The 56,608-nt window shown below is 55.0% G+C and carries 54 protein-coding genes (2 of these 54 cut by a window edge); 31 read left to right on the top strand and 23 right to left on the bottom strand.

Annotated features, from left to right (window positions below):
• Positions 1 to 588, top strand: the 3' portion of a protein-coding gene (locus ACK13D_RS01670; protein ID WP_124890727.1) for an AI-2E family transporter. It extends 444 nt beyond the left edge of the window; the window shows 588 of its 1,032 coding nt (coding positions 445-1,032); its start codon lies beyond the left edge, outside the window; its stop codon occupies positions 586 to 588.
• On the opposite strand, the gene ACK13D_RS01675 is transcribed toward ACK13D_RS01670, so the two are convergent.
• On the bottom strand, positions 577 to 3,306 hold the full coding sequence (locus tag ACK13D_RS01675; protein ID WP_010670601.1) for a cation-transporting P-type ATPase: 2,730 nt from the start codon (positions 3,304 to 3,306) through the stop codon (positions 577 to 579). The genes ACK13D_RS01670 and ACK13D_RS01675 overlap by 12 nt on opposite strands.
• Positions 3,307 to 3,820: 514 nt before the next feature.
• Here ACK13D_RS01675 and ACK13D_RS01680 point away from each other — a divergent pair.
• Genes ACK13D_RS01680 through ACK13D_RS01690 form a run of 3 tightly spaced genes read left to right on the top strand, consistent with a single transcriptional unit; the run spans position 3,821 to position 8,929 of the window.
• A complete protein-coding gene (locus tag ACK13D_RS01680; RefSeq protein WP_191917354.1) occupies positions 3,821 to 4,909 on the top strand; it encodes an efflux RND transporter periplasmic adaptor subunit in 1,089 nt (362 codons plus the stop codon).
• Complete coding sequence (locus ACK13D_RS01685) at positions 4,909 to 7,971, top strand: efflux RND transporter permease subunit (protein WP_418795509.1); 3,063 nt, start codon at positions 4,909 to 4,911, stop codon at positions 7,969 to 7,971. The genes ACK13D_RS01680 and ACK13D_RS01685 overlap by 1 nt, the downstream gene beginning before the upstream one ends.
• The gene (locus tag ACK13D_RS01690) at positions 7,964 to 8,929 is read left to right on the top strand and encodes an acyltransferase family protein (RefSeq protein WP_010246800.1); all 966 of its coding nucleotides are present in this window, start codon (positions 7,964 to 7,966) and stop codon (positions 8,927 to 8,929) included. The genes ACK13D_RS01685 and ACK13D_RS01690 overlap by 8 nt, the downstream gene beginning before the upstream one ends.
• On the opposite strand, the gene ACK13D_RS01695 is transcribed toward ACK13D_RS01690, so the two are convergent.
• From ACK13D_RS01695 to ACK13D_RS01710, 4 genes are all read right to left on the bottom strand, one after another.
• Positions 8,915 to 9,607, bottom strand: a complete 693-nt coding sequence (locus ACK13D_RS01695; RefSeq protein ID WP_192073021.1) for a DJ-1/PfpI family protein — start codon at positions 9,605 to 9,607, stop codon at positions 8,915 to 8,917. The two genes, ACK13D_RS01690 and ACK13D_RS01695, sit on opposite strands and share 15 nt — an antisense overlap.
• 56 nt (positions 9,608 to 9,663) lie before the next feature.
• Positions 9,664 to 10,566 (bottom strand): alpha/beta hydrolase, encoded by a 903-nt coding sequence (locus ACK13D_RS01700; protein WP_033768728.1) that lies wholly within the window; start codon positions 10,564 to 10,566, stop codon positions 9,664 to 9,666.
• Positions 10,567 to 10,673: 107 nt separating this feature from the next.
• Positions 10,674 to 10,997 (bottom strand): AzlD domain-containing protein, encoded by a 324-nt coding sequence (locus tag ACK13D_RS01705; RefSeq protein ID WP_010246806.1) that lies wholly within the window; start codon positions 10,995 to 10,997, stop codon positions 10,674 to 10,676.
• Positions 10,994 to 11,662, bottom strand: coding sequence for an AzlC family ABC transporter permease (locus ACK13D_RS01710; protein ID WP_010246808.1), 669 nt, complete (start codon positions 11,660 to 11,662; stop codon positions 10,994 to 10,996). The genes ACK13D_RS01705 and ACK13D_RS01710 overlap by 4 nt, the downstream gene beginning before the upstream one ends.
• Positions 11,663 to 11,773: 111 nt before the next feature.
• On the opposite strand from ACK13D_RS01710, the gene ACK13D_RS01715 reads away from it, so the two are divergent.
• Positions 11,774 to 12,322 (top strand): helix-turn-helix domain-containing protein, encoded by a 549-nt coding sequence (locus ACK13D_RS01715; RefSeq protein WP_033768731.1) that lies wholly within the window; start codon positions 11,774 to 11,776, stop codon positions 12,320 to 12,322.
• Here ACK13D_RS01715 and ACK13D_RS01720 read toward each other — a convergent pair whose 3' ends face one another.
• Positions 12,323 to 12,661, bottom strand: a complete 339-nt coding sequence (locus ACK13D_RS01720) for an ASCH domain-containing protein (protein WP_033768732.1) — start codon at positions 12,659 to 12,661, stop codon at positions 12,323 to 12,325. It abuts the gene before it with no gap.
• A 119-nt stretch (positions 12,662 to 12,780) separates the two neighbouring features.
• Here ACK13D_RS01720 and zigA point away from each other — a divergent pair, with 119 nt between their 5' ends.
• Both zigA and ACK13D_RS01730 read left to right on the top strand, forming a co-directional pair.
• Entirely contained in the window at positions 12,781 to 14,010 is a 1,230-nt protein-coding gene (gene zigA / locus ACK13D_RS01725) for a zinc metallochaperone GTPase ZigA (protein ID WP_010246814.1), read from the top strand.
• Positions 14,011 to 14,102: 92 nt separating this feature from the next.
• Positions 14,103 to 15,281: an NAD(P)/FAD-dependent oxidoreductase gene (locus ACK13D_RS01730; protein WP_418795513.1), complete on the top strand. Its 1,179-nt coding sequence runs from the start codon at positions 14,103 to 14,105 to the stop codon at positions 15,279 to 15,281.
• A 3-nt stretch (positions 15,282 to 15,284) separates the two neighbouring features.
• On the opposite strand, the gene ACK13D_RS01735 is transcribed toward ACK13D_RS01730, so the two are convergent.
• Complete coding sequence (locus tag ACK13D_RS01735) at positions 15,285 to 16,655, bottom strand: aldehyde dehydrogenase family protein (protein WP_163641555.1); 1,371 nt, start codon at positions 16,653 to 16,655, stop codon at positions 15,285 to 15,287.
• Positions 16,656 to 17,114: 459 nt separating this feature from the next.
• Between ACK13D_RS01735 and ACK13D_RS01740 the strand changes: the two genes are divergently transcribed.
• The 3 genes from ACK13D_RS01740 to ACK13D_RS01750 all read left to right on the top strand — a co-directional run bounded on the left by ACK13D_RS01740 (position 17,115) and on the right by ACK13D_RS01750 (position 22,067).
• On the top strand, positions 17,115 to 18,044 hold the full coding sequence (locus ACK13D_RS01740; protein WP_010246820.1) for a RepB family plasmid replication initiator protein: 930 nt from the start codon (positions 17,115 to 17,117) through the stop codon (positions 18,042 to 18,044).
• Between the two features lie 1,844 nt (positions 18,045 to 19,888).
• Entirely contained in the window at positions 19,889 to 21,088 is a 1,200-nt protein-coding gene (locus ACK13D_RS01745; RefSeq protein ID WP_010670591.1) for an AAA family ATPase, read from the top strand.
• A gap of 7 nt (positions 21,089 to 21,095) precedes the next feature.
• Positions 21,096 to 22,067, top strand: a complete 972-nt coding sequence (locus ACK13D_RS01750) for a ParB family protein (RefSeq protein WP_010246824.1) — start codon at positions 21,096 to 21,098, stop codon at positions 22,065 to 22,067.
• Positions 22,068 to 23,212: 1,145 nt separating this feature from the next.
• Here ACK13D_RS01750 and ACK13D_RS01755 read toward each other — a convergent pair.
• The 4 genes from ACK13D_RS01755 to ACK13D_RS01770 are packed head-to-tail and all read right to left on the bottom strand — an operon-like array spanning position 23,213 to position 27,182.
• Positions 23,213 to 24,223 (bottom strand): transketolase family protein, encoded by a 1,011-nt coding sequence (locus tag ACK13D_RS01755; RefSeq protein WP_418795516.1) that lies wholly within the window; start codon positions 24,221 to 24,223, stop codon positions 23,213 to 23,215.
• Between the two features lies 1 nt (position 24,224).
• Positions 24,225 to 25,067, bottom strand: a complete 843-nt coding sequence (locus ACK13D_RS01760) for a transketolase (RefSeq protein ID WP_062759016.1) — start codon at positions 25,065 to 25,067, stop codon at positions 24,225 to 24,227.
• 12 nt (positions 25,068 to 25,079) lie between these two features.
• On the bottom strand, positions 25,080 to 26,378 hold the full coding sequence (locus ACK13D_RS01765; protein WP_033779972.1) for an MFS transporter: 1,299 nt from the start codon (positions 26,376 to 26,378) through the stop codon (positions 25,080 to 25,082).
• A gap of 54 nt (positions 26,379 to 26,432) precedes the next feature.
• Entirely contained in the window at positions 26,433 to 27,182 is a 750-nt protein-coding gene (locus tag ACK13D_RS01770) for an SDR family NAD(P)-dependent oxidoreductase (protein WP_418795519.1), read from the bottom strand.
• Positions 27,183 to 27,379: 197 nt separating this feature from the next.
• On the opposite strand from ACK13D_RS01770, the gene ACK13D_RS01775 reads away from it, so the two are divergent.
• From ACK13D_RS01775 to ACK13D_RS01790, 4 genes are all read left to right on the top strand, one after another.
• Positions 27,380 to 28,282 (top strand): LysR substrate-binding domain-containing protein, encoded by a 903-nt coding sequence (locus ACK13D_RS01775; RefSeq protein ID WP_010246833.1) that lies wholly within the window; start codon positions 27,380 to 27,382, stop codon positions 28,280 to 28,282.
• A 199-nt stretch (positions 28,283 to 28,481) separates the two neighbouring features.
• Entirely contained in the window at positions 28,482 to 29,933 is a 1,452-nt protein-coding gene (locus ACK13D_RS01780) for a sugar porter family MFS transporter (protein WP_010670588.1), read from the top strand.
• 366 nt (positions 29,934 to 30,299) lie between these two features.
• Positions 30,300 to 30,860, top strand: a complete 561-nt coding sequence (pagP, locus tag ACK13D_RS01785; protein WP_167423112.1) for a lipid IV(A) palmitoyltransferase PagP — start codon at positions 30,300 to 30,302, stop codon at positions 30,858 to 30,860.
• An 18-nt stretch (positions 30,861 to 30,878) separates the two neighbouring features.
• Positions 30,879 to 32,378 carry an alpha/beta fold hydrolase gene (locus ACK13D_RS01790; protein ID WP_033787208.1) on the top strand — a complete coding sequence of 500 codons (1,500 nt, stop codon included), beginning with the start codon at positions 30,879 to 30,881 and terminating at the stop codon, positions 32,376 to 32,378.
• A 39-nt stretch (positions 32,379 to 32,417) separates the two neighbouring features.
• Here the strand turns inward: ACK13D_RS01790 and ACK13D_RS01795 are convergent, their stop codons facing one another.
• Entirely contained in the window at positions 32,418 to 33,272 is an 855-nt protein-coding gene (locus ACK13D_RS01795; RefSeq protein ID WP_418795522.1) for an aldo/keto reductase family oxidoreductase, read from the bottom strand.
• Positions 33,273 to 33,367: 95 nt separating this feature from the next.
• Here ACK13D_RS01795 and ACK13D_RS01800 point away from each other — a divergent pair, with 95 nt between their 5' ends.
• Positions 33,368 to 34,315 (top strand): LysR family transcriptional regulator, encoded by a 948-nt coding sequence (locus ACK13D_RS01800; RefSeq protein WP_418795524.1) that lies wholly within the window; start codon positions 33,368 to 33,370, stop codon positions 34,313 to 34,315.
• Here ACK13D_RS01800 and ACK13D_RS01805 read toward each other — a convergent pair.
• A complete protein-coding gene (locus ACK13D_RS01805; protein WP_445322324.1) occupies positions 34,280 to 38,809 on the bottom strand; it encodes an ATP-dependent helicase in 4,530 nt (1,509 codons plus the stop codon). The genes ACK13D_RS01800 and ACK13D_RS01805 overlap by 36 nt on opposite strands.
• A 112-nt stretch (positions 38,810 to 38,921) precedes the next feature.
• On the bottom strand, positions 38,922 to 40,112 hold the full coding sequence (locus ACK13D_RS01810) for an MFS transporter (RefSeq protein ID WP_418795527.1): 1,191 nt from the start codon (positions 40,110 to 40,112) through the stop codon (positions 38,922 to 38,924).
• A gap of 308 nt (positions 40,113 to 40,420) precedes the next feature.
• Between ACK13D_RS01810 and ACK13D_RS01815 the strand changes: the two genes are divergently transcribed.
• Positions 40,421 to 41,428: a hypothetical protein gene (locus ACK13D_RS01815; protein WP_062759005.1), complete on the top strand. Its 1,008-nt coding sequence runs from the start codon at positions 40,421 to 40,423 to the stop codon at positions 41,426 to 41,428.
• A 169-nt stretch (positions 41,429 to 41,597) separates the two neighbouring features.
• The gene (locus tag ACK13D_RS01820; protein WP_010246853.1) at positions 41,598 to 41,990 is read left to right on the top strand and encodes a VOC family protein; all 393 of its coding nucleotides are present in this window, start codon (positions 41,598 to 41,600) and stop codon (positions 41,988 to 41,990) included.
• Positions 41,991 to 42,113: 123 nt separating this feature from the next.
• On the opposite strand, the gene ACK13D_RS01825 is transcribed toward ACK13D_RS01820, so the two are convergent.
• Positions 42,114 to 42,731, bottom strand: coding sequence for a pyridoxamine 5'-phosphate oxidase family protein (locus ACK13D_RS01825; protein WP_010246855.1), 618 nt, complete (start codon positions 42,729 to 42,731; stop codon positions 42,114 to 42,116).
• Between the two features lie 410 nt (positions 42,732 to 43,141).
• Between ACK13D_RS01825 and ACK13D_RS01830 the strand changes: the two genes are divergently transcribed.
• The 3 genes from ACK13D_RS01830 (at position 43,142) to ACK13D_RS01840 (ending at position 44,658) form a co-directional block, all read left to right on the top strand.
• Positions 43,142 to 43,696, top strand: a complete 555-nt coding sequence (locus ACK13D_RS01830) for a GNAT family N-acetyltransferase (RefSeq protein ID WP_089414709.1) — start codon at positions 43,142 to 43,144, stop codon at positions 43,694 to 43,696.
• 137 nt (positions 43,697 to 43,833) lie between these two features.
• Positions 43,834 to 43,965, top strand: coding sequence for a hypothetical protein (locus ACK13D_RS01835; RefSeq protein WP_010670579.1), 132 nt, complete (start codon positions 43,834 to 43,836; stop codon positions 43,963 to 43,965).
• A gap of 126 nt (positions 43,966 to 44,091) precedes the next feature.
• Positions 44,092 to 44,658, top strand: a complete 567-nt coding sequence (locus ACK13D_RS01840) for a TetR/AcrR family transcriptional regulator (protein ID WP_022624560.1) — start codon at positions 44,092 to 44,094, stop codon at positions 44,656 to 44,658.
• Here ACK13D_RS01840 and ACK13D_RS01845 read toward each other — a convergent pair.
• Complete coding sequence (locus tag ACK13D_RS01845) at positions 44,645 to 45,526, bottom strand: LysR substrate-binding domain-containing protein (RefSeq protein ID WP_418795530.1); 882 nt, start codon at positions 45,524 to 45,526, stop codon at positions 44,645 to 44,647. The genes ACK13D_RS01840 and ACK13D_RS01845 overlap by 14 nt on opposite strands.
• Positions 45,527 to 45,622: 96 nt before the next feature.
• Here ACK13D_RS01845 and ACK13D_RS01850 point away from each other — a divergent pair, with 96 nt between their 5' ends.
• The 3 genes from ACK13D_RS01850 to ACK13D_RS01860 are packed head-to-tail and all read left to right on the top strand — an operon-like array spanning position 45,623 to position 46,841.
• Complete coding sequence (locus tag ACK13D_RS01850) at positions 45,623 to 45,928, top strand: carboxymuconolactone decarboxylase family protein (protein ID WP_010246860.1); 306 nt, start codon at positions 45,623 to 45,625, stop codon at positions 45,926 to 45,928.
• Positions 45,928 to 46,317, top strand: coding sequence for a tautomerase family protein (locus tag ACK13D_RS01855; protein ID WP_010246861.1), 390 nt, complete (start codon positions 45,928 to 45,930; stop codon positions 46,315 to 46,317). Before ACK13D_RS01850 ends, ACK13D_RS01855 begins: the two co-directional genes overlap by 1 nt.
• The gene (locus tag ACK13D_RS01860; protein ID WP_187493028.1) at positions 46,314 to 46,841 is read left to right on the top strand and encodes a DUF4865 family protein; all 528 of its coding nucleotides are present in this window, start codon (positions 46,314 to 46,316) and stop codon (positions 46,839 to 46,841) included. The genes ACK13D_RS01855 and ACK13D_RS01860 overlap by 4 nt, the downstream gene beginning before the upstream one ends.
• Positions 46,842 to 46,866: 25 nt before the next feature.
• On the opposite strand, the gene ACK13D_RS01865 is transcribed toward ACK13D_RS01860, so the two are convergent.
• The gene (locus ACK13D_RS01865; RefSeq protein WP_029519589.1) at positions 46,867 to 47,244 is read right to left on the bottom strand and encodes a RidA family protein; all 378 of its coding nucleotides are present in this window, start codon (positions 47,242 to 47,244) and stop codon (positions 46,867 to 46,869) included.
• Between the two features lie 450 nt (positions 47,245 to 47,694).
• Between ACK13D_RS01865 and ACK13D_RS01870 the strand changes: the two genes are divergently transcribed.
• Entirely contained in the window at positions 47,695 to 47,970 is a 276-nt protein-coding gene (locus ACK13D_RS01870) for a hypothetical protein (protein ID WP_010246864.1), read from the top strand.
• A 14-nt stretch (positions 47,971 to 47,984) separates the two neighbouring features.
• Positions 47,985 to 48,323 (top strand): type II toxin-antitoxin system RelE/ParE family toxin, encoded by a 339-nt coding sequence (locus ACK13D_RS01875; protein WP_010246865.1) that lies wholly within the window; start codon positions 47,985 to 47,987, stop codon positions 48,321 to 48,323.
• 294 nt (positions 48,324 to 48,617) lie between these two features.
• Here ACK13D_RS01875 and ACK13D_RS01880 read toward each other — a convergent pair whose 3' ends face one another.
• Together ACK13D_RS01880 and ACK13D_RS01885 are read right to left on the bottom strand one after the other, a co-directional pair.
• Positions 48,618 to 48,938 (bottom strand): hypothetical protein, encoded by a 321-nt coding sequence (locus tag ACK13D_RS01880; RefSeq protein ID WP_418795534.1) that lies wholly within the window; start codon positions 48,936 to 48,938, stop codon positions 48,618 to 48,620.
• Between the two features lie 115 nt (positions 48,939 to 49,053).
• Positions 49,054 to 49,749, bottom strand: coding sequence for a B3/B4 domain-containing protein (locus tag ACK13D_RS01885; protein WP_022624553.1), 696 nt, complete (start codon positions 49,747 to 49,749; stop codon positions 49,054 to 49,056).
• A 43-nt stretch (positions 49,750 to 49,792) separates the two neighbouring features.
• On the opposite strand from ACK13D_RS01885, the gene ACK13D_RS01890 reads away from it, so the two are divergent.
• Positions 49,793 to 50,395, top strand: a complete 603-nt coding sequence (locus ACK13D_RS01890; protein WP_010670569.1) for a helix-turn-helix transcriptional regulator — start codon at positions 49,793 to 49,795, stop codon at positions 50,393 to 50,395.
• 5 nt (positions 50,396 to 50,400) lie between these two features.
• Here the strand turns inward: ACK13D_RS01890 and ACK13D_RS01895 are convergent, their stop codons facing one another.
• Positions 50,401 to 50,907 carry a MarR family winged helix-turn-helix transcriptional regulator gene (locus ACK13D_RS01895; RefSeq protein WP_010670568.1) on the bottom strand — a complete coding sequence of 169 codons (507 nt, stop codon included), beginning with the start codon at positions 50,905 to 50,907 and terminating at the stop codon, positions 50,401 to 50,403.
• Positions 50,908 to 51,044: 137 nt separating this feature from the next.
• On the opposite strand from ACK13D_RS01895, the gene ACK13D_RS01900 reads away from it, so the two are divergent.
• The 4 genes from ACK13D_RS01900 to ACK13D_RS01915 all read left to right on the top strand — a co-directional run bounded on the left by ACK13D_RS01900 (position 51,045) and on the right by ACK13D_RS01915 (position 54,277).
• A complete protein-coding gene (locus ACK13D_RS01900; protein ID WP_192073163.1) occupies positions 51,045 to 52,202 on the top strand; it encodes an MFS transporter in 1,158 nt (385 codons plus the stop codon).
• A gap of 67 nt (positions 52,203 to 52,269) precedes the next feature.
• A complete protein-coding gene (locus ACK13D_RS01905) occupies positions 52,270 to 52,962 on the top strand; it encodes an aspartate/glutamate racemase family protein (protein WP_167423122.1) in 693 nt (230 codons plus the stop codon).
• A 33-nt stretch (positions 52,963 to 52,995) separates the two neighbouring features.
• Positions 52,996 to 53,325, top strand: a complete 330-nt coding sequence (locus tag ACK13D_RS01910; RefSeq protein WP_033787180.1) for a DHCW motif cupin fold protein — start codon at positions 52,996 to 52,998, stop codon at positions 53,323 to 53,325.
• A gap of 211 nt (positions 53,326 to 53,536) precedes the next feature.
• A complete protein-coding gene (locus ACK13D_RS01915; RefSeq protein WP_029519590.1) occupies positions 53,537 to 54,277 on the top strand; it encodes a YoaK family protein in 741 nt (246 codons plus the stop codon).
• A 46-nt stretch (positions 54,278 to 54,323) separates the two neighbouring features.
• Here the strand turns inward: ACK13D_RS01915 and ACK13D_RS01920 are convergent, their stop codons facing one another.
• Entirely contained in the window at positions 54,324 to 55,049 is a 726-nt protein-coding gene (locus ACK13D_RS01920) for an SDR family oxidoreductase (RefSeq protein WP_192073036.1), read from the bottom strand.
• Positions 55,050 to 55,148: 99 nt separating this feature from the next.
• On the opposite strand from ACK13D_RS01920, the gene ACK13D_RS01925 reads away from it, so the two are divergent.
• Complete coding sequence (locus ACK13D_RS01925) at positions 55,149 to 56,033, top strand: LysR family transcriptional regulator (protein WP_192073037.1); 885 nt, start codon at positions 55,149 to 55,151, stop codon at positions 56,031 to 56,033.
• A gap of 20 nt (positions 56,034 to 56,053) precedes the next feature.
• On the opposite strand, the gene ACK13D_RS01930 is transcribed toward ACK13D_RS01925, so the two are convergent.
• Positions 56,054 to 56,449: a (R)-mandelonitrile lyase gene (locus tag ACK13D_RS01930; RefSeq protein WP_010246880.1), complete on the bottom strand. Its 396-nt coding sequence runs from the start codon at positions 56,447 to 56,449 to the stop codon at positions 56,054 to 56,056.
• Between the two features lie 116 nt (positions 56,450 to 56,565).
• Positions 56,566 to 56,608 carry the 3' portion of a substrate-binding domain-containing protein gene (locus ACK13D_RS01935; RefSeq protein WP_192073038.1) on the bottom strand. 974 nt of this gene lie beyond the right edge of the window, so only the last 43 of its 1,017 coding nucleotides appear in the window; its start codon lies beyond the right edge, outside the window; it ends in the stop codon at positions 56,566 to 56,568.

Consider the following 56,608-nt stretch of genomic DNA (forward strand, 5'->3'; position numbering starts at 1 on the left):
GTCATCTCATGGTGGATCATGGTGTTCCTGATGCTGCTGTTTATGCTGTATGAGATGCCGCTGCTGAAAGCTGCACTGCAACAGCGGGTAAAGGGAAAACATCAGGCCTTTTATCTGGCGCTGCAGGAGGGAATTCAGAGCGTGATTGTGTATGCCAGAGTGAAAACGCTGACCAGTATTCTGGGCGGGTTAATCGTGGGCGTCGGTGCGCATCTGATCGGGCTGAAGTTTGCCTTTTTCTGGGGCGTGCTGATGTTCATCTTTAATTACGTGCCGGTGCTTGGCTCCTTTCTGGCCGCGATTCCGCCGGTGATCCAGAGTTACATCATGTTTGATTTACAGATCGCGCTGGCGGTAGCAGGTTTCTTTGTGGTGCTGAACCTCTGCCTGAGTTCGGTGATCGAACCATTGCTGATTGGGAAGCGACTCAATCTGGCGCTGACCACGCAGTTGCTGGCGTTTCTGTTCTGGCAGGCGTTACTGGGGATTACGGGCGGGATACTGGCTATTCCACTGACCTATCTGATTAAAAAGGTCCTGCTGGCGAGCTATCCGCAGCAGGACCCGGAGACAGAATTAACTCAGTGATGGCGTCTTCACCCGCCATGCGCGGGTGAGGCGTTTTTCAATCTCAACTATGATGAAGATCGCGATACTGACAATCAGCGAAATCAGCCAGTAGTTGATCGGCAGTGGACGGGTACCAAACAGCGTGTTCATTAATGGCACATAAATAATGATCGCCTGAAGGACAATCAGTACCAGCGTCACCAGCCAGATACCGCGATTTTTCAGCAGACCGCGATCCAGTGAGAAGCCATCAGAGTTACGGCAGTTAAGCATGTAGGCCCACTGCGCAGTCACCAGCATCTGCAGCAGCACGGTACGGATAAACTCGGCACTGTAGCCACGCGGTTGCAGCCAGGCTTCCAGCACAAAGGCACTGATTGAAATCAGCAGACCGACAAACACCACGCGCCAGATAGCGTAAGCGTCCATCACGTGCGCTTTAACATTGCGCGGTGGCCGGCGCATCGCATTGGCTTCAGCAGGCTCGAACGCCAGACCAAACGACAGCGTGGCGGATGTTGCCATGTTCATCCACAGAATCTGTACCGGGGTTAACGGCAGCAGATTGCCCATCAGAATCGCGATAATAATCAGCAGGCCCTGTGCCAGGTTGGTGGGCATAATAAACAGGATGGTTTTCTTGAGGTTGTCGTAAACCCGACGTCCCTCTTTGACTGCCGCAGCGATGGTGGCAAAGTTATCGTCGGCCAGAATCATATCGGCCGCCTCTTTTGTCACCTCGGTGCCTTTAATACCCATCGCAATACCGACGTTGGCCTGTTTCAGCGCCGGAGCATCATTGACGCCGTCGCCGGTCATGCCGACGATCTCGCCGCTCGCTTCCAGCGCTTTCACCAGACGCAGTTTGTGTTCCGGGCTGGTGCGGGCAAAAATGTCATAGGTTTTTGCCGCGTCCGCCAGTTCGGCGTCACTCATGTGTTCAAGCTGGTAGCCAGTGATAGCAGCCTGGCTGTTGCCGATTCCCAGCATCTGACCGATCGCCATAGCGGTTTCCTGATGGTCGCCGGTGATCATTTTGACGCGAATGCCCGCTTTCTGGCACTCGTCAATGGCGGCAATCGCCTCGGGACGTGGGGGATCCATCATACAGGCCAGACCCAGCAGCACCATGTCACTTCTCAGATCGGCATGATCCAGCGCGGTAACGGGTGCAGAGGTTCTCTTCCAGGCGGCGGCAACGGTGCGCAGCCCTTCGCTGGCGTAGGTGGTGATGGCGGCATCCCAGTACGCACGGTCTATCGGCTCTGCACCCTCCGGTGTTTGCTGCTGCTGACATAGCGTCAGCAGCACGTCTGGCGCACCGGTCAGCAGCACATAAGATTCGCCGTTTGCAACACAGCTGACCGACATATATTTATAGAGGGAATCGAACGGCAGCTTGCTCACCACCTCAACCGGCTGAGGTGTCGTCTGACCCTTCGCCGCCAGCACCTTCAGCGCGCCTTCAGTCGGGCCGCCAACAATCGTCCAGTGTCCCTGACTTTCCTGACGCAGCTGGCTTTCATTACAGGTGTCTACCGCATGCAGGAACTGCTGAAACAGCGGATCCTGTGCCGCAGAGAGTCCACTTGCGTCGCCCTGCTCAGCCACAATCTCCCCTTTGGGTTCATAGCTGTTTCCGCTGACGCGCCAGCGGCTCTTCGCCAGCACCACCGCTTTCACCGTCATCTCATTCATGGTGAGCGTGCCGGTTTTATCGGAGCAGATCACCGACATCGCGCCCAGGGTTTCAACAGTCGGCAGCTTACGGATAATCGCCTGGGTCCGCGCCATCGACTGCACGCCCAGCGACAGGATGATAGAGATAATGGCAGGCAGACCTTCCGGAACCGCAGCAACCGCCAGGCTGATGACGGACAGCGAGAGCTCGCCCAGTGGAATGTCACGCAGCAGATAGCCGAAGATAAACAGGGCGACCATCATCAGCAGGATGATGAAAAAGATCGCTTTACCGAGTTTGTCGATCTGCACCAGCAGCGGGGTTTTAACCTCTTTAATGCCGCTGATCATTTCGTTGATATGGCCCAGCTCAGTATCACCGCCGCTGGCGATCACCACGCCTGCGGCGGTGCCGGAACTGACGGTAGTGCCTGAAAAAGCCAGGTTCAGACGGTCGCCCAGCGATTTTTCACCGCTCAGCGTATCGGTGTTCTTCGACACCACCGTCGACTCCCCGGTGAGAATCGCCTCTTCAACCCGCAGATTATTGACCTCAAACAGTCGCAGATCAGCCGGGATTTTATCGCCGGGGCGTAACATCACCACGTCACCGACCACAATATCGCGCGTCGCGACCGTGACCTGTTTGCCATCCCGCACCAGCATCGCTTCACTGGCGAGCATGTTCTGAATACTTTTCAGTGACTTCTCGGCATTATTCTCCTGAATAAAGCCGATCAGGGCGTTAATGACGGCCACGCCGATAATGACAAAGGTATCGACCCAGTGACCCATTATCGCGGTGATCACCGCCGCGGCCAGCAGAATATAGATCAGCACATCTTTAAAATGCGCGATGAATTTGAGCAGAGCCGATTTCTCAGCTTTTTGCGGAAGGGCATTGGGACCGTGTTTCTGCAGGCGTTCCTGCGCAGTGGCGGTGGATAATCCTGCTGATGAGCTCTGCAGTTCGGAGAATATCTCTGCCACACTACGCTGATACCAGGGGCGCTCAGATAAAGCTAACGCTTTATCCTGCTTATCATTATTTAGCATATATAAACCTCGTGCCATTTAGCGATGAAATAAAGGCGCAATTAAAAGACATGCATTTTGCAGGCAGCCCCTCCTGCAGGTAATGACCGATATCATATTTACGTAAGAAACGTCTGACGAATAACATAAAATGGCTAAATTAAATCTAACCTATATTATGAGAATGACAACGTTGTTTTTGTTTAGCTAAGGTTTAAGTATGCTGATGCAGTGTGCATCGGTTTATACTCTGGCTCGCAAAAGGAAACTCTGATGAAAAAACAGAGCATTATCATGCTTTGCGGTTTCGTTATTCTCGCGGTCGCCGCAACGACTCTGGTGGGCTTACTGACCTGGCTGGTGGTCTCTCAGATGGCGGCGTAAGCCGATTCAGGCGAAGCGGCCCTGCCGCTTCGTTAAACTTATATGACGAAGATTAAAAATAAGTTTATCCCGGTCGCGATAAGCATCAGGGTTTATTACGCCTTAATGCTTATCAAACCGCAGTTTAAAAGCTGATGTTAAGGCGAAGAAAATGATTAAACGCAAGGTTATCCTCATTTTGCTCTGTTGTTTTTTTATGACAGCGTGCGATGAAAAAAAAGAAACGGATGCTCCCCCGCCCCGCGTAATTAAAGTTTTCACCATTGAGTCGGACATCGCTCAAAATATCCGGGTATTTCCTGCGCGTATTCAGGCGGGTGATAATACCGATCTTGCGTTTAAACGGGCAGGCCAGCTGGTACAGCTTGATATTCGTGACGGAACGCCCGTGAAAGCGGGACAGCTTCTCGCTACTCTGAATGATGCAGATGCGAAACTACGGGTACGCGACCGCCAGACTGCACTGCAACTGGCGGAGCGACAATTTCAGCGCTTCAATACGCTGGCCCAGCGCAGCGCCGTTTCAAAGTCTGAAATGGATGTGCAGCGTGCTAATCGCGATGCCGCCGCGACTGCGCTGAAAATCGCACAGGAGGAGTTACAGTTTCTTAGCCTTCGCGCGCCGTTTGATGGCGTGATTGCAAGGGTACAGGCGCGTAATCATCAGGTCGTGGCCGCCGGACAGCCCATTGCGCTGCTGACCCGTGCCGATCTGCTCGACGTCATCTTTACGCTGCCCGAAACCCTCTTCACCAGCCTCGATATCCAGAATATTGACTATCAGCCTGAGGTGCAGTTTAACGCCCTGCCAGGCCGCTTTTTCACCGCACAATACAAAGAGCATACCAGCCAGACGGATGCCGCCACGCTGACCTATCAGGTGGTGCTGACCATGCCGCGTCCGGCTGATCTCCCTGGCGTTGCCGGCCTCAGCGGATCGGTTCGCGTCAGGCTGCATAACCTGCCAAATGCCCCTGCCCGGCCGCGTCTGGTCGTGCCTGCGGCGGCGGTGTTCAATCCCGATCGCAGCCCCACCAATCAGCCGCACGTCTGGCTGGTTGAGCAGGATGGTGAGGCGCTGCGCATCAAAGATCGACCTGTCGAAGTGGGCCGTCTCACCGCCCAGGGCATTGAAATCATCAGCGGGCTAAAGCCGGGCGACCGTATCGTTGCCGCCGGAGTGGGTGAGTTGCGTGACGGTGAAGCGGTGCGCATCTGGCAGCGCGAGCGGGGGTTATAATGCGTATTCAGGAGCATTTTCTTGATAAACCCATTCGCATCTGGATGGTCATTCTGCTGCTGGGCGTGGGCGGCATCTATGCGCTGCTCAACATTGGCCGCCTCGAAGATCCGCTGTTTACCATTAAGTCGGCGGTAATTGTCACCCACTATCCCGGCGCGTCCGCACAGCAGGTTGAAGAGGAGGTAACGCTGCCGCTGGAGAATGCGCTGCAGCGCCTGCCGTCGCTGGACAATGTCACGTCCATTTCTGGCAATGGCCTGTCGCAGATTACCGTTAATATTCATACCCGCTATCTGGCCGATCAGCTGCCGCAAATCTGGGATGAGTTACGTCGTCGGGTCGGCGATGCGGCCCGGCAGTTCCCGCCTGGCGTTCAGGCCCCGCTGGTTAACGATGATTTCGGCGATGTTTACGGCTACTTCTTCGTCATTCATGGTAAAGACTTTACCAACAGCGAACTGCGCAACTATGCCGATCAGCTGCGGCGCGATCTGGTGCTGGTGCCGGGTGTGGCTAAAGTTGCGGTAGCGGGCGTTGAGCAGGAGGAGATCCGCATCGCTCTCTCCGCCAGCAAAATGACCGCCTATGGTATGACGCCGCAGCGCGTCGCCGATCTGCTGAGCCGGAATAACAGTGTTGCCAGTGCCGGAACGCTGCGGGTCGACAGCGAATCGATCCGTTTTCATCCCACCGGCGAACTGCAGACGCTGGACGATCTGGCTAATCTGCCGATTCTGCCCGCTGGTAACCCACAAAACGTGCATCTGCGCGATATCGCCACCCTGACGCGTGGCGTTACCGACAATCCCGCCAATATCTACTTTGCAGACGGTGAAGCGGCTCTGGCTATCGGCATTTCGTTCGCGCCCGGTGTCAATGTGATTGATGTTGGCGACGCGCTTTCCGCCCGAATGGCGCACTACCAGCAGGATACGCCCGCCGGTATCAGTCTGAAGGTGTTCTATAACCAGGCGCATGAGGTGAAACAGTCGGTTGATGGCTTTATCCTCAATTTCCTGATGGCGCTGGCGATTGTGGTGGGAACGCTGCTGCTGTTTATGGGCCTGCGCAGCGGCATGGTGATTGCCGCCTCGCTGACGCTTAACGTGCTTGGCACACTTTTGATCATGTACCTGTTTAAACTTGAGCTGCAGCGGGTGTCGCTGGGCGCGCTGATTATTTCGCTTAGCATGCTGGTGGACAATGCCATTGTGGTGGTCGAAGGGGTCAAAATCGATCATCAGCGCGGGCACCCTTTACAGCAGGCCATTGCCCGCATGGTGCGGCGCACTGCCCTGCCGCTGCTGGGTGCCACGGTGATTGCAATTCTCGCCTTTGCACCGATTGGCCTGTCGCAGGATTCGACCGGCGAATATTGCAAATCACTGTTCCAGGTGCTGCTGATTTCACTGATGCTGAGCTGGGTCACGGCGCTGACCTTAACGCCGGTATTTATCAACTGGAGTGAGAAGCGCCGCAGCACGGCTCAGCCTGAGCAAACTGAACCCTCCACGCCTTATCAGGGCATCGTATTCCGGCTCTATCGTCAGGCGCTGGGCGGCCTGCTGCGTTTCCGCCTGACCACGCTGACGGTAATGGTGGCACTGCTGGCTCTGTCGCTGTATGGCTTTACCATGGTGAAGCAGAACTTTTTCCCCTCCTCCAGCACGCCGGTCTTTTTCACCGATCTCTGGCTGCCCTATGGCACCGATATTCATTACACCGCGAATACGGCGGCGGATATTGCCCGGTTCATTAACCAGGATCCTGAGGTCGCAGCCACGGTCACGACGGTGGGCCAGGGCGCTCTGCGCTTTACCCTGACCTACGACGCGGCACGGCAGTATAGCAACTTCGCCCAGATTATGGTGCGGGTTAAGGATGGCCGACAGCTTGATGCGCTGGCGCTGAAAACCGAGGCCTATATTGAGCAGAACTTCCCACAGGTGAATCAGCGCATCAAACGTATCCAGTTTGGCAGCGCCAGTGACAGCGCCATTGCCCTGCGGGTGATCGGCCCCGATCCCGAAGTGCTGCGCCACATCGGCAGCCAGCTGGATGCCATTTTCCTGGCGGATGGCTCAACGTTTCCGGTTCGCAATGACTGGCAGGAGCGCAGCAAAGTGATCCGCCCGGTCTATTCGGCGCTGCGTGGTCAGGAACTGGGTATCGATAAACGTGACATCGATCAGGCGCTGAGAATGAATTTCAGCGGTGACGCGGTGGGCATTTTCCGTGACGGTTCGCGGCTGATGCCGGTGATGCTCTATCCGGCTGATGAAGAGCGGCAGAGTGTCGATCACATCGAGAATATTCAGCTGTGGAGTGCCGCCCTGCAGCACTTTGTACCCCTGAGCAATGTGATTTCCGACTTCCGGCTGGAGTGGGAGAATCCGCTGATTATGCGCCGCGATCGTACGCGCGTGCTGACGGTGCAGACCGATCCCGATCCTGCTTCAGGGTTAACCTCCGCACAGGTGGTGGCGCGGGTTCAGCCACAGATCGACCAGCTTAAACTCCCGGCGGGCTACCGGCTTGAATGGGGAGGTGAGCTGGAGAGTTCACGTGAAGCGCAAAGCGGGCTACTGAGTTCGCTGCCGGTGGGATTCCTGGCGATGTTCATCATTACCATGCTGATGTTTAACTCGCTGCGCGACGCCGTCGCTATCTGGATCACCGTGCCGCTGGCGCTGATTGGCGTCACCTGTGGCTTTTTGTTCACCGGTATTCCGTTTGGCTTTATGGCGCTGATTGGGCTGCTGAGCCTGTCGGGCATGCTGATCCGTAACGGGATCGTGCTGATTGAGGAGATCAGGCTGTTCCGGCAGGAGAAATCGCTGCAGCTAGCAATTATTGATGCGGCGACCTCACGTCTGCGTCCTATTCTGCTGACCGCCTTCACCACGGTGCTGGGCCTGCTGCCGCTGCTGCGCGACGTCTTTTTCCAGAGCATGGCGGTGGTCATTATTTTTGGTCTCGGGTTCGCGACAGTATTGACCCTGCTGGTGCTGCCGGTCATCTATCGTTGCTTCCATGGTCGGGAGGCGCACGGTGAATAAGAGCGGACTGGCAATGCTGAAGACGCTGGCCTGTATCACCGCCGTCTCGTTTTTCACGCTTTACCAGAGCTACGACAGCTACCATTACGACATTAATCTGACGCTGAACGTGCTGAGTTTTGTTTCGACGATCGCCACGCCGCTCTATTTTCTGCTCAGCGGTTATATTGATGCCGGTGAGCTGCATACACCCGCGTGGCAGCTCGGCAAAATTCGCCGCATTCTGCTGATTTTTATCTTCTGGTTCAGCTTTTTCTGGTTTGCCGGGATGCATCATAAGGGCTATCTGATTCAGCCGTGGTTTGTAATTGCGTTGATTGTGATTTATGTGTCGCATCCGCTGATTGACCGACTCATTCAGCGGCCTGGGCTGATGGCATCGGGGATTTTACTGCTGCTGGTGTTAGCTTTTGCCTATGACCTGCTCGCCAGTCTCTACCCGGGCCAGCGAGCCTTTTCGCTGCTGCCGCAATACCGAATCTGGACCTGGGTGCTCTACTACCTCACGGGTCGGCTGATGGCCGCGCCGCGCGTGATGCAGTTGCTGACATCACCCAGAGTGATAAAGATCAGCCTGCTGCTGCTGCCCGCGGTTTATCTCTTTACCTGGCTGTATGAGCGTCATTACTTTCTTGCGCGCTTTCTGGCGACCAATAACGATGTGGTGCTGACGGGCTCGCAGGTTTATCTGCTGGTGGTGCTGATTGTGATCAGCATTAACGCCATTCGCCTGCCGGAAAAAGTCCAGTGGCTGACGCCGTTTCTGACGACCCTGGGGAAGACCATGACCGGCGTCTATATCCTGCACTATCTGATTTTTGGCCTGCTGGCGGCGGCAATCCGCATCCAGACGCTGGGCGATAAACTGCTGGTCATCGCCCTGACGTTAATCTTCTCAATGGCGCTGTCACTGCTGCTGTTGCGCATCCCCGGCGTCAGTAAGCTAATCAGCCTGTAGTCGCAGGGCGGCTCGTTCGGTTGCCGCACGACGAGTGGCAAGAAACTCAGCCATTTTCGCCCGCGCCTGCTCCACTTCCTGTGGCGATGCGGTATGCGGCGAACCGCTGGTAAACGGCGGTTCAGGATCATATTCCATCTGCAGCTGAACCGATTTCGCCACCGCGTCACCCGCAATTTCTGCCACCAGCGTCAGGGCAAAATCGATGCCAGAGGTCACGCCTGCGCCGCTGATACGATTGCGGTCGCGCACCACCCGTTGACTAACCGGCTCCGCGCCCAGTCGGGCCAGCTGATCGATGGAGCTCCAGTGCGAGGTCGCACGATATCCCTTTAGCAATCCGGCGGCCCCCAGCACCAGCGAACCGGTACAGACCGACGTAACCCACTTCGCCTGATCGGCCTGCTGGCGAAGGAAATTCAGCGTGATGTCATCCGACATCAGGGCGATCTGTCCTGGCCCGCCAGGCACACAGATCACATCCAGTGGCGGACAATCTGCAAACGTAGTGGTCGGCAATATCGACAGGCCGCGATCGGAACGCACCGGCTGAAGATCTTTCCAGATGAGATGGCATTCGACACCAGGCGTGCGCGCAAACACCTCCCACGGGCCGGTCAAGTCGAGCTGAGTGACATCAGGGAACAGCAAAAGACCAATCTGTAGCGGACGATTCATGCGTGAACTCCGGGCAGGTGATGAAACGCCATCATGCCGCGATGCCCGGTCAGATATCAATCCCGACTACCGGAAACTATTTCCAGCGTATCCACCAGCGATGAGGGTAATATCTGGCCGTGACTCTGACCGGCATAACGCGTCAGAATCAGTCTGGCACCGCTCGGGCGCAGGATGTCGGTAAGCGCGCGCTCTTCCTGCTGAAGATCGTCAGAGTGGCCGGTTCGGCGTTCGGTGATGCCATCGCCCTCCATCAGATAGAGCGACAAATGTTTTAGCGGTCCGGCGTCGGCGCGTCGGGCCAGGGTAAGAATGCGCTGATGATTCCAGCTCAGCGAGGGAGCGGCCGCAAAATAATGGCTGAACCAGGCGGCATGAAAGAAGGTGTCCAGCACGAACAGTCCGCCGTAGGAGTGACCCCAGAGCGCACGCCGCTGCGGATTACTGGGCGCAATGCGTTCTGCCCACGGGACAATTGTGTTCAGCAGCAGCTGACGAAACTGATGGCTGCCTCCGCCTTTGCGGCCATGAGGCTGAGTGACCAGAGTATCAGGCGCATCATTGGGTGGGGTGTAGTCGTAATTACGCGCCACCACATCAAAGGGCAAATGGGTGTCGTAACCCACCGCGACCAGCACTGGCGGCGTGCCGCTGCTCAGCTTTTTAAGCAGAGGTTCTGTCAAATGTGCCATCGCCGCATTGCCATCCAGTAGCCAGAGCACCGGATAGCCGCCTGGCGGCGCATCGCTTTTGGGGATAGCAAGCCACACCCGATAGTGCCGTTCCCCATCCTGTGAGACAAACTTTTTACTCTGGAAGCGATACCAGGCGGAGCCTGTGTCGGCGATGTTCTTGCCCAGCGGACGCATATCGGGTCGGGCAATAGCCGGAACGGCGGTTAAACCGGCTGTCATCATGGTCAGCAGCATCAGGAGGAAACAGGTACGGATAGTGTTCATTCAGCAATCCCTGCAAGGTTATCGGGCTAATCACGCCTGAGAGAGTGCCATCCTGACAAATTTTCACCGCGATAACATCCCCGCTTTTGCCGGGGTTAATGACATCCTCAGGGCACGCCGAGAAAACGCAACAGCGCCGTCATTGCCGCCGCCCCCAGAATAATCATAATCAGCGGCGCCCGACGCCACGCCAGCAACAGGGCAAAGCCTACACCCGCCACCCGTGCCACACCGGCAAAATGCTGACCTTCAAACAGCGTGGTGGTGGCCGCTACCGCCAGCAGCAATATCGTGGCGGCGTCGGAGAGCATCTGCTGGGTACGCTCGCTGATCGGCAGTCGGTTTCCCAGCCTGACGCCTGCAAACCGCATCAGATAGGTTCCGGCCGCCAGCAGGGCAATCCCGGCGATAATCATTCCCTGATGTGTCATTTGCGCGATCTCCATGTCAGCAGGCCCAGCAGTGAAAACAGCACCGGCATGCCAGCCGGAACCAGTGGCGTCGCCAGCAAGGAGAGCAGCGCGCCGACGGTCGCGGGGATCCGGGTGCGTCGCTGGCGCAGCGCCGGGAAGATCAGGGCGATCAGGATCGCCGGAAACACCGCATCCAGTCCGATCACCGAGACATCAGGAATAAACTGCCCGATTGCTGCCCCGATCATGACGCTGACCGGCCATATCAAGCCGATACCGATACCGCACAGCCAGTAAGCGCTGCGGCGCTGCGCCAGTTGCGGCTGAGAGATCCCAAACACCACACTTTCGTCGTTCATGATGTGACAGCCCAGCCAGCCTGACGGACCCTGCCCCACCAGATCCTTGACCGCGATGCCAAACGGCAAATGACGTGCGTTTACCAGCAGGCCCGCTGCGGCGGCGGTAAATGGACTGCCGCCACCGGCCACAATGCCGATAAACAGGAACTCCGACGCCCCCGCCAGCACCAGCGTTGAGAGCGCCAGCGGCACCCAGAGCGGAAACCCGTCGGCCGACGCCAGCGAGCCATAGGATAAACCAACAATTCCATCAGCCAGGCAGACCAGAAAAATCGCTTTGATCACCCCTTTGTCCAGCAACTGCATTTGCGGAAAAAGCATCACTCTGTCTCATAATGAACATATAATCCGATATAATGAACACTGCGAAAGCGTTTTACAAGATGAACGTTATGTTCGATATAAAAAACATTCAGGTTATCAGGAGTGCGTTTGAATACCCCTATCAGCATTATTGCCAGTGCCTTAGTACGTGAACGTCAGCGAGCCGGTCTTTCACTGGCTGAAGTGGCGCGCCGCGCAGGGATCGCCAAATCTACGCTGTCACAGCTGGAAGCGGGTAATGGCAATCCGGGCATTGAAACCCTGTGGTCGCTATGCGTAACGCTGAACATTCCATTTTCACGTCTGCTGGAGCCGGATGCGCGTCGTCTGCAGGTGATTCGGCGTGGAGAGGGCCTGACGGTTACCGCCGATCTTGCCGATTATCAGGCCGTTTTGCTGGCCTCCTGCCCGCCCGGCGTTCGGCGTGATATCTATCTGCTGGAAGTTCAGCCCGGCAGCGAACGCATTTCCCAGCCCCATATCCCCAATACCATTGAGCATATTATTATCGCTAAAGGGCGTGCGCTGGTGGGTCCGGTCGACAGTGCGGTGGAGTTGGATGTGGGTGATTACATTACCTATCCGGGCGATGAGCTGCATATCTTTCGGGCGCTGGAAGCCGATACGATGGCGCTGCTGGTGATTGAGCACAGCTGATCACTGTTTAGTGAGCTTCTGCAGGGTTTCTGCGGGCGTGAGGTGAGTGATTAGCTGCACCTCACTGCTCAGCCTGACCTCCGGATAGTGCTCGCGCATCCCTTCCAGCAGCACCTCATCAGGCCATTCCTCCTGTTTCCCCAGCGTCGCGGCGACTTCGCTTAAGCGCAGCGTTTCGACCTGCTTCACCCACACGATTACCGCGTCCGTTTCATCGTGCTGATTCACCAGTCTCAGCGGACCCATAGTGATATCGCCCTCCTGCCAGCGAATCGTCGAGGTTTTCTCTCCGGACCTGACGGCTGGCATCAGACGCGGGACAAGCGTGAGTTGTTGCATTTCCACTCCCTTTTAAACGCTCATTGGTACCCGCAACAAAAACACAAATCAGGATTGAAAACAAACTCACTAATGTTATGTTATAACGTATCTATAATCACGTTCTTACAGGTAATACCATGACACTCTCTGCTCTGACATCCGACGATCCCCGTCTGCCGGTTGCCGTTCTCTCCGGCTTTCTCGGTGCCGGTAAAACTACCCTGCTTAATCATATTCTGAACAACCGCGAAGGACGACGGATCGCGGTGATCGTCAATGATATGTCTGAAATTAATATTGACGCTGCGCTGGTGCGCGATGGCGGTGCGCAGCTCTCCCGCACCGATGAAAAGCTGGTCGAAATGAGTAACGGCTGCATCTGCTGCACGTTGCGTGAAGATCTGCTGCTGGAGGTAAAACGTCTGGCTCAGGCCGGGCGTTTTGATCACCTGGTGATTGAGTCTACCGGCATTTCTGAACCGCTGCCGGTTGCCGAAACCTTTACGTTTGAAGATGAAGCGGGTGAAAGTCTGTCAGCCTATGCCCGGCTGGACAGTATGATCACCGTGGTCGATGGCTTTAACTTCCTGCGCGATTATCGCTCAGCCGATGATCTGCAGTCACGTGGCGAATCGCTGGGCGCGCAGGATGAGCGCTCAGTGGTTGATCTGCTGGTGGATCAGATTGAGTTTTGTGATTTGCTGGTGCTGAACAAAACGGACCTGCTCAGCCCGGCGCAGCTGCACCAGTTGAAGGGCATGCTGCAGGCGCTTAATCCGCACGCGCTTATTGTGAACAGTGAGTTTGGGCAGGTTCCGCTGGACTGCCTGCTGAATACCGGCCGGTTTGATTTTGACCGGGCAGCGCAGGCACCCGGCTGGCTGCAGACCCTGCGCGGTGAGCATCAGCCGGAATCGGAGGAGTATGGCATTCGTAACTTTGTCTATCGCGCCCGTCGTCCGTTCCATCCGCAGCGTTTCTGGCATGCAGTAAACCACCAGCTTGACGGCGTTATCCGCTCTAAAGGCTACTTCTGGCTGGCCAGTCGGCCGGAATATGCCGCGATGTGGTCGCAGGCGGGCGCGGTGGCACGTCAGGGTTATGCCGGGCGCTGGTGGGTCAGCGTGCCGCGAACTGAATGGCCACAGGATGCAGATTCACTCAACTTTATCGCTGAACAGTGGCAGGAAGGTACCGGCGATGCGCGCCAGGAACTGGTCTTTATCGGCATTGAGATGGACGAGAAGAGCGTCCGTGCCGCGCTGGATCATGCGCTGCTGACACCACAGGAGATGGCTGCGGGGCCTGAACAGTGGATCACCCTGGCCGATCCGGTGCCCGCATGGTTCGATGAAACCACCGCCTGACGCTGCGGTTGACGTACTTCTTTGACTTCGCAATAGTAAACGAACCGGCGGGTAGCAGTTTTCCACTAATCCCTGTTCAGGAGAGACCAGATATGCCACAACGTATTGCCGTAATCGGTGCAGGCGTGCTGGGTTTAGCCGTCGCGCAGTCATTGTCGCGACGGGGCGCACAGGTCACCGTCTTCGATAAAAACTATCCTGGCAGCGGAACCAGTCAGATCAGCTATGCCTGGGTCAATGCCAACGGCAAAGAACCCACCAGCTATCATGATCTTAATGCCCATGCGATAGACGAGCACAAGCGCTGGCAGGCCAGCCATCCTGCATCGCCCCGATGGCTGCTGGAAACCGGCACGCTGGAGTGGGCAGCCGATGAATCATCCCTGCGCCAGCTGGCGCAGCGCGCAGCAAAGCTTACGACGCTCGATTACCCCGTAGAGAAACGTAGCCGCGCCGCACTTCTGGGTGCAATGCCCGAGTTGCGGCTCGATCCCCGCGTTCAGCACGCCTGGTCTTTCCCGTCGGAGTGTCTGCTTTATCCGAGCCTGTTTATCGCCTCTCTGCTGGCAGAGCTGCGTACCAGTGGCGGGCAGCTGGTCTGCAACAATGAAGTGACGACGCTCACTGAATCGGCGCAGGATGTCCATCTTACGCTGGCCAGTGGGGATGAATGGCGCGGCGATCAGCTGGTGCTGGCGACCGGCCGCTGGGCACCGGAACTGATAAGCCAGTGCGGGCTTGAACTGGCGATGACCGATGCGAACCGCGCCGATCCTGTTGCCTGCAGTTTTCTGGCGCAGACACAGCCTTTGCCGATCCCACTTAAATGCAATCTGATTACCCCGGAACTGAATGTGCGGCCGGATGGCGGTGGCCGTCTGATGCTGCAGGCGCTGGATCTGGATCAGCACGCCGATCCGGCGCGGCCGGTCTCGCCGGATGGACTGATTGGCAAAGAGATGCTGCGTCGATTGCGGCGGCTGTTTAAAAACACGGAAGGCGCGAGAATTGAGCGGATTGAAACAGGACAGCGGTCGCGTCCGGCAGATGGCTTGCCGGCATTAGGCTACATCAGCGAGTCAGCACGCGTTTATCTGATGATCAGCCATAGCGGCATGACACTTGCCCCATTGCTGGGCAGGCTGGTGGCTGAGGAGATGCTGAGCGGCACAGGCTCACCAATGCTGAGTGCGTTTGCACCGCATCGGTTGCTGCGTCCGCTCAGTGTGGTCGCTAAAACAGCGCCCGCTTATCTTCCGTCGGCACAGTAAATACTAGCGACGATTCTTCCACACGGTCTGCACGTTACAGAATTCGTGCACACCAAAGTGCGACAGTTCACGGCCGTAGCCGCTTTTCTTCACACCACCGATGGTAACGCGCGGATCGGACGCGCCGTTGCCATTAATAAACACAGCACCGACTTCCAGCTGCAGCGCCAGCCGATCGGCAATCTCTTCATTACCGCTCCAGACGGTGGCGCTGAGGCCAAATTCGCTGTCGTTGGCGATCTCCAGCGCATGTTGTGGATCCCTTGCGACCGCAATAGCGGCTACCGGGCCAAACAGCTCCTGCCTGAACGCGGTCATGTCGCTGGTGACATCAGCGAGAATGGTCGGCGCGTAGTAGTTACCCTGCCCTGCCACTTTCTCGCCGCCCAGTACCAGACGTGCACCTTCACGCAGCGTGGCCTTTACCTGTCCATCCAGTTCGTCACGCAGATCGGCGCGTGCCATCGGGCCCAGGAAGGTATTTTCATCCAGCGGATCGCCCATGGTGAGTGCCTGGACCGCGGCAGTGAAGCGTTTTTCAAATTCTTCAGCGATCGGAGCTTCCAAAATAAAGCGTTTGGCAGCCATACACACCTGTCCGGTATTCTGGAAACGTCCAATAACGGCTGATTTAACCGCTTCATCAAGATCGGCATCCGCCAGCACGATAAAGGGATCGGATCCACCCAGCTCCAGCACGGTTTTCTTAAGTGCTGCGCCCGCCTGTGCGGCGATCGCGGCGCCAGCCCGGACACTTCCGGTAACGGCAACGGCGGCAATACGGTCATCTTTGATGGCTACGGAGACACCATCATTGTCAACGTTGATCAGGTTAAAGCCGCCAGCAGGCAGATCGGTTGCCCTGAACAGCTCAGCCATCAGTGTGGCGCTTCCCATGACGTTAGGCGCGTGTTTGAGCAGATAGGTGTTGCCTGCCAGCAACATACTCACTGCGCCCCGCAGAACCTGCCACAAGGGGAAATTCCATGGCATTACAGCCAGGATCACCCCGATGGGACGGAATCGCTGCCACGCATCGGCAATCTGCGTAGGCTGATCGGCCAGCATTGCAGGGCCATGTTCCGCATACCAGTCGCATAAGTTAGCGCATTTCAGAACTTCAGCGCGTGCCTGTGCAATGGGTTTACCCATCTCCAGGGTGATCATGCGGGAAAGATCCTGCTCACGCAGACGGATCTGTTCGCCAAGCTGACGCAATACGCGAATGCGGTCCGTCATGGTGCTGCGTTTCCATGCTGCAAAAGCAGATGCGCTTTCAGTCAGTGTCTGTTCCAGCTCTGCACTGTTCTGCAAAGGATAGCGTGCCAGAATTTCACCAGTTGTAGGGTTACGTGATAAGGCATGTTCAGTCATGGTGCCGTTTTCCTCATTCTGTCAGTGATGGAGAGACAATACGCGCTGTAGTTGATGATGAAAAATGAATAATAGTGAGGAAGTTGTTTATTTATTGAGAATGAAGGCTGCTGTAGCTGATTAGCCTGTCAGGCAGTGGGCAGATTGCGGGCCAGTTTTTGCTGATGGTCAGCACATTTGAAAAAGATGTTACGCCTTAAGTTTTCCACTTATACAGTGACCAGATCCTAATAAACGATCCTTAATAGATCATATAGAGATCCTAAGAGATCCCCGATCGTCGCAGGCCGCACCCCACAAGGGCTGAAAGGGTGATCGCGTTCACTATAATCAGTAAAGTGTTCACTGTAATCAGTACTTTATTCACTGTACCAGGTAGAATGTTCACTGTAAACAGTGCTAATGTTCACTGTAGTCAGAAAACGATCCCTTTCATCCACAGAATGAAGATCTTACGCCATGGCAGATAAAGACAACGAAAACAAAGCGTTACTTGAACCTTTTCTGTCAGTGACAAAAAACAGCGGTGAAGTTATTCAGCTTCATCCCAACAAGAATAATACTGTTCAGCCCGTCGCTTTAATGCGTCTTGGGCTGTTCGTGCCGACGCTGAAATCTACTGCACGCGGTAAATCCGGTGCGATGGCATCAACAGATGCGACGAAAGAGCTGAAGAATCTGACGCTGGTGAAAGCGGAAGGCTACGAAAAGATTACCATTACCGGCGCGCGGCTGGATATGGATAACGATTTCAAAACCTGGGCGGGTATTATTCAATCGTTTTCCCGCTATCCGACCAAAGGCGATACCGTCACGCTGCCGTTTATCGATTTTGTGAAGATGTGTGGCATTCCCTCTGCCAACTCTTCAGCCGCCCTGCGCAAGCGTCTTGATGCCTCTCTGCGCCGCATCGCGACCAATACGCTCTCTTTTGAAGGCAACGGCAAGGCCTATCACACCCACCTTGTTCAGTCTGCTTATTACGATCGCGAAAAAGATATTGTGCGCATCCAGGCCGACCCCAAGCTGTTCGAACTCTATAACTTCGACCACAAGGTCCTGCTTCAGCTCCGTGCAATATCCCGTCTGAAGCGTAAAGAGTCTGCGCAGGCGCTTTACACTTTCCTGGAAAGCCTGCCAACCAATCCGGCGCCTATCTCGCTTGCACGCCTGCGTATGCGCCTGAACCTCGGCTCTAAGACCACCACGCAGAACCATGTCGTGCGGCGCGCGATGGAGCAGCTGAAAGAGATCGGTTATCTGGATTACTCAGAAGTGAAGCGTGGCCGCTCAGTCTTTTTTATTATCCACAGCCGTACGCCTAAGCTTGATGGCATCAGTAATCTGGAGAGCATCGATTCGCTGGATGAGATCGAGTTTGATGATTAACCCCTCACGTTCACTGTAATCAGTATTCCTGCGTGGCAGTGTCACTTTCTGCGTTACCGGTGACATTGCGCCATCCACTCTTCATTCACTGTAATCAGTACTCTCCAGAGATTCACTGTGATCAGTAACGTTCACTGTAATCAGTATACGGGCCTCCGGGCAAAAGTGTGTTCTTCCCCCCTCTCCCCTCTGCGTGCCATTTTATAAGGCTTAACAAGTAAGTTAGTACTTACTCTCATATTTGTTAGCACTCAATTATACTGTGTTTACTGATTACAGTGAATGCCCTGACTTCGGTTGGCTAAGCCTCTCTCTGCTGATTACAGTGAATCCTTTTTACTGACTACAGTGAATCCTTTTTACTGACTACAGTGAATGCCTTTGCTCTGCCCTGTTCTCAAAGAGCATTACTGGCTGGCCAGCAAATCAGGGTTGGATGCGGTTTACCATGAGGGGTCTGCTCAGCGTGATTCACATGATACGTATGACCTGAATGACACACGTAACCAGAGAGAACAGCGTGACACTGTTACTGATTACAGTGAATGTTTGCTGATGGGCACTACCCTCGCCTCACCATTGAATCTCTTAAACGGCTTTCCGAATCGCTACTGATTACAGTGAACGTTGTTGCCAGATGTCCGGTCTTAAGCGAGTCATAACTGCCATGGCGAGATGCTAATCTTGTACTGATTACAGTGAACGTTCTGCTGATTACAGTGAATGTTTGCTGCGGTGTACCTGAAGGCATCGTGCATTCTACTGATTACAGTGAACGTTAAAGTGAACCTGCTGACGGCATTGCTGATGTATACGATACGGGGCTGGTGCATGACTGGCTGAAGGGCGACAGAAGAAGCCGTTGCTCGCAAGGTCTGGTCACTTCATGACTCGGAACAACGTCGGCACACTCTGATGCAGAACAGAATCGCCTCTGTCTACTTACTGCTAACTACTGACTCATATTACGACCCTGTCGGCACGCCCTGATGCAGAATGGAATCGCCTCTGTCTACTTACTGCTGACTGCTGACTGCTGACTACTGACTACTGACTACAGTGAATGTTTGCGTGGCTGTTCTTCTTCTCATCCCTCTTCCACTAGTAGTGTTACTGACTATAGTGAATGTTTACTGCTTTCTGGATTTACTGATTACAGTGAACGTTTATGGGCTTTACGCTTCTGTACCGCACACCAGACCTTGTTGTGACATTGCCGGTGTATATTCCCTCTCCAGATTCCGATGCTTTTATCATCCGCTGAGGATTATTCAACCCATCCTTACTGACTACTGTGAACGTTTACTCTGCCCTGCTCCCTCTTCTGGCTCCTGATCGGCAAGTTTACTGATTACAGTGAACGTTGCTCTTCACAGAGCTGAACACGTAAAACGCTACTGACTATAGTGAATGTTGAAGTGATGCAGTGGCAAAGATCAGCACTGCAACCTGCAGTCACTGCCTGAAATCCATTTATCAATGTATCCATCGCTCTTTCGCCTGCTCCATAACGTCACCGAAAGAGACACAAGCTTTACTGACTACAGTGAACGTTTGATCTCAAGGTTCGTCTTCTGTGTTCTCCCCTTTCCCGCTCAATGTACCCGGTTTGGCTGATGATTTTTTAAACCTGTTTGCTCACTACAGTGAATGTTCTGCTGATTACAGTGAATGCTTACCGCAATTAACCTGCAAAATATATTCGGCCAGACGAAATAATGTGATGAAGCTCACCAAAACCCGTGTGGTTACATAAAAACGGAGATTATGTTGAGAAGATAATTTATTGCCTCACGTGCAGGATTTCTGTATAAAGTCATAAATCCTACATGTTTGGAGCAACTATGGCTAATGATGACAAGCAGGTGATGAAGGTTGCGCAGCGTTCAGAACGCATGCTGCTAAGTCTCACCGAGCAAATTCAGGCGCAAAAGCAGGAACTGCATGAAAATACCTACTATCAGGTCTATGCCAAAGCGGCGCTGGCAAAGTTGCCCAAACTGACCCGAGCCAGTGTGGATTACGCAGTCAATGAGATGGAAGAGAGCGGTTATCAATTTGATAAACGTGCGGCCGGTTCTTCCGTTAAATATGCTATGTCGATTCAGAATATTATCGATATCTATCATCATCGTGGCGTGCCGAAGTATCGCGATCGCCACAGTGAAGCCTATACCCTGTTTGTTGGTAATCTGAAGGGCGGCGTCTCCAAAACGGTTTCTACCGTCTCGCTGGCACATGCGCTACGTGCACATCCCCATCTTCTTTTTGAAGATTTGCGCATCCTGGTTATCGACCTTGATCCGCAGTCCTCAGCAACCATGTTTCTGAACCACGAGCGCTCCGTCGGGCTGGTGGAAGCGACTGCGGCGCAGGCAATGCTGCAGAATGTCTCACGAGATGAGCTGGTCAACGAGTTTATCGTTCCGTCGATCATTCCGGGTGTGGATGTGCTGCCAGCATCGATTGATGACGCCTTTATCGCCTCAAGCTGGGATCAGCTTTGTGCTGAGCATCTTCCGCAACAGAACGTTCACGCCGTGTTGTATGACAACGTTATTGCCAAACTGAAAAAAGATTATGACTTTATCTTTATCGACAGCGGCCCGCATCTTGATGCCTTCCTGAAGAATGCGATTGCAGCATCAGATCTTCTGATGACTCCGGTGCCACCGGCTCAGGTAGACTTTCACTCGACACTGAAATACCTGACACGTCTTCCGGAACTGATTGCGATTATCGAAGACTCCGGCGCGACCTGTCGGCTGCAGGGTAATATTGGCTTCATGTCGAAGCTCTCCAATAAAGCGGACCACAAACTCTGTCACAGCCTGGCAAAAGAGATTTTTGGTGGCGACATGCTTGATGCTGCCCTTCCCCGCCTTGATGGTTTCGAACGTTGTGGCGAATCCTTTGATACGGTTATCTCCGCCAATCCTTCGACCTACGTCGGCAGCAGCGAAGCATTGAAGAATGCACGATCCGCCGCAGAAGACTTTGCTAAAGCCGTCTTCGACCGTATCGAATTTATTCGCCTGAACTGAGGTTTGTATGAGCGCAAAAAGAATTACGATTGGCAGAACCTTCAGCCAGACTCCACTGGAAAATGACACGCCAGACAGCCAGCACAACCAGACATTTGTTCTGGCAACGGGCAAGCGCGCGTTGTTTCGTTTTGAACGCATTGCCGCCAGCGACGTTGAAAGCAAAACGTTTGTCACAATGGAAACCAACGGTCGCGATCAGGCAGGCCTGACACCTGATTCGCTGCGCGACATTATCCGGACCATTAAGCTGCAGCAGTTCTTTCCCGCTATTGGCGTGATGCGCGATGACCGCATCGAAATCCTGGATGGCTCACGTCGTCGTGCAGCCGCACTCTACTGCAAAACCGGCCTGGACGTGCTGATCACTGACGCGGCCATCACCGCTGATGAAGCCCGCCGACTGGCGCAGGATATTCAGACGGCACGGGAACACAATCTGCGCGAAGTGGGTATGCGTCTGTTGACGCTTAAAGATGGCGGTTTGTCGCAGAAGGAGATTGCTGAAAATCAGGGTTTGTCCCAGGCAAAAGTGACGCGTGCCCTGCAGGCCGCCAGCGTTCCGTCAGATTTGATTTCACTTTTTCCTAATCACGCTGAGCTGACCTATCCCGACTATAAAGCGTTGTTACAGGCAGCTGACAAGTTGAGTGAGTCCGGGCAAAGCGTTGAAGCTCTGATCAAATCCATTTCAAGGGAAATTGATGTGGTCTGTGCCCGTGAAGGTCTGGCCGAGGACGAGCTTAAAAATCATATTCTGCGTCTGATTCGACAGGGTAGCCAGACTCTGATCAAAGAACCGGAGAAAGATAAAACCCAGGCGACTGCGCTCTGGTCTTTTGCTGATAAAGATCGCTTCGCCCGCAAAAAGGTACGCGGACGGATGTTCAGTTATGAATTTAACCGGCAGTCGAAAGAGTTGCAGGAAGAGCTGGATAAAGTTATTGCGGAGACCCTGAAAAAATATCTCAACCGTTAACGTATCTGCACTCAAATCAGCCAGCGATAAACGCTGGCTTTTTTTTCGATTTTTGTAGCGAGTCGTCGTTAAAAGAGATGGCGGACACCCAAATTTCAGGCTGAAATCGCCAGATTTTTAAGTGTGAATTCCTGCTTAAGATATTGAAATATAATAAATTGCTTTATTATCTCTTGCTGAAAAACTGCATGAAATCGCCACTTCGCTGAACTCTTTCGCCAGATACCCAGGCCCCTTCCAAACCGCACAGGTCACTATAAACAGAGATAACGTTTTTCGTCTGATGCTATCGTTGATGAATCTCATCGCCGTCAGCGCGCATCCGACGGTCAGAATATTGCAAGTAATGATTTTCCGGGGCTGGTTCATTAGTGACCAATCAACCCCCACTGAACCTCAGTAACAGCGTACCGGCTTCACACACTCCGCTAAACCCTCTGCCTGGCCTTTCTCCAAACATTAGCCCGCCAGCGATATTTCGTGATTAACTGTTTGTTTTTAATATAAAAGATGCAAGAATTTCAGCCTGAAATCGCCATGCCTGCAGTTAAACGCTCCCTCGTTTCAGGCCTGAGGGCGAACGGATAAGATTAGAAAAGAGGCGTATCTTGAGAGCAGTAAAGTCCTGAACAGAGAGTGAAAAAAGATACTCAGAAACTATCCCTCACTTATCCACAGAAAAAGTGGATAACTTTTTCTGCGCGATAAAATTTTTTTTGAAGAGGTGCGATACAAGATGCAGCTTTGGCAGGGAACTCCATTAAAACCTGATCAGCGCGAAAAGATTGTCACAGTCTGCTCATGACGGAAAGGTAGTTGCATGGCATCAGATTCACTGTATTGGGTAAAGCAGATGAAATCGGCAGCTTACGGACGAAGAGCCCCTATCGGCCTACCTGATAAAAGGCGATGGCTCACTGCACTGCTGTTTACAGTGAATTGCGAGAAATAACGTCTGTATGGCATTGAACCGGGTTATAAGTGGCTGTTATCAGCATACAGCGTAGTTGCTGATGCGCAGAGAGTGCTGACCACTGCAATCAGTAATCAGACCGATGTGAAGTGACGTAATGCAATGATGATCTTCCACGGCAGCAGCGAACCTATGCAGAAGAAAACCGGGCCAGGCCCGGTTTTGATATGAATCAGGCTTCAAGCCAGGCGGTGATTTGCTTAACCATGGCATCCGTTGATATGCCATAACGGTCATGCAGCGTCGGTAGTGCGCCTGCTGCAAGGAAAGCATCCGGCAGCGCAATCTGTTTAAAGCGCGGTGTCACATGGTTTCGCATTAACAGGCCGGCAATAGCTTCGCCTAAGCCACCGGTTATCGAATGATTTTCAGCGGTGATAACCAGCTGGTTATGATGCAGTGCTACTCCCGCCTCACGCAGGGTGGTCTCTTCATCCAGAGGCTTAATCATGGGTGAGTGAACCACACCGACCTCAATCCCCTGCTTCTCCAGCGCTTCAGCGGCCTCAAGCGCCCGCATGGTCATCAATCCGCTGCTGATAATAACGGCATGCTTACCGCCGCGCAGGCGCTGAGCCTTACCGTGCTGATAGCGATAGTCATATTTATCCAGCACCAGCGGAACCTTACCGCGCAGCAGGCGCAAATAGACCGGACCCTGATGTTCAGCGATAGCCGGTATCACCTGGCTAATCTCCAGTGCATCGCAGGGATCGATGATAGTCAGGTTCGGCATGCCACGGAAGATTGCCAGGTCATCAGTCGCCTGATGACTCGGTCCATAACCGGTGGTCAGGCCCGGCAGTGCGCAGGCGATTTTAACATTCAGATTCTCTTCGGCGATGGCCATGCAGATAAAATCATAAGCGCGGCGGGAAGCAAAGACGGCATACGTGGTGACAAAAGGCATAAAGCCTTCACGCGCCATGCCCGCTGCGGCGCTCATCAGTAACTGTTCCGCCATGCCCATCTGATAAAAGCGTTTCGGAAAAGCCTCTGCGAACAGGTGCAGATCGGTGTATTTACTTAAATCAGCCGTCAGCCCGACCACATCTGAGCGCTGCTCTGCCAGAGAGACCAGGGCATGTCCAAAAGGAGCTGAAACCGTGGGCTGGCCTTCAGCGGCGATCGAGGCGATCATGGCGGATGTGGTCAGACGTTTTTTTTGCGGTTGTGAACTCATCTCAGACTCCTTGCTCAAGTGCAGTCAGGGCTTTGTCCCACTCATCGGCATCGACCCGAATAAAGTGGTTTTTCTCACGACTTTCCAGAAACGGCACCCCTTTGCCCATTCGGGTATCGCAAATGATGACGCGCGGCTGGGGTTCGGGCCAGCTGCGAGCCGCATCAAAGGCGGCCTGCAAAGCAGAGATATCGTTGCCATCAACCCGCTGGGTGTACCAGCCAAAAGCCTGCCAGCGATCCACAATGGGTTCAAAAGCGAGAATCTCACTGCTATGGCCGTCAGCCTGCTGATTGTTGACGTCGATAAGCGCGATCAGGTTATCAAGTTGCCAGTGTGAGGCGGACATTGCCGCTTCCCAGGTAGAGCCTTCATTCAGTTCACCATCTGAAAGCAGGTTATAGACTCGTGCCTGCGAGCCTTTCTGTTTCAGCCCCAGACAGGCACCCACAGCAATACCTAAGCCATGACCCAGTGAACCGCCGGTAATTTCCATGCCTGGGGTATAGGCAGCCATGCCGGACATCGGCAAGCGGCTCTCATCAGTCCCATAAGTTTCCCTTTCCTCTTCAGGTATCACGCCTGCTTCCAGCAAGGCGGCGTAAAGGGCGATAGCGTAATGGCCAATCGACAGATAGAAGCGATCGCGCTCTTCCCACTCAGGTTGATCCGGCCGGTAATTCATGGCGTGGAAATAGCTGACAGCAAGCAAATCGGCGGCACCCAGCGCCTGACCGATATATCCCTGCCCCTGAATCTGCCCCATTAATAAGGCATGGCGGCGAATATTGGTGGCTCGTTGCTGCAATGAGAGCACGTGTGAAGCGTGACGAGAGTCAGTCATATTACCTCCTGATTAACGATTAACGTCCGCTGCCCGGATGCGCAGCACGCATAGCGCGCCACCCAGCAGGACGGCAGCAATAAAGTACATTCCGGAAGCGGGCGTACCGGTTGCGGTGGTGATGGTGCCTATCAGCCACGGTGAGAAAAAACCGGCCAGATTAGCAATGCAGTTCACGGCGGCGATGCCTGCGGCGGCAGAGACGCCACCTAACAGATTGGTCGGCAACATCCAGAACAGCGATGAGGCGGAAAGAATGCCCGCAGCGGCAATACAAAGGGAGAGCAGTGACAGGGAGACGCTATGGCTCAGCAGAGTTGCCAGCGTCAGTCCGGTGAGTCCGATCAGCATCGGAACAATCAGATGCCAGCGGCGTTCACGATAGCGGTCGCCACTGCGCCCGGCCAGCAGCATAAAGATAATGGCGCAGAGGTAAGGCAGACTGGTCAGCAGCCCAATATGCAGCGGCTCACTGACGCCTGAGTTTCTCACCAGCGTCGGTAACCAGAACGTCAGGGCGTACTGACCCATCACCACACAGAAGTAGATCAGCGCCAGCAGCCACAGACGACGGTCGGCGACAAAGGCTTTTACCGTGCCATGACAGGCTTTCTGCTGATTATCCTCGTCCAGATCGGCACGCACGCGGCGTTTCTCATCTTCATCCAGCCACTCTGCCTGTTCAACGCGATCCTTCAGAACCAGCAGTACCACTAATCCCATAATAAGAGTGGGGATAGCTTCAAGCATAAACATCCACTGCCAGCCTGCCCATCCGTGAAAGCCTGCAAAGGTCGCCATAATCCAGCCTGAGAGCGGGCCGCCAATCATCCCTGAGAGTGGAATGGCGACAAACCAGAGCACGGTCATACGCGCGCGACGGTGTGATGGAAACCAGTAGGTCAGGTAGAGCAGTAAACCTGGCGCAAGACCGGCCTCGGCGACGCCGAGCAGAAAGCGCAGCAGGTAGAACTGCCATGCGGTTTCTACAAAGGCGAACAGGGCTGAGATGATTCCCCATGTGATCATAATGCGGGCAATCCAGCGGCGTGCGCCGACACGGTGCAGGATCAGGTTACTCGGCACCTCAAAGAAGAAGTAGCCGATAAAAAAGATCCCGGCACCCAGTCCATACACGGTTTCGCTGAGAGACAAATCATCCATCATCTGTAATTTAGCGAAGCCCACATTGACGCGATCAAGATAGGCGCAGAGATAACAGAGCATCAGCCAGGGCATCAGGCGCCAGGCAATTTTGCGATAGGTGATATCGCGCGCAGCAGAGGCTGCGCTCAGATTAAGCGTGGTCATGGTGTTCACTCCCGAGGTTAGCCCGCCAGGCGTGCGGGCAGGGAAGGGCGCTATTTAATGGATCAGCATGCCGCCGTTCACATCCAGCGTGATGCCGGTGAGATAACCGGAGAGATCGCTGGCGAGAAACAGCGCAGCGTTAGCGACGTCACTGGCGGACCCAAGGCGGCCGAGCGGAATTCCGTCGAGAATGGCGTGGCGGCGTTCATCCTGTAACAAGCCACCAGTGATGTCCGTCTGGATCAGACCGGGCGTCAGGGCATTAATGCGTATCTGGTCAGGGCCAAATTCGCGCGCCATCGCTTTAGTCAGGCCCAGAACGCCCGCTTTAGCGGCACTGTAGTGCGGGCCACCGAAAATCCCGCCGCCGCGCTGTGCTGAGACCGAGGACAGGCAGATGATGCTGCCGCCTTTCTGCTGCTGCATGGTGGGGATCACCGCCTGAGACATCAGCAGCGTGCCGCGCAGATTGACATCAAGAATACGGTTGTAATCCTCGATGCCGATTTCCAGTGTTTTAACCGGCTGAGTAATACCTGCATTGTTGACCAGCACATCAATACGGCCGAAATGCTCAAGAACCTGGTCGATGGCACGACGAACAGAGAGGGGATCGGTCACATCGGTGGCCAGGCCGAGATGCCCATCACCACAAGACTGTGCGCTGGCCTGGGCGGCCTGCCGATCTAAATCGAGTACCACCACGCGCGCACCATGTTGAGCAAAACAGGCGGCTGTAGCCCGGCCAATGCCGCGCTGAGAGGCGGCACCTGTAATAATCGCAACTTTATTTTCGAGTAACATTGTCCACTCCAGAAAAATAATTATTAGTGGTTCGGTATCGCTACCGGCAGGGTCACGATCAGAATTGATAAAGCGGCTAATATTGGCAATGCAAAAAAATTCATTTGATGCTGAATGAATTTGTTGGTTTGATGCAGTTAACAATTCTGCGATTTAAAAATGGGCACACATCACAAAATTCCAGTGTGGAGAGGCGGATGGAAAAGCAGTCTGATCACTTACCTTCGATTAAATCACTGCGGGTTTTTGAGCAGGTGGCCCATTTTGGTAATGTCGCGCGTGCGGCCGAGGAATTAAGTATTACGCCTTCGGCGGCCAGTCATCAGCTGGCAAAACTGGAGCGTGAATTGGGCTGTATTCTGTTTAATCGTTCGGCAAAGGGCGTAGTGCTGACGCTGTCGGGTGAGCACTACCTCAGGGAGATTGGTCCGATACTGCTGAGTCTGACGCAGGCGACTGCACGCATCAGTAACGAGAAAGCCCGCAGCAACCTCAGGATCCACTGCGCGCCCAGTTTCGGTCTGCTGTGGCTGTTGCCGCGCATCCATAAATTTCGCGACAGCTATCCCGAGTTTCAGCTCACGCTCTCCTGCTCTTACGAGAATTTATCTTTCAGCCGCGACAATATTGATATTGCGATACGCCATGGATTCCCGGACTGGAACTCATTCGAGATTAAAACGATCCGCCACGAAAGAATGTCGGTGCTGGCCTCGCCTGAGTATCTGAAAAAACATCCTGTTAATCAGGCCGCTGATTTAATTCATCATGCGCTGATATTATCGGAGTCGCCGCTTATTCAGTGGCCGCAGTGGTTTGCTTCTCAGCAATTACCTCAGCCAGATAAAGAGTGGTTATTTCGCTTTGATCGCTCTTATATGAGTCTTGAGGCGGCGATGTTAGGCCACGGTCTTATATTTGAAAGTGAATTACTGGCGGAGGATTATCTGCGCAGTGGAAAACTGGTCAGAGTCTTGTCCGAACAGGAGAGTCTGCCCGTCAGCGCCCATCATCTGGTCTTCCCGCGTGGATTTGCCCAGTTTCCCCGCGTCGCGCATTTCCTGAGCTGGATCCAGCAGGAACTGAAAGTGTTAACCTAATGTTAAAATAACTTTCACGACGTCATTATTGCGCTGGTTTATTTATCCGGTTAACTATCCCTGTTATAAAAATCGCATTGCTAAAGCTAACTTTTAAATACCGTCTACACTTCTTTACCCACTCGGTAAATATGTTCCATTTCTATTCCGTATGAAATTTAATCAAACGGATGTTTAACTAATTAATGGCAGGGATATTATGAGTACGAATACACCAGACTCTGGTGAAGCGGGCGATCACGCGCCTGCGGATACGGTACGCCAGCGCATTTTTTTAGTGGTACTGGTTGCCACTATGGGCGCGCTGGCTTTTGGTTATGACACCGGGATTATCTCGGGTGCGTTACCCTACATGACCTCACCACCCGATCAGGGTGGACTTGGACTGAACTCATTCACTGAAGGGCTGGTAGCCTCTTCGCTGGTGTTCGGTGCCGCAATCGGCTCTTTCCTGAGTGGTTTCTTCTCTGACCGGTTTGGCCGGCGTATTACCTTACGCAGCCTGGCGGTTATTTTTGTGCTGGGTTCACTGGGAACAGCGCTGGCGCCTTCTGTCAACGTCATGGTGGCAATGCGCTTCCTGCTGGGAATTGCGGTCGGCGGCGGTTCCTCTACCGTGCCGGTGTTTATCGCCGAAATTGCCGGACCGCGCCTGCGTGCGCCGCTGGTCAGCCGCAATGAGCTGATGATCGTTACCGGACAGCTCATTGCTTATGTTGCCAGTACGCTGCTGAGCTATCTGCTGCATGATGAGCACCTGTGGCGCTACATGCTGGCAATTGCCATGGTGCCGGGTCTTTTGCTGTTTATCGGCACGTTCTTCGTTCCCGCCTCACCACACTGGCTGGTCGCGGAAGGGCGTCTGAAAGAGGCTAAAAAGATCCTGAAATATCTGCGTGAAACGCCGCGTGAAGTGCGCCATGAGATGGCGCAGATGAAGAAGCAGGCGAGGGCGGCGGAACGTGGGCCGGATGCGAAAACCCTGATCCGTGAAAAGTGGGTGATTCGCCTGATGGTTATCGGCGTCGGTCTGGGCTTTGTCGCCCAGTTCACCGGGGTAAATGGTTTTATGTATTACACCCCGATCATCCTTAAACAGACCGGACTTGGCACCAGCGCCTCGATTGCCGCGACCATCGGTAACGGCGTGGTCTCAGTGGTGGCGGCGATTGTAGGTATCTGGGCGGTCAGTCGCTTCCCGCGCCGGACGATGCTGATTACCGGCCTGTGTCTGGTGGTCGCTTCGCAGATTATGCTGGGCAGCGTGATGACCTTTATCGCTCCCAGCCTGATGCAGAGCTACCTCGCCCTGGCCTGTATTCTGCTGTTCCTGTTCTGCATGCAGATGTGCATCTCGCCGGTCTACTGGCTGATGATGTCGGAGCTGTTCCCGATGCAGCTGCGTGGCGTATTAACCGGCGGCGCTGTCTCACTACAGTGGATCTTTAACGCGATAGTCGCCTTCGGTTTTCCACCGATAATGGAATATGCTGGTAGCACCACCTTCTTCATCTTTGCCGCGATTAACGTCGGGTCGCTGTTCTTCGTGATGGCGATGGTGCCAGAGACGCGGGGCAAAAGCCTGGAAGAGATTGAGTCACACATGAAAGAGAAGTTTGGTGAAAAGCCAAAAGAGGCTGAAGCCTCCTGAGTCTCCCACCGGATTCGGCCCACCGGCTGAATCCGGTTTTACCTCCTTACCTCCTTACCTCCTTACCTCCTTATCTTGTTATATCGTTATCTTCTTACTTACATACCGTTGCACCGCATTTTCCCGATCCTTATCCTCACTAAATCCCAGCAGACAACATTCACTGTAATCAGTCATTTTTCCTCGATTAATTTTCAAACAGGTCTGGCGATTTCAGGCTGAAATCGCCAGAACCTGACTGAATAAGCTGTCGTTATTGTCTTCAGAAACTACCGGTTAAGCGAAGCATGACCGCTGACAAAGATTGCCTCAGGCTCTGCGCTATACTCATTTTTCATCTGCTCCGCACGCTGACCGGTACGCACTATGAAAATTTCAACCACCACGGCAGTTTTTGCCGCATTGCTGACTACTGCGCCATTGCATGCTGAAAACACACCAATCTCCTCCTGGTGGAATGGATTCACTGACGATGTTGCGCAGACCTGGAACGCGCCTCAGCATACCGATCTCTACCTGCCATTTATCAGCTGGCACGCCCGCTTTATGTACGACAAAGAAAAAACCGATAACTATAACGAGAATCCCTGGGGAGGCGGTCTGGGCATTTCCCGCTACAGCGACAGCGGCAACTGGAGCGCGCTTTATGCAATGGCTTTCAAAGACTCACACAATGAGTGGCAGCCGATTGTCGGTTATGGCTGGGAGAAGGGCTGGTATCCTGGTTCGAATCAGGACTTTCGTCTTGGCGCGGGATTAACCGCCGGTATCACCGCACGCGAAGATTTTGGTAACTATATTCCGCTACCGATTATTCTGCCGCTGTTCTCTGCCGGTTATAAGGCGCTGAATGTACAGTTCACCTATATTCCGGGCACGTACAATAATGGCAACGTGCTGTTCGCGTGGTTTCGCTATGCATTTTAATTTTTCAGGAAAGGATTTATGACCCGGAGGTGGAAAACCGTCACCCGCAGGCTCTGGCGTCTTGCGATTGTGTCTGGAGTACTGTTACTGCTGCTACTGATTATTCGAATCTATGAGGCAGAGCGCGGGCCGGAGTTACATCGCTGGCACACCTGGGTCCCGCATGAACTGACAGTGGAACAGCTTGATAATGCGACCTATGCTGACTACCTCAAGGCCGAAAATCATCTGTTCGACGAGATGAAGCAACAGGTCAGTGACCGACTGGATGCGGAAGAAAAAACGCCACTCAACCGATACTATGCTGGCAGCATGATCTATCCGGGGCATTTCGCGCAGGACTGGAACCGTTCCTATATTCTGCAACCGACGGGCAGGCCGCGCGGTGCGGTAGTGCTGTTACATGGACTGACCGACAGTCCTTACAGTCTGCGGCATGTGGCAGAGGCTTACCGTCAGCAGGGTTATGTGGCGGTGGCGATACGGTTACCGGGTCACGGTACGGTGCCTGCGGGTCTGACCGATGTTGACTGGCAGGACTGGATGGCCGCCACACGCCTGGCGGTGCGGGAAGCGACCCGGCTGGCGGGCACGCAGACGCCGCTGCATCTGGTGGGTTTCTCGAACGGCGGGGCGCTGGCGGTAAAATATGCGCTCGACAGCCTGGGCGATCACACGCTGCGTCGTCCGCAGCAATTGATTCTGTTATCGCCGATGATCGGTGTGACTCGTTTTGCCCGGTTCGCAGGTGTTGCCGGGTTGCCCTCTGTTTTCCCTGCCTTTTCGAAAACGGCCTGGCTGAATATCGTGCCGGAGTTTAATCCGTTTAAATACAACTCTTTTCCGGTTCACGCTGCCCGGCAGACCTATTTGCTGACGCAGGCGCTGCAGAAAGAGATCCTGCAATATGCGCGTAATCAGCAGCTCTCCGGTTTCCCGCCCGTGCTAACCTTTCAGTCGGTGATGGACTCCACCGTCAGTACGCCTTCGGTCATCCGCTCGCTCTATAATTATCTGCCAGTGAACGGCAGCGAACTGGTGCTGTTCGATATCAATCAGGCGGTCAGCGTCAGTCCGTTATTCCGCCACTCCTCATATACCGCGGTTAATCAGCTGTTGCCTGCAGCGCGTCGGAATTACTCATCCACGGTGATCACTAATGCCTCCGCCACCTCACTGGAGATGGTGACAAAAAGCGTTCCCGCGGGAGAGATGCAGGAACGGATTCAGCCGCTGGCAATTGCCTATCCTGCGGGTCTCTACTCGCTGTCGCACGTTGCGATTCCGTTCCCGGCCGAGGATGGGTTATATGGCAGTGCGCCCGCGCAGAAGAATGAGTTTGGTATCAGTTTTGGGACGTTGTCACTGCGCGGCGAGAGTGCAGTGCTGATTGTCGGGCTGGACTCAATTATGCGCGCCACCTCTAACCCGTTTTATCCTTATATGATTAACCGAATCGATCACCACATCAGTTGTAGCGACAAGCCGCAACTTGCGGCCTGCCTCAGCAGTTTCTGAATCAGTACAGCATCAGGCCCGCATCGTGCGGGCCTGATGTTAAATAGCGTTCAACTTTTCCATCACCTCATCCGACAGTTCCAGGCTGCCGCTGGTAAGATTCTCTTTAAGATGTTCCGGGGAAGAGGTGCCTGGAATCAGCAGAATATTTGGCGATCGCCGCAGCAGCCACGCGAGCGCGACCTGCATCGGCGTGGCATTCAGGGATGTAGCCACTTCATTAAGCTGATCCGACTGCAACGGAGAGAAGCCGCCCAGCGGGAAGAACGGCACATACGCAATTCCCTGCTGCGCCAGCTGATCCACCAGCTCATCATCCTGTCGATGCGCCAGGTTATACATATTCTGCACGCAGACAATCGGCGTCATCGCCTGAGCTTCTGCGATCTGCGTGGCGGTAACGTTACTCAGTCCAATATGGCGAATCAGTCCGCGTGCCTGTAACGCCAGCAGCGCCTCCAGTTGTGGCTTAAGAGAGCCTTCTTTGGGCCTGGCCGGATGCAACATACTGCGCAGGTTCACCACTTCAATCACATCCAGCCCCAGGTTGCGCAGGTTATCTTCAACTGCCTGCGTCAGCGCCTCTGGCTCCATCGCCGCCAGCCAGCCGCCTTTGGCGTCGCGTCGGGCACCCACTTTGGTGACGATGCAGAGATCCTGCGGATAGGGATGTAGCGCCTTTTTAATCAGCTGGTTGGTTTCGTGCGGACCGTAAAAATCGCTGGTGTCGATATGATTAACGCCTGCCGCGACAGCGTCGCGCAAAACCCGGATTGCCCGGGCTTCATCTTTTACCGGGCCGAACACGCCCGGCCCGGCCAGTTGCATTGCGCCGTAGCCGATACGGTTAACTTCACGATCGCCTAACGTAAAAGTCATGGTGGTGTTTGACATGAAAACCTCCTGCGTGAATGTAGATCAATTGTAACGGTGATTCAGCTGTGCAACTATCCGGTGAAATCAGGACAGACTGTACGGGGTGATGCACAATGGCGATCGATATGGCGCTGCTGGATGCCGTCGTGGCGGTGGCAAAAGCGGGAGGGTTTCGGGAAGCGGCACGCGTCACCGGCAGCAATGCGTCACGCCTGAGCGATGCGGTACGACGGGCGGAACAACAGCTGGGTATTCGTCTGTTTCACCGTACCACCCGCACCGTGGTGTTAACCGAAGCGGGCAGGGCGCTGATGGAACGTCTGCTGCCCGCGATCAATGAAGTTAACGCCGCGCTGGATGCGGTGAATCGCTACCGTAACACCCCTGGTGGCACGCTGCGGCTGAATGTGCCGGTCAGTGCAACCCGGCTGGTGCCGGAATTTTTGCAGCGTTATCCCGACATCCGGCTGGAAATTGTGGCGGAGAGCAGCGTGCAGGATGTCTTTCGTGACGGTTGTGACGCCGGGATTCGTTATGATGAGCGGCTGGAGCAGGATATGGTGGCGATGCCCATTGGCCCCAGACAGCAACGGTTCGCGCTGGCGGCTTCTCCGGCTTATCTGGCAGAACATGGCCGACCGGAACATCCGCGCGACCTGATCCATCATCGCTGTCTGCGTGGCCGTTATGCCAGCGGCATCATGGCTGACTGGACCTTCAGCCTCGAGGGCGAAGAGATCAGCGTTGAAACCAGCGTGCCGCTGGTGGTTTCGGTCGGTGGCGCAATGGATCTGGCGGTGGAGGCGGCCATCGCCGGAAGCGGCGTGATATATCTGTTTGACGAGTGGCTCAGGCCAGCCCTTGACAGCGGCAGGCTGGAACCGCTGCTGCAACCCTGGTGGCTGACTTTCTCCGGTCCGTGGCTCTATTACAACGATCGCCGCCTGATCCCCGCCCCGCTTCAGGCATTTATCGACTTTGTGCGCGAAAAAAACGGACGCGAAAAAAACGGGCGCGAAAACAACTCAGCTATACCAGCTAAACCCCTGTGGCACCCGTGAAAATCCGGCATGTCGCAACGCGTTAAGCAGCGGTGACTGCGAAACCGGTTCACCATCTACCTTCTCAAGCGTGAAACTCGCGGGCTTTTCACGCTTCAGTGCCAGGCCCAGCGCCGCCACCGCGACCTGCTGCAGCGCGGGATCGTCGATGAATGTCAGCAACTCTTTGCCTCCCGGCGTCAGATAAAGCACCAGCGCGCCGCCTGCAATCACCACGCGTCCCCCCTGACGGCGGGTCGGGCGGATGCCGCTGGCGTGGAGCGGCCAGCTCAGTAACGCGCCAAACGGATTTGCCGGGTCCGGTGCGGCCAGCGCCACAGCCTCTGTCGCGGTCAGCGGCTTTTCTGCCAGCTCCCGCAGCCGCTCAATGGTGTTATGGTCGGCAAACTGCGCGCCGCCCGCACCAGCGACAAACCGGCCACGCAGCAGCCGTCCGGCATCTTCCATGCTGCGTAATACCGGCTGTAACGCCGGGAATCCTCCCGGGATCTGTTCCGATATCGCGCTACCACGGCTGATTACCCCATAACGGTCGAGAAGATTTTCCACCAGCGACAGGGCCAGCCGGGCAGGATCAATCTCCTGTCGGTTAATCCGCGACCAGCGACCAGCCAGCGTGTTGACCGTCGGTCGGCGTGCAGAAAGTGCGCCCGGGGTAAAACGCTGACCAAAACGGGTGCGCAGGGTACGCGCGGGACGTGAACGGGGGGCGCCTGGCGTGGTCAGCAGCCCACGCACCGCAATCCAGCTATCGGCGGTGACATAGCCTTGCCACACCAGTTGCCACAGGGCAGCATAAACGTCGGTGGTTTGCGTCTCTGCCTCGTCCATCTGTGCCATGATCTCATGAACAAACCACGAGCCACCCCGGCTAAGGGCGTCGAGAGTCGCCTGCTGAATCGGCGTCAGAGGCTGCGTAGTGTCAATCACTGGCAGTGTTTCAGCGGCATATTCCGTGAGGTGCAGCGAGATCAACCCATCATTCTGACCCAGCGCTTTGTGTCCGCACCAGGTAACCTCGCCACTGGCTAACAGTTCATCGAGCATCGCGGGCTGATAGTCGGCTATCCTGGCGCGCAGGATTTGTGACTCCCACAGCGAGGCCGGTAGCGGCACGCCCGCAAGTTGCTCAACTACCCGCAACAGCCCGTTAACCCCGTGATGCTCTTCACGCTGCGTGTTAAGCACACCGTGACGCTCCAGCAGCAGGTTGATCCAGGCGGCAGGTGGAACAGGCCGGGTTGCTTCACGTGCTGATTGCAGTGAACGCAAGCGTAACCGTTTGAAGATCTCTGTGGAAACCCACTCCGTATCCGATGCGCCCTCTGGCGAACCCATATTGAGCAGGTTGCCCTGCTGATGCAGGGAAAGCAGCACCTTATTCACAATGGCGATACCCAGACCAAAATACGTGGCCAGCTGTCGGGCAGTGAACAGGGTATGGGTTCGGGCGTAGCGGTTAATGAGATCGCGTAGCGGATCGGCCTGCGGCTCCAGAAATGTTTCGGGCAGATCGTCAGGCAGTACAACGGCCAGTGCATCGCGCAGGCGGGCTGCATCTTCAATGTTCGCCCAGCGCTCTTCACCGGCAAGGGTGATCGGGATCATTCGCTGCGCGGCATCGAACTGCGTTATGGCTTCCGCGATCTGCTGGGCGTTGCCACTGAAACGTGCCGCAATACCGGCAACCGCGAGCGGGCCAAGATCGCGCAGCAGATCGATAATGCCTTCGGCGTGTTGTGCCTGATAGCGGGAATCGATGCGCTGCAGTTCCTGTTCAACCTGCTCAACGACGTAAGGTGCCAGCAAATCACGTTTGCTGGTCTGGCCGAGCAGCTCACCCAGCAGGTTACTGTCGAGCGCCAGCAGTGAGGCGCGCCGTTCTGCCAGGGGGGCGTCGCTGGCGTAAATAAACTCTGCAACATAGCCAAACAGCAGCGGCGCGGCAAAAGGGGAGGGCTGTTCGGTCGTCACCTCGACCAGCTTTACCTTTCCCTGTGCCATCTGTTCCATCAGCTGGTGCAGGGCAGGCAGATCGTAGACATCCTGCAGACATTCGCGTGCTGTTTCGATAAGGATGGGGAAATCGTCATACTGTCGTGCAACTTCCAGCAACTGACCGGCGCGCAGCCGCTGCTGCCAGAGCGGCGAACGTTTGCCCGGATTACGCCTCGGCAGCAGCAGAGCGCGTGAGGCACATTCACGGAAGCGGGCGGCAAACAGCGCCGACTGACCGACACTCTCAGTAACCTCCCGGGTCAACTGGTCGGCGTCGAACATAAACAGGTCAGCGCCGGGTAATACTCCCTCACTGGCGGGAAAGCGGGCCACGATGCCGTCATCGCTGGCCGCAACAGAAGCATCAATGCCCAGGCGTTGCTGGATTCGGGCGGCAATCGCCAGCGCCCAGGGCGCATTGACCCGCTTTCCCCAGGGCGAATGCAGGATCATCCGCCAGTCGCCGATTTCGTCACGGCAGCGTTCAATCAGCAACGTGCGATCGTCCGGCAGTACGCTGGTGACGGCGCGTTGTTCAGCCAGCAAAGCCAGCAGATTCGTGACTGCGCGGGCATCCAGCCCCAGCGCGCGCAACTGCTCCTGCGCGTCCACCGGTGAAGCCGTACTCAGATGACGCAGAAACAGCCCGAGGCTGGCACCCGAATCGGCCGAGCGGCCCACACCTTCTCCGCGCCAGAAAGGCAGACGAGCCGGACGGCCTGGCGCAGGTACCACCAGTACCTGGTCGTGGGTAATCTGCTGAATCCGCCACGACGTTGCGCCCAGAGTAATAATGTCATTGACCCGCGACTCATAGACCATCTCTTCATCCAGTTCGCCGACACGACGTGAGCCAGCCTGCTCTTCGCCTTCCGGCAGAATGACGCTGAACATGCCGCGATCGGGAATGGTGCCGCCGCTGGTCACGGCCAGATGCTGAGCGCCGGGTCGCGGCGTCAGCAATCCGCTCTGACGATCCCACACCAGCTGCGGCCGTAGCTGAGCAAAAGCGTCTGAGGGAAACTTACCCGCCAGCATATCGAGCGTGGCATCAAACAGCCGACGCGACAGAGTGCGAAACGGATCGGCCCGGCAGACCTGCGCGTACCAATCATCGACCTGTAAGGGATCCATTGCGACGGCCGCCAGGGTTTGCTGCGCCAGAATATCGAGCGGGTTACGCGGCGGAGCCAGCGCATCGAGCTGGCCCGCACGCATCGACTGCAATATGACGGCCGAATCCAGCAGATCGCGTCGGGTGCGCGGAAACAGAATGCCGGTTGATACGCCGCCAACCTGATGTCCGGCGCGTCCCACCCGCTGCAGTGCGCTGGCGACTGAAAGCGGTGCGCCCACCTGGATCACCAGATCCACCGGTCCCATATCAATGCCAAGTTCCAGACTGGAAGTCGCCACTACGCAGCGCAGTCTGCCCAGCTTCAATGCGGCTTCAATCTCGCCTCGCTGCTCCTTCGAGACGGAACCGTGATGTGAGCGGGCAATAAGATCGTCACTGTCGTCGCGTTCTGCATCCCGATCGCCAGCGGTTGTCTGCTGCGCCAGATAACGCGCATTGAGCCGCGCAGTCAGCTTTTCCGCCAGGCCACGCGAATTCACAAACACCAGCGTGGCGCGATGGGACATGACCTGCTGCAGAATGCGCGCTTCAATGTGCGGCCAGATCGAACCGCTGGCAGAGGTGGCTTCACCGGTCAGGTCATCGGGGCTGGCGATATCGGTCATATCTTCGACCGGAACCTCGATGGTCAGGTGCAGCGTCCGATCGGCGGCCGGATTAACGACCTGAACGGGCTGACAGCCGCCAAGGAAGGCGGCGACCCGCTCAACCGGTCGTACCGTGGCGGAAAGCCCGATACGCTGGGCAGGCTGTGGCAGCAGCGCATCGAGCCTCTCCAGGCTCAGCGCCAGCTGGGAACCCCGCTTCGATCCCGCCACCGCATGCACCTCATCGACGATGACCGTGGTCACGCCCTGCAGCGTCGTTCGCGCTTTTGAGGTCAGCATCAGAAACAGTGACTCGGGTGTGGTGATCAGAATATCGGGCGGGCGGCGCACCAGCCTGGCGCGCTCTGCACTGGGCGTATCGCCGGATCGCATTCCGATATTCAGAGTGATCTCTGGCTCATTCAGCGCCTGCCGCTCAGCGTAAACGCCTGCCAGCGGCAGATTAAGGTTGCGCTGTACGTCCGCGGCCAGCGCTTTAACCGGTGAAATATAGAGAATGCGAGTGGTCGTTTCACGTGCAGGTGAGGGCTGGGTGGTTCGGAACTGAAACAGCGTGTCGATGGCGGTGAGTAAGGCCGCCAGCGTCTTCCCTGAACCGGTCGGGGCGATCACAAGCGCATGCTCTCCGCTGGCTATCGCCTGCCATGCCGCCTGCTGCACCGGCGTGGGTGCAGCAAAGGTGGCAGAAAACCAGCGTCGTGTGGCGGATGAGAACCGGGCTAAAACCGCATCAGATTGGGATTTCGACATCATACTCACGGTATTACGCAGCAACTGCGCCTGAAATTAATCCGTTGAGTGTAAGTGAAAATTGCCGTTTGTGGATGACGCGGCAGATATCTGGCCGCGTCGGGCGGGATTATTAACTGGCCGCTCCGGCTAAAGCGCGACCTCTGATCGCCAGCAGCGACACCAGTGCCAGCACGATGATAGTCATGCCATAGAACCAGGCGGTCTGGTTCAGCCCGATATGGGGCGCTGCCATTCCGGCGGCAATCGCAGGCAGGGCAAAGGCGAGATAGCTTTTGATCAAAAAGGCGGAGAACAGTCCGGCGCGTTCATGACTTTCAGCTAACTGCATAATGATCTTCAGCACGCTGGAGAAAATCGATCCAAATCCCTGACCCGCAATGGCAGTGCCGAGATAGAGCCAGGCCACGCTGTGCAGAGAAAGGCCCGCAAGAGTGACGCTGACGCCCGCTATCAGCATCAGCGTACCGATAACTAATGCCCGCGCGGGCGGTAACGGGCGAAAGAGAAATACTGCTGCCGTTGCGCTCAGCATCAGCGTTGCCACAATCGAGCCGCCGATAAAAGGCGATGTCAGGCCGGTTGCGTTCGCCACCATTGAGGGCATCAGTGAAAGATAAAATCCGCCCAGCATCCAGGTTGCGATGTTAACCGGCGTCACCATTAACAGCGGGCCCAGCGCGCGTCGCGGTATGCTGACCTGGGGTCGCAGTGCGGCCAGAACACCCGGCTGAGGCGCAATGGTTTCTGGTATTAGCGGCAACAGCGCCATGGCAACCAGCATCAGTATCAGCAGCAGCGCGTAAAGCGTCACCGTGGGAAAGGGCGCAAAGGTGACCAGTATGCCGCCCGCCAGCGTGCCCAGCGTCATCCCCAGAAAGGCGGTGAATGAGTTCAGCAGTGGCCCACGGGTTTTACTGGCGTCAATCAGGCTGGCACCAAAGGTCGGTAAGGCAATACCGGTTGCAAAGCCCTGCACCATCCGGGCGGCGATTAAGGTCGCCGCAGAACCGGCAGACATAAAGATCACCAGCGCGACCGCATTGATCGCCAGCGCCAGCAGCATCAGCGGGCGGCGGCCGGTATAGTCGGACACTTTACCGACCGTCAGCAGCGCGGCCAGTAACGCGAAAGCATAGGCACCAAAGATCAGCGTCAGCATGGTCGGCGTCAAATGGAACAGGCTGCGATAAAGTGGGTAGAGCGGCGTTGGCGCACTACTGGTGGCGGAGATCAGCGCCGCACCGGTAAAACTGAAAAGCGTGGTGCGGGCAGCAGCCTGAGGCGTCAATGTGGGGTTCATGAAATTACCTTAATGCAAAGTATTAGCTTTTAATAAGGTATACGGCTATCTGTGCCTTAATGCAATATCTTTGCTTTAACGTTTATTGCGGTGGGGCTGAAGGCGTGTCTGAGAGTTTGTAACGGTGAGAGCTCTTCAAGGTGTTACGTCTGCTTTTTGACAGAGGCAAGCCTTTTATCAGGATATTTGATGTACTGACCCTCTACTGACGGGAGTTCATGTGCTGGCAGAGGCACGTTGACTTTGGGCCACCGTGACTTTATAGATAAGCTCAAACCTTTATAAATTTAATTTGGGGAAAAGGGCGCATGCTATTGCAGGAAAGCCTTAAACAGGAAGTTACTGAAGCAGTCAAAAAATCACTCACCTTCGATATTTTTTATCAGAGAATACGGCCTGATATATCAGCTTTCGTGGCTGCAACGTCACAACTGCCATTGAAAAGTCTTGATGACTGGGAGCGATTAATACGCTGGCAGATTGACTCATCTTTTTATACATCAGGTTATAAACGGACAGGTGCTGAGATCCAGCAGGTGGGTTCTCTCAGGTGGATGGACTTATGTCATGCAGATGGTTTTCGGCGGGAACGCGCATTACGAACATTATCAGTTGGTGCACCCAACAGTTTTTTATTTGCCTTAGCCGTCAGAAGGTTAAATGATTGGGTTCCTCAGGTGAGAGAAGCCGCCCGTGAAGCACTTCCCTCAATCGCAGCAGCTTCTGACCCGGAAGTTATCGTGGATGTCTTGTTTATAACGCTTCCCTATTGGACCTCATGGGGAAGAGCGGGTGAGAAGGAACACGAGGTACTGACAGACATTATTTCAATGGAGAACGTCACTGCCTCTCTGAAAAAAAGACTTATCTGCACTTCTTCGGGGCCTGCTGCAACTGTCTTTACCCAAGCAGGACGCACGTCAGTATTAGATAATTTTCTGTCTGAGATTGCTGAATCCTCCATTCAGCCCTCACTGCGTGCGAAGGCGTACCGCTGCCTGTTCGAAGGCAAAATTATCTGGTCCGAGGGTATGGAATGGAAGTGGATTGATAAAGCCTTTGGCGTACGACGGCGTGTACCTGTTTTAAATGAAAAAACAATAGCCGTTTCCAGGCCTTTTATTGATATCTTAAGGATGGCCATACTTGACCGCTCACCGATGGTACGGCGTATAGCCGGAGAAATGCTGATTAAAGAATTAGAAAATATATGTGATGAAGCCTTTTCCATGGCCACTCAACTGGCTTCCGATATATCAGAATCTGTAGCGGAACGAGGAAGGTTTGCACTGGTCTGCTTAAAAAAGGATAAGTGAGGCTTTAATTAAACAAGCTAAGCAATATGATTGTCGCAGGAGCCTTTAGGGTAATCTCTGTCCGCCATAAAGAATCATGGTAAATTTCATGTTGTCATGTGCTTTGCGGGTTGTTTATCAATAATATTTCGGCGAGTCTCACTGTTAATAACAATCAGGGAGCCAGATGATGAAGATAGCTGAGATCGATCATATCCATCTCTACGTTGAAAATATTGAACAGGCAGAAAAGTGGTACAACGAGATCCTGGGCTTTGAACGCGACCCTTCCCTGTACTTCTGGTTTGAACAGGGTGGGCCGCTGGTCATAAGAAATAACAGGGCATCACTCTCTCTTTTCCTGCGAAAATCTCAGCCACCAGGCCATACGGTGGCTTTCGGGGTGGCAGCATCATTTTTCAACGAACTTATGCCTGTACTCCGTAAGAATAAAATCCCTTTCAGCGTCAGTGACCACGACGTGTCGATGTCCGTCTATTTCAGCGATCTCAGTAATAATAAAATTGAAGTGACCTCTTACGACTACCTGCATGCAAAGCAGATACTGGAGAGCTTTGCGTAACGCTATCGCAGTTTGCGCTTAGAGGCGTGACTGCAGGCGCACTGTGATCTCCGCTCCGAAAGTATAAGTACTTCACTCATCAGCACGCTGGAGGAAGTTAAGCCTCCAGGCCCTGAACGGCGATTAATAAAGTGAGTTCTTCAATCGCTCAGGCAGCGCTTTGTCGTAGGCATCGCCATCAATCTCTGCAATCTGTTTGAGGATCGAACCGGTGCTGGGCAGCGACTGCCGTGAGATCTGCGTTTCGGCATCCCATAATCCGGAGCGAATAATCGCCCGGCTGCACTGAAAGAAAACGCTCTCCACAGTGATGCGCAATACGGTTTTTGGCAGCTGATTGTTGATGGCAAAGCGCTCAAGCAGCGCCGGGTCGGTGCTGATCGCCGCTGTGCCGTTCACGCGCAACGTCTCGCCAATGCCAGGGATGAGAAAAAGCAGCGCTACCCGATTGTCATGCAGAATGTTGCGCAGGCTGTCGATGCGGTTATTGCCGCGTCTGTCGGGTAATAACAGGGTCTTGTCATCTTCGATTTCGATAAATCCGGCCGGATCGCCGCGCGGTGAAACATCCAGTCCCTCAGGCCCCGACGTTGCCAGCGCCACAAAAGGCGAGGCGGCGATAAACGGACGATAGGCGGGATGAATATGATCGGTTTCTTTAGCGACAGAGGGCCGGGCGACCGTGCCGTAAAGACCTTCAAGTTCGGTAAGTTCAGTGATAATGCTGCTCTGTTCAGACATTTTTGCACTTTCCTTTCACTATTCAGATCCTCATAACGCTGAAGGTGAGACTACACAGACCCGACGCGCCAGTTTAAGCAGCACTTTAACACCCATGCAGCGTATTCAGAACCCGTGCGCCACCCTTTATGGCAATCGCCCCAGGTGAATCCGTCTTCCCGCCGCGAAAACAGCTTATTACCTGGGGCGGCAACCTCTTCCCACCCTTTACCAAAATCAGAAGCACAACACAACGTAGTGACAGCCTCTGATGAGAGATCCATATTCTGCATTCAGATGAGCACGAAAACCGCGCCTTGTGCACTGAAATTAGCCGCCGTTCGTTAAGAGTATTAACAGAGTTGGTGACAGCAGAACTTGCTGATATAAAGAGTAAAGATTGCTTATTCAGCACCCAAAAGGAGCGCAGGATGGTTTGGGAATCAGAGCGGCTGCTCTACAGATATACTCTTCGCGAGGATCTTGACGACCTTTTCAGAATTTATGGCGACCCCGAAACGCATAAATTTAACCCGCGAGGTCCATGGCCCGACAGAACGTATGCCATTCAGGCCATAGAGCGCATATTACAGAGCTATCAGGAACAGGGTTTTGGCGACTGGACGATATTTGAGAAAGCCCATCCGGATAAAATTATTGGTTTTGGCGGTGTGTTCAGAAGCCAGTTTGACGGTCGTCAGACGAATAATCTCGGTTACCGGTTTGAGCCTGCTGCCTGGGGAAAAGGGTATGCTACCGAGCTTTCCCGCAGAGCCATTCGTTACGGATTCGAAGAGGCCGGGCTGAGCATCATTACGGGTGTGACGCGCGAAAACCATCTGGCTTCGCGCCGGGTACTGGAAAAAGCCGGCTTAACCTTTTTGAAAAAGGTCGACGATCCGGAGGGGTTGCCTCCCAGCCTGATGTACACCCTTACACGACGTGACTGGCTTGCGGCTGGCAACATCGTTACCGCATCTGTCTGATCTTTCCCGTTTGTGATTCAGGCGTGGCGAAATCTGCGCCACCTTTTCGCACTAAGTCCCTTTAAACCCTCTCTTATCCCGCGATTAATACTCCGCTGTGTGGATTACTTTAGCCACCTTAATCAGGGGGAGGCTTTATGGATATTCGTACAATTTTTATTTCAGCAGTTATGGCAGTCAGTCTTTTATGGATAGGCGCATCAGATAACCGTTCGTCACATCTCACCGCCGAGCCGGTTAAATCTGTCCTGAGTAAACTGCAGCCTTGATTCTCAATCGTCCGATAGCACACATTAGCGCCTGCTCAGCCTGAGATGCGGTACACTGCCGCTATCTGTTAATGCAACTTCGTTGCTTTAACCATGACGTTCAGGCTGATAAAACGGGAGAAAGTGATGGCGAGGGAGATGATTCGGCAGGGTGGGCGCAGCGCACGTATTCAGGCGGAAGTGCATAACACCGTTAACCGGTTGCTTGAAACGCTTGATCGTTCAGCTATTACAGTGCCGATGATCGCCGAACAGGCAGGTGTGACACCTTCCACGATCTATCGGCGCTGGGGCGATCTGTCCCAGTTGCTGGCGGATGTGGCCGTGGCACGGATGCGGCCCATTGCAGAACCGGAAGATACCGGATCGACGGCCGGCGATCTTACCGCGTTCATCCAGCAGTATGCTGAAGAGATGTCGTCCAAAGTCGGTCGTGAGCTTCTGGCTGATGTGATAGGAAGTCAGGCTGAAGTGGCGAGCCAGAAATGCTGTGGGTTTACCTATCAGCATCTTGAAACACTGAAAAGTCGGGCCGAGGCACGCGGCGAATCAGGCTTTGACGTTGATCGCATCATCGATGTGGTCGTGGCGCCGGTGATGTTTCATATTCTGTTCGGTGACCGCGACATCTCAGCAAAATACTGTTCGTCTCTGGTTCAGCGGGCATTTCAGACAGCAGTCAGCGCTGAATAAAGGGCAGGGCGGCTTGCGTGATCAGATGCTGCAAGAGTGCTCGCGCCGGATCGTCACCCTGATCTGAGCGGGCGAGCGCGATACCCAGATAGCCGGGCATTGGCAGCCGGTGTGATTCAATCACCAGCGTCTCCGGCAACCCGGCGCGGGTGCGCAGGGTGATGCCCAGCCCGGCCTGTAATGCCGCCCAGATCCCGCTAAGACTGTGGCTGGTGAACACAACCCGCCACGGAATACCTGCCTTATCCAGCGCCTCGATGGCGCGCGATCGCATGACACACGGCGCATCGAATGCCACCAGCGGCAGCGGCTCGCCGCGCTGCAGATATCCCGCCAGATCAAACGCCGGATGCTGTAACCAGGCTAACGGACACTGACCAATTAACTGCGTGCCAGCCTGCTGCTCTGCCTGCCACAGCAGCGCCAGGTCCAGCTCATGACGGGCCAGCGCCGTAAGCAGCGGCAGATTTCTGTCGACGCGTGCGGTCAGCATCACCTCCGGATGCTGCCGGTTGAACGCGCCGAGAATGTCCGGCATCAACGCCTCGCCAAAATCCTCCTGCATCCCGATGCGTATTTCGCCCTGCAACGCTTCGCCTTTCACTGCCCGCAATGTCTCATCGTTCAGCGACAGCAGGCGTCTGGCGTAACTCATCAGCTGTTCACCGCTGCGGGTCAGCTGCACATGACGCCCTTTTTTCATCACCAGCGCCGTGCCGCATTGCTGCTCCAGTTTCTTAAGCTGCGCACTCACGGCCGAGGCAGACCGACACAGATGCTGTGCCGCCAGGGCAAAGCTGCCGGCATCAATGCCCGCGACGAAACTGCGCAGCGCATCCATATCGAGGGACTCCGGTACCTTTTTCATTATTGTCCTATAATTATGGATGGTAATAGCTGATTAATTTGATTTTCAGGATTGAAGGCCTGAGTGACACTCTGTCTCACCACTGAGGAGTGTGCAATGAAAAAATCGCTTGATCGGGAAACACTGGCGCAGCGCGCGCCAAAACTGGCCGAACTGACACAGCAGGTGCTGTTTGGCGATATCTGGCAGCGCGAACTGCTGTCACCGCGTGAACGCAGCCTGCTGACGCTGGCAACGTTAACCGCGCTGGGGCGGGTCCAGCAGCTGCCGTGGCACATCGATTTCGCCCGGCAAAATGGACTGACGCAGGATGAGCTGGTGGAGAGCTTCACGCATCTGGCGTTTTACGCAGGCTGGCCCGCCGCCGTCACCGCGCTGGGTTATCTGGAGGATAATCACTGATGCCCTTTACCCGAATTACCCTGCGTCAGGGCTACAGCGAGGCGGCTCTGCATCAGATTTCCACGCTGCTTCAGCAGGCGCTGGTCGCGGAATTTGACGTTCCTGAGCATGATTGCTTTCAGGTGATTGAGATGCTGCCCGCCGGACAGCGGGTATTTAATCGTCACTATCTCAGCGGCGGGCGTAGCGATAATTTCGTGCTGTTTCAGGTGACAGCAGGCCGACCGCGAACCCGACAACAGAAGCAGCAGTTTTATCATTCACTCTGTACGACGCTTCAGGCGGAGATGGCGATCGATCCTGACGACGTGATGATCATCATTCAGTTTAACAGCACCGAAGAGTGGAGCTTTAGCGGCGGCCGGATGCTGGCACAGGAGGCGTTATGATTATCATGCACTACCGTTTTACCCTGCCCGCTGACTACGACATGGGCATCATCGAACAGCGCATCAGTCTGAACGGAGCCCGGCTTGATGGCTTTCCAGGGCTGGTGGCCAAGGCATATCTTTACACTTGCCGTGATGATGACGGACAGAATGAAAACCGTTATGCGCCGCTCTATTTCTGGCGGGAGGCGAGTGGTATGCAGCGTTTCCTGCAAAGTCCTGGCTTTGCGACGCTGGTCAGGGATTTTGGCTGGCCGATCATCGAAAGCTGGCTGGCGCTTGAGGGGCAGACCCATATCCCTGATCTGGCCGACGCCCGCTTTATAACGCTGAACCGCTGGACGATTCCACCGCATTCAGACCTTACGACACTGCCGGGAACAACAGGGATCAGCGCCTGGGATGTGAGCCGCTGGCAGGGAGTAAACGTTAACGCTTCACACCAGCGCCCCGCTGGCGAGCAGGAAGTCTATCGCATCGGTTATCTGGCGCGGGGCGCAGCCGCCGCGGATCTGCAGCTCTAGCATCGGGAATGTCGTTGTTTTCTACTCAGAGGGCAAAAATGGCTTCAATCTCTATGCGCAGGTCAGTGGAGAAAAGTCCGCTGACCTGTACCAGTGAGCTGGCGGGCAGATGCTCGCCGTAGTTGCGATAAAGGACTTCCCGCAGCGCGGTGATCTCTGTGAAAGAGGTGATGAATATCGTGACCTTCAGCAGCGCTGCGAGCGACGTATGCTCAGCTGCGGCAACCGCCCTGAGTTGATCAAAAATAGCCTCTGCCTGTTCAGCCATATTTCCCTGCTGAGCCGCCGTACCGAAAGCGGTCAGCCCAGAGACATACAGCGTCACGCCATGTTTCACTGCGTGGACATAAGGCGCTTTTACTTCCCCCAGTTGCGGATAATTTTTGCGTTCTGGCATCGTCATATTTTCCTATTTTAAGTGATTTCATACCATACAGGCTACTGGCATTAAAGCAGGCTGAGAGTCGATAGCGGGTTGTGTTAACAAATCGGCAACAGGCAGAAGAGGTGATTGCTGGTGGTTAAGGCGATCTTTTGACGATTTCAGTCGATTTCAGACATCAACGCCGGTCCTGTGTTGCGTGCTATATACAATACATTGAATAGCATGACTACCTTCTGATTTTAAACCTATCAGGACGATGCCTTGCCATCCAGATTCAGTAACGTGGATAGGGTGGATAAATATGTACACGATTTCACTCGTAGGTTATATTCATCCTATGACCCTCGGAAAAGAGAGGGGCAGTTCAAATCTTACGGTCTGTGAAATTTTTTAATCAACGATGAAATCTGGATGGCTCTACCGGCAATCCCTTTGATTTTACCCGTCCTGTCTAATCGGAAATCATGTATGAACTCAAATCAAACCATGTCCCAGAAGCTTGCCAGAGACAGTCTCGGAAATGCTGCCGCCTTCGAAGGAGGAGTATACGTAACAAAAAACGGCGTCTCTGAACTCTTCATCCAGACTGCTGCTGAGCGTCAGGCTGAGATTAGAGAGATCGAGCAGGAAAGAAACATAAACGCCCTTTTCAAGCTGGCCTTGCAAGCTAAAAAGGAAGTCGCTGATGGCAAAGGCATGACCCCTGAAGACGTTCTGGGAAGGTTACGTGCCGCAAGAAAATAATAGAGAGGCTTTGAGTGTCAGAACAATATCAGCTGGTAATCGCGCCTCTGGCTGAACAGTGTCTCAAGGACATTGAGTCCTATAAGAGCGGAACAGTTGGGGCGCAGCAAGCGGCTGCATTTGTCGATAATCTACTCATGGATTCAGTCGACAATATCAGTCAGGATCCTGAAAGGTATCGCTACAATGCTTATCTTTCAGAGCGCGGGCTTTTGTTACGCGAACGTCTTGATGTTGAAGGAGAGTATCGTGTTCTGTACGATTTCGTGGACAATACTATCCAGATTCTTCTTTTCGTTAGCATGAAACAGGATTTCGGAAATTTGCTCTACAGATACAACATACTGAAATGACGCTCAGGGCCCGCTAATGCGGGCTTTTGCATAATGAAAGCTTATGAACGTAAGTGCCACTGTCAGCATCCCCGTTTTAGTTTCACTCAATTTTTGAGATTTGCGGATTCTCAGCCATAAGCCCATATTCTTCCGGCATCAGGTTATCAGGGATTCATAAGCCCGCTTACCTGTAAGTCGTAGACAAAAAACACTTTAATTTCAGATGTGTAGGGATAAGCCAGGACGGGCGCGGCCATAATGATGACCAGCGCGAAATCATATGAATAACGATTTGAACACGCCCGTCAGAAATCAGCGCTTCAGCATATGCTGGCAGGCGAGGTTATCCTGGGCGGCGCGCTGCTGCTCATCAGGTGTCAGTTGCTGCCAGCGAGCAATCACGCTGCGGCCCAGCCCCGGTTTATAAGCCATTTTTTGCAGCGCATAATCAGAGTTGCCGCCTTCAATGACGTTCTGCATCTGCCGGTCGAGGGGCTGCTTACTATCATGATCAATCGCGCACAACACCGCGACGTAATACGCCTTATCTTCCTCACTGTCGTGTGGGATAAACCACCAGGCGGTCAGGGCGAGGATCAGCAGCAGGGGCAGGATATATTTTACTTTAGCCATTTTAGTCACCGGTTGAGTGCCGTTAAGTCAGCCGGGTATGGCCAGACGCAGGGCGCGTATCCTGCCACAGTTTCCGCTCACCGTTAACCTTGTTCAGCCGCTGTTGAGGCAATGTTCAGTTTGCTGGCGCTTCAATCAGCGTCGTACTGATTTGCGCACCCGGCATCATCTGCTGTAATCCCGAAACCAGATCGTCGCTGGCCTGTTGCAGCGCGGAGAGCGGCATAGCGGGCAGACTTTCCAGAATGAACCACATCTGCTGCGCACTGGCATCCAGTCGGGTTCTTACACCCTGACGCCAGTTCCAGCGGCGACAGGTCACGCCCTGATCGTCGCGCCAGATCACTTCGCCCGGTTCCGGCGACTCATAAACCACCTCGCCCTCTTTAACGGTATCGAAACGTTCACTGCCGTCAGCTATCACCAGGCGTGGCTCGCCAGCATAGGCCTCGATATTTTCACCTCCGACCGGCAGCGCATAACGAATGCTGATGGCGTTATAGAGATCGACAACCGGATCGATGGCAGGCAATGCGCCATCCCGCAGCACACGCTTACGCAATGCTTCTGCCGAACAGGGTGTACGTTTCGCTTTGGCACCAAAGGCTTTAAATACCTCAGCCCAGGCGGCGAGATGCGCGTCTGCCCACGTCGCATCATCATTTAACACCTGCTGGCATGCGCTTTTCAGTGCATCGCTGGCAACGTCTGGTCGGGTAATCGGTGTGGCTTCCACCACAATACTCATGGCACGAAAGCCGGGAGCGAGCGCGAAAACAGCAGGATCGATTGACGGGTGAACAGATAACATCGGATACTCTCTCAGTGACTAATTTATTTCATAGTAATGACCGATGACCAAAAAAGTCAATATAACGACCGATGCGGGTGCCGATGTCGCCAGTGTCAATCAGGCTGTTTCGGACAGCATCAAAAGCTGGCGTAAAAGTCAGAAACTCTCGCTGGATGAGTTATCACGCCGGGCTGGCGTCAGTAAAGGCATGCTGGTGGAGATCGAAAAGGGTGCCGCCAATCCCAGCATCGCCATTCTCTGTAAAGTGGCTGCCGCGTTGGGCGTCTCGGTGGCAGATATCGTCAACGTTTCGCATGCGCCTGACGCCTGGCTGATTGAGAACAGCGAAATGCCCCGGCTGTGGCAGGGTGAGCAGGGCGGTTATGCGCAGCTGCTGGCGGGAACCCGTGGGCCGGATATGATCGAGCTCTGGCGCTGGCAGATGTTTGCGGGCGAAGCTTTCCGTTCTGCCGGTCACTCCTCAGGCACACTCGAACTGTTGCATGTCGAGCAGGGCACGCTCGCCTTAACGGTGGGTGAGCAGACCCTGGTGGTGCAGCAGGGCTGTGCAGCCGTAGCGCGAACCGATATGCCGCATGCCTATGCCAGCGCCGATCACCTGCCGGTTATCTTCACCATGACGGTGGCCGAACTGCAGCGCTGACGGCGCTATTCTGCGGCGGTCGCTTCGCCTGGACACGCCAGCAGCAGCGTTTTCAGCAACCTTTCCAGTTCGGCACGCTCTGAAGCGCCAAGCGGGGCCAGCACCGCCTCCTGCGTAGCGGTATGGACGCGGAGTGCATGCTCAATCTGCTGCTGCCCGTGCGGCGTCAGCCCGACCAGCATGCTGCGCTTATCCTCTGGCGCGGCAATACGCTCAATCAGATGCTGCTGCTCCAGCCGGTTCAGACGATTTGTCATCGCACCGGACGTCACCAGCAGCGCCTGGTAGAGCTGGGTGGGCGACAGGCGAAAAGGCGATCCCGCCCGTCGCAATGTCGCCAGCACATCAAATTCTCCCTCCTGAAAACCAAAAGGCTCCAGTGCCTGACTGCGCGCTTTCGCCAGATGTTTCATCAGACGCAGCACCCTGCCGAAGATCCGCATTGAAGAGGCGTCGAGATCGGGCATCGCGTCGTCCCACTGACTGACAACGAAATCAATATGGTCATGCATAAATCACCTTTAAATATTGTGGTTATGTTGTCGGGTTGTGCGCAGCCTCTTAACACCGGGGGGAATTTATCTTAACGTTAAGATAAATGTTGGCAGCCCGTTGCTGTCATCGCCAATCCTCTGTTAAGGCGTCGATGATGAAAAATAAGGTGTTGTTCCCCATTCTGTTTGCCGTGATCGCTTTTCTTATCGGGCTGAACCTGCGCCCAATGCTGGCGATTATCGGCCCGCTGTTCCCGGTGTTGCAACTGCAGGCCGGGTTGTCGGCGACGACGTTCAGTCTGCTGACCACGTTGCCGATGGCGATGATGGGCCTGGCCGCACTCTCTGGCCCGTGGCTGATTGCCCGCATCGGGCCGGTAAAGGGAATCGCCGCCGGTTTGCTCTGTCTGACGTTCGCCTGCCTGTGGCGCGGGGTTACGCTTACTCCCTCTCAGCTGCTGCTCACCGCGCTGGCGGGGGGCGCAGGAATTGGCGTGATACAGGCGCTGATGCCCGCTCTGATCCGGCAACGCTTTGCTGAGGCCGCGGCGACGCTGATGGCGCTGTTCAGCACGGGCATTATGGCGGGCGCGGCACTGACTGCTGCCGGTGCCGACCCGCTGTTTTCATGGCTGGGCCTGCAACCCGCGCTGGCGCTTTCCGGCGGGTTAACGCTGGTCACACTGCTGATCTGGCTGACTTTAGTCAGACGATCGCCGCAGGTGAGCGTGGCCTCTGATGCAGCGACGCTGCCTGTGCGGCGTACCCTGTTGCTGATGCTCTTTTTCGGCATTGGCACGGGTGCTTATACATTAGTGCTGGCCTGGCTGCCGCCATTCTATATTCAACTGGGCTGGAGTGCTCGCCACAGTGGCTATCTGCTCGCGGCCCTGACGTTAACCGAAGTGGTGGCAGGATTCATCGTCTCGGCGACGTTACATCGCTTTCCCGATCGCCGTCCGCTGCTGCTCGGCGTGCTGGCCCTGTTGCTGCTGGGGCTGCTGAGTCTGGTCTTTTACCCGGGTACGATGCCGATACTCTCTTCACTGTTACTGGGTACGGGCATCGGTGCGCTCTTTCCGCTGTCGCTGATCGTCACGCTGGATCATGCGCGCAGTGCCAGAGAAGCGGGCATTCTGCTGTCACGTGTACAGGGAGGCGGATATCTGATTGCGGCTCTGATGCCGCTGCTGGCAGGCTGGGTGCGTGATAGCGGAACGTCAATGACTCAGGCCTGGCTGATCATGAGCGCTGGCGTGGTGCTGTTAATGGTGGTTGCCCGACGCTTCAGACCTCAGAACAGTATCAACTGAACAAAGCCGTTGCCGATCAATGTCGATCTGGCATGCTGGAATAAAACCCCTGAACCCGGAGTGCATTGTGAAAGTCATTGGTCTGTTAGGCGGTATGTCGTGGGAGTCTACCGCGCTCTATTACCGTATTCTCAATCAGCTGGTTAAACAGCGGCTGGGCGGCCTGCACTCGGCGGAGCTGGTGCTCTATAGCGTCGATTTTCAGCGCATTGAGCAGCTACAGGCCGCGGGCGAGTGGCAGCAGGCGGGAGAGATACTGGCTGAAGCGGCACGCAATCTGGAACGGGCTGGCGCGCAGTTCATCGTACTCTGTACCAACACCATGCATAAAGTGGCAGCACAAATCAGCGCCGCAACGGGCATCCCGCTGCTGCATATCGCCGACGCCACCGGACGGCGCATTCAGCAGGCCGGGGTGCGTAAGGTCGGATTACTGGCGACGCGATTCACCATGGAACAGGATTTCTATCGCGGGCGACTTCAGCAGCAGTTTGGTCTTGAGGTGATCACGCCGGATAGAGAGGATCGGATTTTTGTGCATGAGGTGATTTACCACGAGCTCTGTCTGGGCGAGATCAATCCCGCGTCGCGTCGCCGTTATGGTGAGATCATGCAGCAGCTGGTCGCGCAGGGGGCGGAGGCCATTATTCTGGGCTGCACCGAAATCACACTGCTGGTGGATGCCACGGATGCCAGCGTGCCACTGTTTGATACCACGCTTATCCACGCGGAAGAGGCCGTTACCCAGGCTCTGGCCTGACGTTTATCCTGCACTTAGCCTTGAGGGAATCGCATGAAAATTGAAAATCTGCCGTTTGGCCTGACCCAGTGGGATCAGATTGAAGAGACGATTCATCCCGGCGACCAGGGGCAGGCGACCTGGCGAACCGTGAAGTTTAACGATATCCGGGTGCGGATGGTCGACTATTCACCAGGCTATGTCGCCGATCACTGGTGCACAAAGGGCCATATTTTGCTGTGTATGGCGGGTGAGTTGCACACTGAACTGGCAGATGGTCGCCGTTTCGTGCTGACACCGGGCATCAGCTATCAGGTGGCGGACGATGCTGAACCACATCGCTCCTTTACGTCCACAGGCGCGCAACTCTTCATCGTTGACTGAGTTCACCGTCAGCCTCTCTGGTGATCAGCTGCTGGTGAATCATCGCGTCGTTGACACTTTTAAAAGTAAACTGAATCAGCTTTATAAAAATCAGCAAAATTAATGGCTTATTTCATCAGAGTTATCTGGTTCTGACAGGAATAATTTCCATCAGGTTGTATGCTTGAAGCCTTATAAGAACGTTTTGCATTCACCTGAGGTGGGGAAGCCTGTGCTGATAAAAAAGAAGAAAGTTCGTTCGCATACCGAAGATCGACTGCTGGCGCTGGTGCTTGCCACCACCGCCGGCATCCTTAATGCCATGGCGCTGGGCGCGTTTGGATTTTTTCCATCGCATATGACGGGTAACACGTCGCAAATCTCCCAGGAAGTGACCACCAGCGACCTCCATACCATGCTGTTTTTGATGGCACTGATTATTGCCTTTGTGCTGGGTTGTACCGTTGCCCGGCTGGCGGTGGTAGTGGGGATCAGACATAAGTTACGCACCATATTCTGTCTGATCATTCTGGCGGAAGGGGCGGCACTGACGGCGGCATCAATCTTTGAAATCGTGTTCTACCGGCCAAGCTTTAACGGGGAAGTGCTGTTAATGCTGGGCTTTTTAATGGGGATTCATAATGCGACCTCGACGCAGCTCTCCAATGGCCGCGTCAGATCGACCCACATTACCGGCACGCTGACCGATGCGGGTATTGCGCTGGGGTCGTGGATCTTTGCCCATACTTCTCACGCCGTGCATCTTGAAACCGACGATCGTCGCTTTTTCCAGAAGGTTCTGCACACCCATCTGACTACCGTGTTTTCATTCCTGAGCGGCTGTATTGCCGGTCTGCTGCTGTTCAAAGTCTATGGCTTTAACGCCATGGTTGGACTGGGAATATTTCTTATGCTGGTGGCACTGACGGCCATCGCCATCACCGTGCAGCGTACCCGCAGAAGCCTCTACTGACAGTAAAACCTTCCGCCCGATGCACACAGCGCATCGGGCGGGTTGCTTACTGCTGCGTTCGGGTTGGCCGCACCACGATTTCGTTCACATCTACCTCTTCAGGCTGTTCAATGGCATAGCACACGGCGCGACCAATGGCGTCCGGCTGCAACGCGATAGCGCGATAGTGCTGCATCGCCTCGGCGGCTGCCGGATCGGTAATGGTTGATGCCAGCTCGCTCTCCACCACACCGGGATGGACACAGGTCACCCGTAGCTGACTATTCTCCTGCCGTAATCCGTCGGAAATCGCCCGCACCGCAAACTTAGTGGCGCAGTAGACGGCTGCGGTGGGCGACACGGCCAGCGCCCCTATCGACGCGACGTTGATGATGTGGCCGCGCTGGTGGGCCAGCATGGTCGGCAACACTGACGCAATGCCATACAGCACCCCTTTGATGTTTACGTCGATCATCTGTTCCCACTCTTCCACCCGCAGCGATGCCATCGGAGACAAGGGCATAATACCGGCGTTATTGATCATTACATCCACCCGGCCCCATCTCTCCAGAGCATACTCAACAAACTGCGTCATCTCTTCGCGGCGCGTAACATCAAGCGCTTTGATCGCCACCTCTGCACCATTGAACTGCAGCTCTTCAGCCAGCGCGGCCAGGCGGCTTTCCCGCCGCGCACCCAGCAGCAGAATGACATCTGTTTTCGCCAGTTCACGTGCAATGCCTGCCCCGATGCCGCTTGAGGCGCCGGTAATTAAAATCACTTTCTGAGTCATTTTGTTTCTCCAGTCAGGTTGTCACTGGCGATCATACGGCGACTGGATTATAAAGATAATCCACCGAACGCTTTACGCACTGGTAACTCAATCTGACCAATGAATGCCGATAAAAATGCTCTCGAAGTTTTTGTGATTGTGGCGCAGACGCGAAATTTCCGGCTGGCCGCAGAACAATTAGGTGTTACGCGTCCGGCGATCAGCCAGAGTCTGCGGCGTCTGGAAGACCGGCTTAACCTCACGCTGATGCAGCGCACCACACGATCGGTTCAGCTGACCGAAGCCGGACAGCGGCTCTATGCCGAAGTGGCGCCGGCGATCAACCAGCTCAATCGCGCCGTGACAGATATTGCCGAACTGGCTGCGGAACCTCGGGGCCAGCTGCGGCTGGCGATCTCCTCGATTGCTGAGCGGATGCTGGGGGGAGAACTGCTGGCAAGCTTTATTACCGCTTATCCGCAGGTGGAGGTGGATATCACCCTCACCGATGAGGAGTTTGATATTGTCGGGCAAGGCTATGACGCGGGTGTGCGGCTGGGGGAGGTGATTGCTCAGGATATGATTGCGGTGCCGGTATCCAATGCGCAGCGTCAGGTGGCGGTGGCGTCACCCGCCTATCTGGCTCGCGCAGGCACGCCGCAACATCCTCAGGATCTGGTCAATCATCGCTGCATCGGCTGGCGAAAAGGGCCTGGTCTGGCCCCTTATCGCTGGGAGTTCGCAGAGCAGGGACGCGAGTTTGATGTTGCCGTCAATCCGCAACTCACCACAAATGACATGGGGGTGATGATTCGCACCGCCTGCGCCGGGGGCGGCATCAGCTTTGGCATGGAAGAAACCTTCCAGCCTTACATAGCACGTGGCGAACTGGTGACCCTGCTCGATGCATGGTTGCCCGCCTTTGCCGGCTTCTATCTCTATTTTCCCAGCCGCAAAAATCTGGCCCCCAAGCTGAGGGCGCTGATCGATCACGTCAGACTCTAGCGACAGAATACGCGCCTGATTTAGCGCTGATATTGCTGATCGCTGACCTGCTCCAGCCAGTCAACCGGCGAGCCGTTCAGTGACTCAGCGATAGCAATATGCGTCATGGCGTTATCCGGCGTTGCCCCGTGCCAGTGCTTCACGTTTTCCGGGATCCAGACGATATCACCGGTGTTCATCACCTGAATGGCTTCACCCTCACACTGAATCCAGCCCTGGCCATGCGTGACGATCAGGGTTTGCCCGAGTGGATGGGTATGCCATGCGGTACGGGCACCCGGTTCAAAAGTCACCGTTGCGCCCCCCACGCGGGCGGGTTCGGTTGCCTGGAATGGTGCATCAATCCGAACCGTGCCGGTAAAATATTCAGCAGGTCCTTTACGCGAAGGCAGCGATCCGTTGGCGATAATTTTCATTACTCACTCCTGTTGTTAACGTGTCATGCACAGTGTAACCGGCAAGCCGGAGCGTGATTAGCCCGCTCAGTCGGCAAACGGTTATGAGCCGGGCTCATTAATTGCCTGACAGTTTTTCAGGCTGTCATGTTGTAACGGGTGATGATGTTGATTTTAGAG

The sequence above is a fragment of the Pantoea sp. K16 genome (assembly GCF_048452805.1).
Lineage (GTDB): Bacteria > Pseudomonadota > Gammaproteobacteria > Enterobacterales > Enterobacteriaceae > Pantoea > Pantoea agglomerans.

Excerpts from the sequence above, each read along its gene's own strand:
- ACK13D_RS01730 (WP_418795513.1), top strand. The coding sequence starts at position 14,103 with ATGCCACAACGTATTGCCGTAATCGGTGCAGGCGTGCTGGGTTTAGCC.
- zigA (WP_010246814.1), top strand. The coding sequence starts at position 12,781 with ATGACACTCTCTGCTCTGACATCCGACGATCCCCGTCTGCCGGTTGCC.
- ACK13D_RS01845 (WP_418795530.1), bottom strand. The coding sequence starts at position 45,526 with ATGAAAAAGGTACCGGAGTCCCTCGATATGGATGCGCTGCGCAGTTTC.
- ACK13D_RS01885 (WP_022624553.1), bottom strand. The coding sequence starts at position 49,749 with ATGTTATCTGTTCACCCGTCAATCGATCCTGCTGTTTTCGCGCTCGCT.
- ACK13D_RS01675 (WP_010670601.1), bottom strand. The coding sequence starts at position 3,306 with ATGCTAAATAATGATAAGCAGGATAAAGCGTTAGCTTTATCTGAGCGC.
- ACK13D_RS01925 (WP_192073037.1), top strand. The coding sequence starts at position 55,149 with ATGAATGCCGATAAAAATGCTCTCGAAGTTTTTGTGATTGTGGCGCAG.
- ACK13D_RS01865 (WP_029519589.1), bottom strand. The coding sequence starts at position 47,244 with ATGACGATGCCAGAACGCAAAAATTATCCGCAACTGGGGGAAGTAAAA.
- ACK13D_RS01680 (WP_191917354.1), top strand. The coding sequence starts at position 3,821 with ATGATTAAACGCAAGGTTATCCTCATTTTGCTCTGTTGTTTTTTTATG.
- ACK13D_RS01850 (WP_010246860.1), top strand. The coding sequence starts at position 45,623 with ATGAAAAAATCGCTTGATCGGGAAACACTGGCGCAGCGCGCGCCAAAA.
- ACK13D_RS01780 (WP_010670588.1), top strand. The coding sequence starts at position 28,482 with ATGAGTACGAATACACCAGACTCTGGTGAAGCGGGCGATCACGCGCCT.
- ACK13D_RS01855 (WP_010246861.1), top strand. The coding sequence starts at position 45,928 with ATGCCCTTTACCCGAATTACCCTGCGTCAGGGCTACAGCGAGGCGGCT.
- ACK13D_RS01700 (WP_033768728.1), bottom strand. The coding sequence starts at position 10,566 with ATGAACACTATCCGTACCTGTTTCCTCCTGATGCTGCTGACCATGATG.
- ACK13D_RS01895 (WP_010670568.1), bottom strand. The coding sequence starts at position 50,907 with ATGCATGACCATATTGATTTCGTTGTCAGTCAGTGGGACGACGCGATG.
- ACK13D_RS01880 (WP_418795534.1), bottom strand. The coding sequence starts at position 48,938 with ATGGCTAAAGTAAAATATATCCTGCCCCTGCTGCTGATCCTCGCCCTG.
- ACK13D_RS01735 (WP_163641555.1), bottom strand. The coding sequence starts at position 16,655 with ATGACTGAACATGCCTTATCACGTAACCCTACAACTGGTGAAATTCTG.
- ACK13D_RS01805 (WP_445322324.1), bottom strand. The coding sequence starts at position 38,809 with ATGTCGAAATCCCAATCTGATGCGGTTTTAGCCCGGTTCTCATCCGCC.
- ACK13D_RS01825 (WP_010246855.1), bottom strand. The coding sequence starts at position 42,731 with ATGTCTGAACAGAGCAGCATTATCACTGAACTTACCGAACTTGAAGGT.
- ACK13D_RS01775 (WP_010246833.1), top strand. The coding sequence starts at position 27,380 with ATGGAAAAGCAGTCTGATCACTTACCTTCGATTAAATCACTGCGGGTT.
- ACK13D_RS01810 (WP_418795527.1), bottom strand. The coding sequence starts at position 40,112 with ATGAACCCCACATTGACGCCTCAGGCTGCTGCCCGCACCACGCTTTTC.
- ACK13D_RS01705 (WP_010246806.1), bottom strand. The coding sequence starts at position 10,997 with ATGACACATCAGGGAATGATTATCGCCGGGATTGCCCTGCTGGCGGCC.
- ACK13D_RS01870 (WP_010246864.1), top strand. The coding sequence starts at position 47,695 with ATGAACTCAAATCAAACCATGTCCCAGAAGCTTGCCAGAGACAGTCTC.
- ACK13D_RS01795 (WP_418795522.1), bottom strand. The coding sequence starts at position 33,272 with ATGTCAAACACCACCATGACTTTTACGTTAGGCGATCGTGAAGTTAAC.
- ACK13D_RS01770 (WP_418795519.1), bottom strand. The coding sequence starts at position 27,182 with ATGTTACTCGAAAATAAAGTTGCGATTATTACAGGTGCCGCCTCTCAG.
- ACK13D_RS01830 (WP_089414709.1), top strand. The coding sequence starts at position 43,142 with ATGGTTTGGGAATCAGAGCGGCTGCTCTACAGATATACTCTTCGCGAG.
- ACK13D_RS01765 (WP_033779972.1), bottom strand. The coding sequence starts at position 26,378 with ATGACCACGCTTAATCTGAGCGCAGCCTCTGCTGCGCGCGATATCACC.
- ACK13D_RS01745 (WP_010670591.1), top strand. The coding sequence starts at position 19,889 with ATGGCTAATGATGACAAGCAGGTGATGAAGGTTGCGCAGCGTTCAGAA.
- ACK13D_RS01920 (WP_192073036.1), bottom strand. The coding sequence starts at position 55,049 with ATGACTCAGAAAGTGATTTTAATTACCGGCGCCTCAAGCGGCATCGGG.
- ACK13D_RS01860 (WP_187493028.1), top strand. The coding sequence starts at position 46,314 with ATGATTATCATGCACTACCGTTTTACCCTGCCCGCTGACTACGACATG.
- ACK13D_RS01740 (WP_010246820.1), top strand. The coding sequence starts at position 17,115 with ATGGCAGATAAAGACAACGAAAACAAAGCGTTACTTGAACCTTTTCTG.
- ACK13D_RS01695 (WP_192073021.1), bottom strand. The coding sequence starts at position 9,607 with ATGAATCGTCCGCTACAGATTGGTCTTTTGCTGTTCCCTGATGTCACT.
- ACK13D_RS01900 (WP_192073163.1), top strand. The coding sequence starts at position 51,045 with ATGAAAAATAAGGTGTTGTTCCCCATTCTGTTTGCCGTGATCGCTTTT.
- ACK13D_RS01710 (WP_010246808.1), bottom strand. The coding sequence starts at position 11,662 with ATGCTTTTTCCGCAAATGCAGTTGCTGGACAAAGGGGTGATCAAAGCG.
- ACK13D_RS01840 (WP_022624560.1), top strand. The coding sequence starts at position 44,092 with ATGGCGAGGGAGATGATTCGGCAGGGTGGGCGCAGCGCACGTATTCAG.
- ACK13D_RS01930 (WP_010246880.1), bottom strand. The coding sequence starts at position 56,449 with ATGAAAATTATCGCCAACGGATCGCTGCCTTCGCGTAAAGGACCTGCT.
- ACK13D_RS01685 (WP_418795509.1), top strand. The coding sequence starts at position 4,909 with ATGCGTATTCAGGAGCATTTTCTTGATAAACCCATTCGCATCTGGATG.
- ACK13D_RS01800 (WP_418795524.1), top strand. The coding sequence starts at position 33,368 with ATGGCGATCGATATGGCGCTGCTGGATGCCGTCGTGGCGGTGGCAAAA.
- ACK13D_RS01890 (WP_010670569.1), top strand. The coding sequence starts at position 49,793 with ATGACCAAAAAAGTCAATATAACGACCGATGCGGGTGCCGATGTCGCC.
- ACK13D_RS01750 (WP_010246824.1), top strand. The coding sequence starts at position 21,096 with ATGAGCGCAAAAAGAATTACGATTGGCAGAACCTTCAGCCAGACTCCA.
- ACK13D_RS01755 (WP_418795516.1), bottom strand. The coding sequence starts at position 24,223 with ATGAGTTCACAACCGCAAAAAAAACGTCTGACCACATCCGCCATGATC.
- ACK13D_RS01835 (WP_010670579.1), top strand. The coding sequence starts at position 43,834 with ATGGATATTCGTACAATTTTTATTTCAGCAGTTATGGCAGTCAGTCTT.
- ACK13D_RS01820 (WP_010246853.1), top strand. The coding sequence starts at position 41,598 with ATGAAGATAGCTGAGATCGATCATATCCATCTCTACGTTGAAAATATT.
- pagP (WP_167423112.1), top strand. The coding sequence starts at position 30,300 with ATGAAAATTTCAACCACCACGGCAGTTTTTGCCGCATTGCTGACTACT.
- ACK13D_RS01790 (WP_033787208.1), top strand. The coding sequence starts at position 30,879 with ATGACCCGGAGGTGGAAAACCGTCACCCGCAGGCTCTGGCGTCTTGCG.
- ACK13D_RS01815 (WP_062759005.1), top strand. The coding sequence starts at position 40,421 with ATGCTATTGCAGGAAAGCCTTAAACAGGAAGTTACTGAAGCAGTCAAA.
- ACK13D_RS01910 (WP_033787180.1), top strand. The coding sequence starts at position 52,996 with ATGAAAATTGAAAATCTGCCGTTTGGCCTGACCCAGTGGGATCAGATT.
- ACK13D_RS01720 (WP_033768732.1), bottom strand. The coding sequence starts at position 12,661 with ATGCAACAACTCACGCTTGTCCCGCGTCTGATGCCAGCCGTCAGGTCC.
- ACK13D_RS01760 (WP_062759016.1), bottom strand. The coding sequence starts at position 25,067 with ATGACTGACTCTCGTCACGCTTCACACGTGCTCTCATTGCAGCAACGA.